Origin of the sequence: Streptococcus suis, assembly GCF_002960425.1 — a bacterium.
Lineage (GTDB): Bacteria > Bacillota > Bacilli > Lactobacillales > Streptococcaceae > Streptococcus > Streptococcus suis_S.
In genome coordinates this window covers 1-56,646 of record NZ_POIZ01000047.1, presented here as the reverse complement: position 1 = coordinate 56,646, position 56,646 = coordinate 1, and the positions used below count along the sequence as shown (strand labels likewise).

At 43.1% G+C, this 56,646-nt stretch carries 56 protein-coding genes and 3 pseudogenes (1 of these 59 only partly in view); 38 read left to right on the top strand and 21 right to left on the bottom strand.

Annotated features, from left to right (window positions below):
* A protein-coding gene (locus C1G57_RS06155; protein WP_105114181.1) for a glycerophosphodiester phosphodiesterase family protein crosses the window boundary here: on the bottom strand, nt 1-688 show its 5' portion. The gene continues 476 nt to the left of window position 1, outside the view; only the first 688 of its 1,164 coding nucleotides appear in the window; its start codon is at nt 686-688; the stop codon falls past the left edge of the window.
* A 271-nt stretch (nt 689-959) separates the two neighbouring features.
* Here C1G57_RS06155 and gap point away from each other — a divergent pair, with 271 nt between their 5' ends.
* The 11 genes from gap (at nt 960) to C1G57_RS06105 (ending at nt 9,708) form a co-directional block, all read left to right on the top strand.
* Nucleotides 960-1,970, top strand: coding sequence for a type I glyceraldehyde-3-phosphate dehydrogenase (gene gap / locus C1G57_RS06150; protein ID WP_029176999.1), 1,011 nt, complete (start codon nt 960-962; stop codon nt 1,968-1,970).
* Nucleotides 1,971-2,123: 153 nt separating this feature from the next.
* Nucleotides 2,124-3,245, top strand: coding sequence for a hypothetical protein (locus tag C1G57_RS06145; protein ID WP_105114180.1), 1,122 nt, complete (start codon nt 2,124-2,126; stop codon nt 3,243-3,245).
* A 7-nt stretch (nt 3,246-3,252) separates the two neighbouring features.
* The gene (locus tag C1G57_RS06140) at nt 3,253-3,840 is read left to right on the top strand and encodes a hypothetical protein (protein ID WP_105114179.1); all 588 of its coding nucleotides are present in this window, start codon (nt 3,253-3,255) and stop codon (nt 3,838-3,840) included.
* A gap of 2 nt (nt 3,841-3,842) precedes the next feature.
* The gene (locus C1G57_RS06135; protein WP_105114178.1) at nt 3,843-4,193 is read left to right on the top strand and encodes a hypothetical protein; all 351 of its coding nucleotides are present in this window, start codon (nt 3,843-3,845) and stop codon (nt 4,191-4,193) included.
* A gap of 19 nt (nt 4,194-4,212) precedes the next feature.
* Nucleotides 4,213-4,926, top strand: a complete 714-nt coding sequence (locus tag C1G57_RS06130; protein WP_105114177.1) for a hypothetical protein — start codon at nt 4,213-4,215, stop codon at nt 4,924-4,926.
* Nucleotides 4,927-4,937: 11 nt separating this feature from the next.
* Nucleotides 4,938-5,075 (top strand): hypothetical protein, encoded by a 138-nt coding sequence (locus tag C1G57_RS11100; protein WP_161941115.1) that lies wholly within the window; start codon nt 4,938-4,940, stop codon nt 5,073-5,075.
* Nucleotides 5,076-5,249: 174 nt separating this feature from the next.
* Nucleotides 5,250-6,449 carry a phosphoglycerate kinase gene (locus C1G57_RS06125; RefSeq protein ID WP_002938510.1) on the top strand — a complete coding sequence of 400 codons (1,200 nt, stop codon included), beginning with the start codon at nt 5,250-5,252 and terminating at the stop codon, nt 6,447-6,449.
* A gap of 94 nt (nt 6,450-6,543) precedes the next feature.
* Nucleotides 6,544-7,065 carry an FUSC family protein gene (locus tag C1G57_RS06120; protein ID WP_105114176.1) on the top strand — a complete coding sequence of 174 codons (522 nt, stop codon included), beginning with the start codon at nt 6,544-6,546 and terminating at the stop codon, nt 7,063-7,065.
* Between the two features lie 69 nt (nt 7,066-7,134).
* Nucleotides 7,135-7,506 carry a MerR family transcriptional regulator gene (locus tag C1G57_RS06115; protein ID WP_029998371.1) on the top strand — a complete coding sequence of 124 codons (372 nt, stop codon included), beginning with the start codon at nt 7,135-7,137 and terminating at the stop codon, nt 7,504-7,506.
* A 27-nt stretch (nt 7,507-7,533) separates the two neighbouring features.
* The gene (glnA, locus tag C1G57_RS06110) at nt 7,534-8,880 is read left to right on the top strand and encodes a type I glutamate--ammonia ligase (RefSeq protein WP_029998373.1); all 1,347 of its coding nucleotides are present in this window, start codon (nt 7,534-7,536) and stop codon (nt 8,878-8,880) included.
* Nucleotides 8,881-9,309: 429 nt separating this feature from the next.
* Nucleotides 9,310-9,708 (top strand): GNAT family N-acetyltransferase, encoded by a 399-nt coding sequence (locus C1G57_RS06105; RefSeq protein ID WP_323156109.1) that lies wholly within the window; start codon nt 9,310-9,312, stop codon nt 9,706-9,708.
* 53 nt (nt 9,709-9,761) lie between these two features.
* Here the strand turns inward: C1G57_RS06105 and rnjA are convergent, their stop codons facing one another.
* Entirely contained in the window at nt 9,762-11,441 is a 1,680-nt protein-coding gene (gene rnjA / locus C1G57_RS06100; RefSeq protein ID WP_105114175.1) for a ribonuclease J1, read from the bottom strand.
* 3 nt (nt 11,442-11,444) lie between these two features.
* A complete protein-coding gene (locus tag C1G57_RS06095) occupies nt 11,445-11,675 on the bottom strand; it encodes a DNA-dependent RNA polymerase subunit epsilon (protein ID WP_044753363.1) in 231 nt (76 codons plus the stop codon).
* Between the two features lie 301 nt (nt 11,676-11,976).
* Here C1G57_RS06095 and C1G57_RS06090 point away from each other — a divergent pair, with 301 nt between their 5' ends.
* The 9 genes from C1G57_RS06090 (at nt 11,977) to C1G57_RS06045 (ending at nt 19,558) form a co-directional block, all read left to right on the top strand.
* The gene (locus C1G57_RS06090; RefSeq protein ID WP_024377813.1) at nt 11,977-12,843 is read left to right on the top strand and encodes an Rgg/GadR/MutR family transcriptional regulator; all 867 of its coding nucleotides are present in this window, start codon (nt 11,977-11,979) and stop codon (nt 12,841-12,843) included.
* Nucleotides 12,844-13,112: 269 nt separating this feature from the next.
* Nucleotides 13,113-13,694, top strand: a complete 582-nt coding sequence (locus C1G57_RS06085; protein WP_024377814.1) for a hypothetical protein — start codon at nt 13,113-13,115, stop codon at nt 13,692-13,694.
* 36 nt (nt 13,695-13,730) lie between these two features.
* Entirely contained in the window at nt 13,731-14,834 is a 1,104-nt protein-coding gene (locus C1G57_RS06080) for a S8/S53 family peptidase (RefSeq protein WP_073259261.1), read from the top strand.
* A 306-nt stretch (nt 14,835-15,140) separates the two neighbouring features.
* Entirely contained in the window at nt 15,141-15,824 is a 684-nt protein-coding gene (gene tsaB, locus C1G57_RS06070) for a tRNA (adenosine(37)-N6)-threonylcarbamoyltransferase complex dimerization subunit type 1 TsaB (RefSeq protein WP_105114174.1), read from the top strand.
* The gene (rimI, locus tag C1G57_RS06065) at nt 15,821-16,261 is read left to right on the top strand and encodes a ribosomal protein S18-alanine N-acetyltransferase (protein WP_105114173.1); all 441 of its coding nucleotides are present in this window, start codon (nt 15,821-15,823) and stop codon (nt 16,259-16,261) included. Before tsaB ends, rimI begins: the two co-directional genes overlap by 4 nt.
* The gene (tsaD, locus tag C1G57_RS06060) at nt 16,251-17,258 is read left to right on the top strand and encodes a tRNA (adenosine(37)-N6)-threonylcarbamoyltransferase complex transferase subunit TsaD (protein WP_105114172.1); all 1,008 of its coding nucleotides are present in this window, start codon (nt 16,251-16,253) and stop codon (nt 17,256-17,258) included. The genes rimI and tsaD overlap by 11 nt, the downstream gene beginning before the upstream one ends.
* A 256-nt stretch (nt 17,259-17,514) precedes the next feature.
* Nucleotides 17,515-18,216 (top strand): AzlC family ABC transporter permease, encoded by a 702-nt coding sequence (locus tag C1G57_RS06055; RefSeq protein WP_105114171.1) that lies wholly within the window; start codon nt 17,515-17,517, stop codon nt 18,214-18,216.
* Entirely contained in the window at nt 18,203-18,526 is a 324-nt protein-coding gene (locus tag C1G57_RS06050; protein WP_105114170.1) for an AzlD domain-containing protein, read from the top strand. Before C1G57_RS06055 ends, C1G57_RS06050 begins: the two co-directional genes overlap by 14 nt.
* 9 nt (nt 18,527-18,535) lie before the next feature.
* Complete coding sequence (locus tag C1G57_RS06045; RefSeq protein ID WP_105114169.1) at nt 18,536-19,558, top strand: YeiH family protein; 1,023 nt, start codon at nt 18,536-18,538, stop codon at nt 19,556-19,558.
* 65 nt (nt 19,559-19,623) lie between these two features.
* Here the strand turns inward: C1G57_RS06045 and C1G57_RS06040 are convergent, their stop codons facing one another.
* The gene (locus tag C1G57_RS06040) at nt 19,624-20,082 is read right to left on the bottom strand and encodes a GNAT family N-acetyltransferase (protein ID WP_029171639.1); all 459 of its coding nucleotides are present in this window, start codon (nt 20,080-20,082) and stop codon (nt 19,624-19,626) included.
* Nucleotides 20,072-20,515: a MarR family winged helix-turn-helix transcriptional regulator gene (locus tag C1G57_RS06035; protein ID WP_105114168.1), complete on the bottom strand. Its 444-nt coding sequence runs from the start codon at nt 20,513-20,515 to the stop codon at nt 20,072-20,074. Before C1G57_RS06035 ends, C1G57_RS06040 begins: the two co-directional genes overlap by 11 nt.
* Before the next feature lie 145 nt (nt 20,516-20,660).
* Here C1G57_RS06035 and C1G57_RS06030 point away from each other — a divergent pair.
* Nucleotides 20,661-21,371: pseudogene (locus C1G57_RS06030) on the top strand (family 1 glycosylhydrolase); the annotation flags it as partial.
* A gap of 32 nt (nt 21,372-21,403) precedes the next feature.
* On the opposite strand, the gene C1G57_RS06025 reads toward C1G57_RS06030, so the two are convergent.
* The 3 genes from C1G57_RS06025 to C1G57_RS06015 all read right to left on the bottom strand — a co-directional run bounded on the left by C1G57_RS06025 (nt 21,404) and on the right by C1G57_RS06015 (nt 25,003).
* On the bottom strand, nt 21,404-23,029 hold the full coding sequence (locus tag C1G57_RS06025; protein WP_105114167.1) for a hypothetical protein: 1,626 nt from the start codon (nt 23,027-23,029) through the stop codon (nt 21,404-21,406).
* Between the two features lie 9 nt (nt 23,030-23,038).
* Nucleotides 23,039-23,737 carry an ATP-binding cassette domain-containing protein gene (locus C1G57_RS06020; RefSeq protein ID WP_105106850.1) on the bottom strand — a complete coding sequence of 233 codons (699 nt, stop codon included), beginning with the start codon at nt 23,735-23,737 and terminating at the stop codon, nt 23,039-23,041.
* Between the two features lie 93 nt (nt 23,738-23,830).
* Nucleotides 23,831-25,003: an NAD(P)/FAD-dependent oxidoreductase gene (locus tag C1G57_RS06015; RefSeq protein ID WP_105114166.1), complete on the bottom strand. Its 1,173-nt coding sequence runs from the start codon at nt 25,001-25,003 to the stop codon at nt 23,831-23,833.
* Between the two features lie 191 nt (nt 25,004-25,194).
* On the opposite strand from C1G57_RS06015, the gene C1G57_RS06010 reads away from it, so the two are divergent.
* The gene (locus C1G57_RS06010; protein ID WP_105114165.1) at nt 25,195-26,610 is read left to right on the top strand and encodes a glycoside hydrolase family 1 protein; all 1,416 of its coding nucleotides are present in this window, start codon (nt 25,195-25,197) and stop codon (nt 26,608-26,610) included.
* A 246-nt stretch (nt 26,611-26,856) separates the two neighbouring features.
* Nucleotides 26,857-27,351, top strand: coding sequence for a DUF536 domain-containing protein (locus C1G57_RS06005; RefSeq protein ID WP_105114164.1), 495 nt, complete (start codon nt 26,857-26,859; stop codon nt 27,349-27,351).
* A gap of 21 nt (nt 27,352-27,372) precedes the next feature.
* Here C1G57_RS06005 and C1G57_RS11645 read toward each other — a convergent pair.
* Nucleotides 27,373-28,025, bottom strand: a pseudogene (locus C1G57_RS11645) (GNAT family N-acetyltransferase).
* Nucleotides 28,026-28,209: 184 nt separating this feature from the next.
* Between C1G57_RS11645 and C1G57_RS05990 the strand changes: the two are divergent.
* Nucleotides 28,210-29,970: a glycerophosphodiester phosphodiesterase gene (locus C1G57_RS05990; protein ID WP_105114163.1), complete on the top strand. Its 1,761-nt coding sequence runs from the start codon at nt 28,210-28,212 to the stop codon at nt 29,968-29,970.
* A gap of 41 nt (nt 29,971-30,011) precedes the next feature.
* On the opposite strand, the gene C1G57_RS05985 is transcribed toward C1G57_RS05990, so the two are convergent.
* Together C1G57_RS05985 and C1G57_RS05980 are read right to left on the bottom strand one after the other, a co-directional pair.
* On the bottom strand, nt 30,012-30,311 hold the full coding sequence (locus C1G57_RS05985; protein ID WP_105114162.1) for a YbaB/EbfC family nucleoid-associated protein: 300 nt from the start codon (nt 30,309-30,311) through the stop codon (nt 30,012-30,014).
* Nucleotides 30,312-30,429: 118 nt separating this feature from the next.
* A complete protein-coding gene (locus tag C1G57_RS05980; protein WP_105114161.1) occupies nt 30,430-30,756 on the bottom strand; it encodes a helix-turn-helix domain-containing protein in 327 nt (108 codons plus the stop codon).
* Between the two features lie 176 nt (nt 30,757-30,932).
* Here C1G57_RS05980 and C1G57_RS05975 point away from each other — a divergent pair, with 176 nt between their 5' ends.
* The 4 genes from C1G57_RS05975 (at nt 30,933) to C1G57_RS05960 (ending at nt 34,429) form a co-directional block, all read left to right on the top strand.
* A complete protein-coding gene (locus C1G57_RS05975; protein ID WP_105114160.1) occupies nt 30,933-31,316 on the top strand; it encodes a hypothetical protein in 384 nt (127 codons plus the stop codon).
* 9 nt (nt 31,317-31,325) lie between these two features.
* Complete coding sequence (locus C1G57_RS05970; protein ID WP_105114159.1) at nt 31,326-32,198, top strand: GIY-YIG nuclease family protein; 873 nt, start codon at nt 31,326-31,328, stop codon at nt 32,196-32,198.
* Between the two features lie 112 nt (nt 32,199-32,310).
* A complete protein-coding gene (locus tag C1G57_RS05965) occupies nt 32,311-33,825 on the top strand; it encodes a DUF4357 domain-containing protein (protein WP_105114158.1) in 1,515 nt (504 codons plus the stop codon).
* Between the two features lie 19 nt (nt 33,826-33,844).
* Nucleotides 33,845-34,429, top strand: coding sequence for a hypothetical protein (locus tag C1G57_RS05960; RefSeq protein ID WP_105114157.1), 585 nt, complete (start codon nt 33,845-33,847; stop codon nt 34,427-34,429).
* A 187-nt stretch (nt 34,430-34,616) separates the two neighbouring features.
* Here C1G57_RS05960 and C1G57_RS05955 read toward each other — a convergent pair whose 3' ends face one another.
* Both C1G57_RS05955 and C1G57_RS05950 read right to left on the bottom strand, forming a co-directional pair.
* Nucleotides 34,617-35,024, bottom strand: a complete 408-nt coding sequence (locus tag C1G57_RS05955) for a type II toxin-antitoxin system death-on-curing family toxin (protein WP_105114156.1) — start codon at nt 35,022-35,024, stop codon at nt 34,617-34,619.
* The gene (locus C1G57_RS05950) at nt 35,021-35,242 is read right to left on the bottom strand and encodes an AbrB/MazE/SpoVT family DNA-binding domain-containing protein (protein ID WP_105114155.1); all 222 of its coding nucleotides are present in this window, start codon (nt 35,240-35,242) and stop codon (nt 35,021-35,023) included. The genes C1G57_RS05955 and C1G57_RS05950 overlap by 4 nt, the downstream gene beginning before the upstream one ends.
* Nucleotides 35,243-35,568: 326 nt before the next feature.
* On the opposite strand from C1G57_RS05950, the gene C1G57_RS05945 reads away from it, so the two are divergent.
* Entirely contained in the window at nt 35,569-36,738 is a 1,170-nt protein-coding gene (locus tag C1G57_RS05945; RefSeq protein ID WP_105114154.1) for an SIS domain-containing protein, read from the top strand.
* Between the two features lie 300 nt (nt 36,739-37,038).
* Here the strand turns inward: C1G57_RS05945 and C1G57_RS05940 are convergent, their stop codons facing one another.
* Nucleotides 37,039-39,309 (bottom strand): Xaa-Pro dipeptidyl-peptidase, encoded by a 2,271-nt coding sequence (locus tag C1G57_RS05940; RefSeq protein ID WP_105114153.1) that lies wholly within the window; start codon nt 39,307-39,309, stop codon nt 37,039-37,041.
* A gap of 181 nt (nt 39,310-39,490) precedes the next feature.
* On the opposite strand from C1G57_RS05940, the gene C1G57_RS05935 reads away from it, so the two are divergent.
* From C1G57_RS05935 to C1G57_RS05925, 3 genes are all read left to right on the top strand, one after another.
* A complete protein-coding gene (locus tag C1G57_RS05935) occupies nt 39,491-40,225 on the top strand; it encodes a CppA N-terminal domain-containing protein (protein WP_105114152.1) in 735 nt (244 codons plus the stop codon).
* A complete protein-coding gene (locus tag C1G57_RS05930) occupies nt 40,222-41,160 on the top strand; it encodes a serine hydrolase domain-containing protein (RefSeq protein WP_105114151.1) in 939 nt (312 codons plus the stop codon). Before C1G57_RS05935 ends, C1G57_RS05930 begins: the two co-directional genes overlap by 4 nt.
* Nucleotides 41,161-41,296: 136 nt before the next feature.
* Nucleotides 41,297-42,100: a LysM peptidoglycan-binding domain-containing protein gene (locus tag C1G57_RS05925; RefSeq protein WP_105114150.1), complete on the top strand. Its 804-nt coding sequence runs from the start codon at nt 41,297-41,299 to the stop codon at nt 42,098-42,100.
* Nucleotides 42,101-42,283: 183 nt separating this feature from the next.
* On the opposite strand, the gene pflB is transcribed toward C1G57_RS05925, so the two are convergent.
* Nucleotides 42,284-44,629, bottom strand: coding sequence for a formate C-acetyltransferase (gene pflB, locus C1G57_RS05920; RefSeq protein WP_105114149.1), 2,346 nt, complete (start codon nt 44,627-44,629; stop codon nt 42,284-42,286).
* Between the two features lie 260 nt (nt 44,630-44,889).
* On the opposite strand from pflB, the pseudogene dinB reads away from it, so the two are divergent.
* The 4 genes and pseudogenes from dinB (at nt 44,890) to C1G57_RS05900 (ending at nt 48,161) form a co-directional block, all read left to right on the top strand.
* Nucleotides 44,890-45,973, top strand: a pseudogene (dinB, locus tag C1G57_RS05915) (DNA polymerase IV).
* Entirely contained in the window at nt 45,957-46,376 is a 420-nt protein-coding gene (locus C1G57_RS05910) for an Rrf2 family transcriptional regulator (RefSeq protein ID WP_105114148.1), read from the top strand. The pseudogene dinB and the gene C1G57_RS05910 overlap by 17 nt, the downstream one beginning before the upstream one ends.
* A 135-nt stretch (nt 46,377-46,511) precedes the next feature.
* Nucleotides 46,512-47,138, top strand: coding sequence for an NAD(P)-dependent oxidoreductase (locus C1G57_RS05905; RefSeq protein ID WP_105114147.1), 627 nt, complete (start codon nt 46,512-46,514; stop codon nt 47,136-47,138).
* A 102-nt stretch (nt 47,139-47,240) separates the two neighbouring features.
* On the top strand, nt 47,241-48,161 hold the full coding sequence (locus C1G57_RS05900) for a 1-phosphofructokinase family hexose kinase (protein WP_105114146.1): 921 nt from the start codon (nt 47,241-47,243) through the stop codon (nt 48,159-48,161).
* A gap of 169 nt (nt 48,162-48,330) precedes the next feature.
* Here C1G57_RS05900 and C1G57_RS05895 read toward each other — a convergent pair whose 3' ends face one another.
* The 4 genes from C1G57_RS05895 to rnhC form a co-directional block, all read right to left on the bottom strand.
* Nucleotides 48,331-49,035 (bottom strand): hypothetical protein, encoded by a 705-nt coding sequence (locus C1G57_RS05895; protein ID WP_105114145.1) that lies wholly within the window; start codon nt 49,033-49,035, stop codon nt 48,331-48,333.
* Between the two features lie 117 nt (nt 49,036-49,152).
* A complete protein-coding gene (locus tag C1G57_RS05890) occupies nt 49,153-51,645 on the bottom strand; it encodes an ATP-dependent RecD-like DNA helicase (protein WP_105114144.1) in 2,493 nt (830 codons plus the stop codon).
* Between the two features lie 62 nt (nt 51,646-51,707).
* Nucleotides 51,708-52,337 carry a signal peptidase I gene (gene lepB, locus C1G57_RS05885; protein ID WP_105114143.1) on the bottom strand — a complete coding sequence of 210 codons (630 nt, stop codon included), beginning with the start codon at nt 52,335-52,337 and terminating at the stop codon, nt 51,708-51,710.
* Between the two features lie 9 nt (nt 52,338-52,346).
* The gene (gene rnhC, locus C1G57_RS05880) at nt 52,347-53,237 is read right to left on the bottom strand and encodes a ribonuclease HIII (protein ID WP_105114142.1); all 891 of its coding nucleotides are present in this window, start codon (nt 53,235-53,237) and stop codon (nt 52,347-52,349) included.
* Between the two features lie 84 nt (nt 53,238-53,321).
* Here rnhC and C1G57_RS05875 point away from each other — a divergent pair, with 84 nt between their 5' ends.
* Nucleotides 53,322-54,305: a Gfo/Idh/MocA family protein gene (locus tag C1G57_RS05875; protein WP_105114141.1), complete on the top strand. Its 984-nt coding sequence runs from the start codon at nt 53,322-53,324 to the stop codon at nt 54,303-54,305.
* Nucleotides 54,306-54,492: 187 nt separating this feature from the next.
* Nucleotides 54,493-55,926 (top strand): LysM peptidoglycan-binding domain-containing protein, encoded by a 1,434-nt coding sequence (locus C1G57_RS05870; RefSeq protein WP_105114140.1) that lies wholly within the window; start codon nt 54,493-54,495, stop codon nt 55,924-55,926.
* A gap of 76 nt (nt 55,927-56,002) precedes the next feature.
* Here the strand turns inward: C1G57_RS05870 and C1G57_RS05865 are convergent, their stop codons facing one another.
* A complete protein-coding gene (locus C1G57_RS05865) occupies nt 56,003-56,365 on the bottom strand; it encodes an iron chaperone (RefSeq protein ID WP_105114139.1) in 363 nt (120 codons plus the stop codon).
* Nucleotides 56,366-56,454: 89 nt separating this feature from the next.
* Nucleotides 56,455-56,646 (bottom strand): hypothetical protein (locus C1G57_RS11365; protein ID WP_238597129.1); only part of this gene is annotated, 192 nt, incomplete at its 5' end.

Here is a 56,646-nt window from a genome sequence, read left to right as displayed (position 1 = left end):
GATTTTGTGTTCTGGCTTCAGTTAGAATTTGGTCAAAACTTGCGATTTGAGCAGTATGTCCAGCCGCATCTGTTATGATGGTTTCTGTTAAGTTTGCCAAAGTAAGATCATGGGGACGATAGTCTACACCAGCCCAATTAATCAAAGTTGGGTCATGAAAAGCAACGAATTCTAAATCAGCAGTTTCCCAAAGATCGATTTCGATGTAGTCTGGCTGGCTCTTACTTGCTAATTGCAGTGCTTCAACGGTATTTTCGATAGCGTGGTGGTCGTTTAAAGCGCGATGAGAAATAATGAGTGGCGCTTTTGGGGTATGAAAGGAAGCTTCATATCGGGCTAATAAGAAGACCGGCACAACTGGAAGGAAGATGAAAAGGAGTGAAGAGGGCTTCCACCAAGTAAATTTTTCGTTAAAGAGTATTTTCCACCAGAACCACAAGGTAAGTGTGAGCGCAAGGATTAAACTACTGTAAAGAAAAGCGAAAAATAGGCTATAGTTCATTTGCACATGACTGGGAAAAATATTTGAGATGACTGGCTGGATAGATATGCTGATTGTATTTAATCCATACCATAATCCTAAACTGAATAAAGGAGTGAGAATGCTGAGGATGGCTTTTTGAAATTTAGACCGATGTTTTCTTTTGGATAAGTGTTTCTGGCGAATTTTTGAGTATTTTGTCGGCATAGGAGTAATAACTTTCTAAAACATTACTTATGATTGTATCAAATTTTATAGGTTTTATCCAATTGCATCAGTAAGTTTTCAGAAATTCCGTGCAGTTCCGACAATATTAACAATGAAACTATATGAAATTCTTGCTTTTTTATTGAATAAGTTATATAATAAAAACGTTGAAAAGATGCTTGTAGGCTTACAAGTTAATATTTTCACAAAAGGATTAAAAGGCTTGCCTTTTAAAATAAAGAACTCGATTTTCATAAGGAGGAAATCATTCATGGTAGTTAAAGTTGGTATTAACGGTTTCGGACGTATCGGTCGTCTTGCTTTCCGTCGTATCCAAAACGTAGAAGGTGTTGAAGTTACTCGTATCAACGACCTTACAGACCCAGTAATGCTTGCACACTTGTTGAAATACGACACAACTCAAGGTCGTTTCGACGGTACTGTTGAAGTTAAAGACGGTGGTTTCGAAGTTAACGGTAAATTCGTTAAAGTTTCTGCTGAGCGTGAGCCAGGAAAAATTGACTGGGCTGCTGACGGCGTAGAAATCGTTCTTGAAGCAACTGGTTTCTTCACTTCAAAAACTGCTGCTGAGCAACACATCCACGAAAATGGTGCTAAGAAAGTTGTTATCACTGCTCCTGGTGGTAACGATGTTAAGACTATCGTTTTCAACACTAACCACGATATCCTTGATGGTACTGAAACAGTTATCTCAGGTGCTTCATGTACTACAAACTGTTTGGCACCAATGGCTAAAGCTCTTCACGATGCATTTGGCGTTCAAAAAGGTTTGATGACTACAATCCACGGTTACACTGGTGACCAAATGGTTCTTGACGGACCACACCGTGGTGGTGACCTTCGTCGTGCTCGTGCTGCTGCTGCGAACATCGTTCCTAACTCAACTGGTGCTGCTAAAGCTATCGGCTTGGTAATCCCAGAATTGAACGGTAAACTTGACGGTGCTGCACAACGTGTTCCAGTTCCAACAGGTTCTGTAACTGAATTGGTTGCAACTCTTAACAAGAAAGTTACTGCTGAAGAAGTAAACGCTGCTATGAAAGCTGCTGCTACTGAATCATACGGTTACACTGAAGATCAAATCGTTTCTTCAGATATCGTAGGTATCTCATTCGGTTCATTGTTCGATGCAACTCAAACTAAAGTTCTTGACGTTGATGGTGAGCAATTGGTTAAAGTTGTTTCATGGTACGACAACGAAATGTCTTACACTGCACAACTTGTTCGTACTCTTGAGTACTTCGCAAAAATCGCTAAATAATCCTTAGTGAAAATCAAAGAGGCTTCGGCCTCTTTTTTTTTTACACAAAGAACATATATAACCATGTTTTGTACAGAAAAGCTTGTTATACTATGCATAACAAGTATTGACTTACCAGTCAATACTTAACCTAATAGTAACACGGAGAAAGTTATGAAAAAATTTTTTAAACTACATTCCAAGTCGGTTCGTTTTATTTTGTTACTTGTTGCAGCATTGGCTTGTTTGTCATTTGCCTATTCACAATATGAAAATTATCGGTTAACTCCACGTATCAGTGAGGAAGTGAAAAATGCTCCCTTAAAGATTGATACTAGTTCAGTAGTGTTAGAAGATGGTAAGTCCTATCGACTACCGAGAAACATTGCTAATTTAGTAGGTGTTTATAAAGGGCTTGAGAATGGGCATGAAGTTCAAGTAAGAGTTAATCCTGACGGTACCTATGAAATAATTAGTAAGGGGGAGCGACTTACTGAAACATATTTGGATAAGAATGGAGAGCTTCGCTATAAGCAGGAAGAAACGGTTGGATTAGAAATAGGTATTCTTGTAGAGGAGCATGGTTATGTTCGATTTTATCGGTATAAAGATACTATAGATGATGATACGCTGATGGGGCTAGAGATATTATCAAATGGCTTATATATAGATAGTGATGGTAAAGTTGATCTCTTAAAATCTATGTTCCAGAAGCTTCGGAGAGAAGCAGTTTTCCGCCATAATGAATATGTTCCGCAAGATGTGCTGACGATTGATGAAACAAATGCAGTGTTTACTCCTAATTTTTTACTGTTTGACAAGGAGAAACTGGTTAGCTATTCCCATTATCATGCACATAGTTTTAGAGATGGTCCCTTTAAGACAAGTTATACTCCAAAATCTGAATTCACAAAATCCAAAGATGTTTATGACATTTGGGAACAACCGATTGAGAAATGGGCAATTGAGGAAGTCTTGATAGAGGAAGTCACCTTATCCGACTTTTTACAAATGTATGGCTCGAGTATTCGGAAAACAGCTAAGGGGCTGTGGCAGATTGCTAATAATAAAGTTACTGATCCGACAGATACAGAGTTGGAGAGCTACATAAAAGAAAACGGTCGAGCATTAACGGATGAGGAATTGGCTCATATCAAGAAGAAGTACGGAGTGGAGTTTGATGTTTCGTTTGGTATTGAGAATAAGGGATATTTTACGACCATAAATGTTTTCGGCTGGTCTGAGGATACTGGTTTTGACGAATTTGGGCTCCTGAAGGAGAATGGGAGGTTTTAGGAAACATATGTTATCAATAGCATCAGATATTGTCACGATTATTGGAGGTCTGACCATTGTAGGAAGTCTTTATCAGTATCTAAAAGCAAAAAGTTTTGAGAAAGAAGTATCTTTTCTGGAAATCATTGACAGTTTTAATTCTTCTATAGAAGTGATGGAAGAAAAATTAGAGCTAATTGAGGGATGGAATGATTATATTCTATATGAGGAAGGTCCGGAGGTATTTGATAAACAATTAAATCAATTACGGATGCAGGAAAGTCGTTCTCAAAAGAATATGCTTTATTTGGACATGCTCAAGACACTTATTACCTATTCAGGTTCAATGCCTTTGCAGGATATTTTTGAAAGCAATCCGTATATTGTTGAAGAATTGGTAGAGTTGCTTGTTCAAAAATCAGAGGCTCTCCTGTCTGACTATAAGACAGAACAGATACTCAGGTTTCGCAAGTATTGTTTGCAACTATCGGATCACTACCTTTCTATTCATAGAGGTGATCTAGAAGAAGAGGATGTTATGAGATATAAGGAGTTATACTTAGATATTCTCGAAGATATAAAACGTTGTTTAGAAACTTATTTAAAGGAGAAATAATTATGAAAAAGTATTTATCGGCTACAGTATTGGTTTTGGGAACTTTTTTCTTGGTTGCTTGCAGTAAGGCTGAGGAAGTTGTTGTAGAAACTATCAATAATGTAGATGGACGTTATATTGCCAATGCCTATGGTTTCGAGCTCGACCTTGAAATCGATGGTGAAACTATTACTGGTGAAGCCAGTGTTGGTATTGTGGATAGTGACATTACTGGCAGTGTAGATTTGCAGGGGCAAGAGATAGATATCGATCTTTCAGATAGCAAATCGATTTCAGGAACCTATGAAAAATTAGAAAATGGAGATTTAGAGGTCGATTTTTCAGGGAAGATGATTGTATTTGAAAAGCAATAGTAGGAAAATAGGTGTGTCGATGAGGAAAAATATACATGCAGTTATTATGGGTTTGCTAATCGTGGCTCTATTATGGTTTGTCTACCAAATTTTCGCTATACAGAAGAAAACGGAACAATACAAAGCCGATGTTGCTACTTTTGTTGGTGCTGTTGAAAACAAGAATTATGGCGAAGCTCTTTCACAACTATCTCGGTTAGAATCGTATTCACTTTCAAACTCTGAACTGATAGAAGCAAAGGAAGTAACTCGCATTTTGAAAGGAGATTTAACTAGTCTAGAAAATCGTCAGAAAGCTTTGAAGCTAGAACCGATGGAATTCCTGACAGGTTATTTCAATGCTCAGTTTACACCAGGTACGACTTATTTAGTTAGTCATGACCGTGATATGATGTTAGAATATGAAACAAAAGCGCCTGAAATTGTTAGAAACTATATAATTGGAAATACTTTCTATGAGTATGATGGTCATGGGGGTATTGATTATGATAAGTTTATCAAAATTTCTGAAGATGGTAATGTTAATTACTTATCTCGTACAGGAAAAATCGGACGGATAAGAGTATATTTGAATAAAGTTGAAGTATTCTTGCAAAATGTCAATGGTGATGAAATTTATGAGTGGGGAATATGGGATATTGAAAGTAGTGGAATTAATTCTACATTATATACAAGCAGAAATGGTCGGGCGATAGATAGGGTTTATGAGGCTAGTGGCTACACAAAGGAATAGGAGAATAGGATATGATGAAAATAAAATTGGTTTATACTCTACTGATTCTGGCTTTGGGAGTAGCGATAATGATGTATTTTACTACTCAGGATAAGTATTTTGATTTAATAGATTCAAAATATATTCTTCAACAGCTAGGCGTAGAATAGAGAGTACTTCGCAAAAATCGCTAAATAATCCTTAGTGAAAATCAAAGAGGCTTCGGCCTCTTTTTTTCATTCGTTCTTTTTGTAGATTTGTGAAAAAACTATCTTTATGAGAGAAAAAATACAGAAAATATGGTACAATGGTAGGGTAAATTTAAATTAAGGAGTTCTTATCTAATGGCAAAATTGACTGTTAAAGATGTAGAATTGAAAGGCAAAAAAGTTCTTGTCCGTGTGGACTTCAACGTGCCTTTGAAAGATGGCGTTATCACTAACGATAACCGTATTACAGCAGCTCTTCCAACAATCAAGTATATTCTTGAGCAAGGTGGACGTGCAATTCTTTTCTCTCACCTTGGTCGTGTGAAAGAAGAAGCTGACAAAGAAGGTAAATCATTGGCTCCTGTAGCGGCTGACTTGGCAGCTAAATTGGGTCAAGAGGTTGCTTTCATCGCTGGCGCTACTCGTGGTGCTGAATTGGAAGCAGCAATCAACGCTTTGGAAGATGGACAAGTTCTCCTTGTTGAAAACACTCGTTTCGAAGATGTTGATGGTAAGAAAGAATCTAAAAACGACGAAGAACTTGGTAAATACTGGGCTTCACTTGGTGATGGTATCTTCGTTAACGACGCATTTGGTACTGCACACCGTGCACACGCATCAAACGTTGGTATCTCAGCAAACGTAGAAAAAGCTGTAGCTGGTTTCCTTTTGGAAAACGAAATTGCATACATCCAAGAAGCTGTTGAAACTCCAGAACGTCCATTCGTGGCAATCCTTGGTGGTTCAAAAGTATCTGATAAGATCGGTGTTATCGAAAACCTTCTTGAAAAAGCTGACAAAGTTCTTATCGGTGGTGGTATGACTTACACATTCTACAAAGCTCAAGGTATCGAAATCGGTAACTCACTTGTAGAAGAAGACAAGCTTGATGTGGCAAAAGCACTTCTTGAAAAAGCTAACGGTAAATTGATCTTGCCAGTTGATTCAAAAGAAGCTAACGCATTTGCTGGCTACACTGAAGTTCGCGACACAGAAGGCGAAGCAGTTTCAGAAGGCTTCCTTGGTCTTGACATCGGTCCTAAGTCAATTGCTAAGTTTGACGAAGCTTTGACTGGTGCGAAAACAGTTGTTTGGAACGGTCCTATGGGTGTATTTGAAAACCCAGACTTCCAAGCTGGTACAATCGGTGTAATGGACGCTATCGTGAAACAACCAGGCGTGAAATCAATCATCGGTGGTGGTGACTCAGCAGCAGCAGCTATCAACCTTGGCCGTGCAGACAAGTTCTCATGGATTTCAACAGGTGGTGGTGCATCTATGGAGTTGTTAGAAGGTAAAGTATTGCCTGGTCTTGCGGCATTGACTGAAAAGTAAAAACTTACGACGAAAAGAGTTGGGTGACCAACTCTTTTCTGCCTTTCTTGGGATAATGACCCCATTTTCCATAAAATCATGTTAGAATAGAGATATGTTTGAAAAATATAAGTTTGATCCCAAAAAATTTCGATTAGGAATGCGGACCTTTAAATCTGGTCTAGCTGTTTTTCTGGTTATTTTGCTTTTTGGTTATCTGGGTTGGGAAGGTATTCAGATTGCAGCCTTGACAACGGTCTTTAGCCTGCGTGAGGACTTTGACCAGAGTGTCCATTTTGGTACCTCTCGTGTTTTAGGCAATTCGATAGGTGGTTTCTACGCCTTGATTTTCTTTTTACTAGATAGGTTATTTTCTGATCAGTTCTGGGTAACTGCGGTCTTTGTGCCTATCTTTGTCATGCTGACTATTATGACTAATGTAGCTATGAATAATAAGGCTGGCATTATCGGTGCGGTGTCGGCCCTGTTGATTATTTCTTTATCAATTCCAGCAGGTGATACCATTCAGTATGTCTTTGTTCGTGTTTTTGAAACCTTTGTGGGTGTTTTTATAGCGATTTTGGTAAATTACGATGTTAATTTGATAAAAAAACGTTTCCAAAAGAAAAGATGTTAGAAGATATAACATAATCGCTTGACCCATGGTCAAAATTCTCCTATAATAGTCTGCAGAAAGGAGTTCATTATGAGAGAAAAAGAGTTCCGTCGTTCCTTGGCCATTTTTCCAATTGGCAGTGTTATGAAATTGACAGACCTAACGGCTCGTCAGATTCGTTACTATGAAGATCATGGCTTGATTAAGCCCGATCGTAATGAGGGCAATCGTCGCTTGTATTCTCTAAATGATATGGACTTACTTCTTGAAATCAAGGATTTTCTAGCTGAAGGTTTGAATATAGCTGCGATTAAGAAGGAATATGCAAATCGTGAAGCGAAAGCTAAGGTTCAAAAACAACAGAAAACCTTGACGGACGAAGATGTACGTCGTATCTTACATGATGAATTCAGTCGTCAAGGACGCTTTTCAAGTCCTAGTTCCATTTTCCGTTCATCGTAATTACTTTTTAAATAGAGGAGAAAACTAATGGCATTCACAGTGGCAGATATCAAACGCGATATTAAAGAGAAAAACGTTACCTTCCTGCGTCTGATGTTCACAGATATTATGGGAGTGATGAAAAACGTAGAGATTCCAGCAACTGATGAGCAGGTTGATAAAGTATTATCAAACAAGGTTATGTTTGATGGTTCATCAATCGAAGGATTTGTACGTATCAATGAATCAGATATGTATCTTTACCCAGACTTGAATACTTGGACAATCTTTCCTTGGGGTGATGAAAATGGTTCAGTAGCGGGTTTGATTTGTGATGTTTATTCAACTTCAGGTGAGCCATTTGCAGGCGACCCTCGTGGAAATTTGAAAAAAGCCCTTCGCCACATGGAAGAACTTGGATTTTCTTCATTCAATTTGGGTCCAGAGCCAGAATTCTTCCTCTTCAAGATGGATGAGCAAGGAAATCCAACTCTTGAAGTGAACGACAAAGGTGGCTATTTTGACCTTGCTCCAACAGATTTAGCAGATAATACACGTCGTGAAATTGTGAATGTCCTTACTCAAATGGGCTTTGAAGTAGAAGCAAGTCACCATGAGTGTGCCGTTGGTCAGCATGAGATCGACTTCAAATACGATGATGTTTTGAGTGCTTGTGATAAGATTCAGCTTTTCAAGTTAGTTGTTAAAACAATTGCCCGTAAACATGGAATGTATGCAACCTTTATGGCTAAGCCAAAATATGGTATCGCTGGTTCAGGTATGCACTGTAATATGTCACTCTTTGACAAGGATGGAAACAATGCCTTCTTTGATCCAGAAGATCCACGTGGTATGCAATTGTCAGAAACAGCCTATCACTTCTTGGGTGGTTTGATCAAGCATGCTTACAACTATACTGCTATCACAAACCCAACTGTAAACTCCTACAAGCGTTTGGTTCCAGGTTTTGAAGCTCCTGTTTACATCGCTTGGGCTGGTAAAAACCGTTCTCCATTGGTTCGTGTTCCAGCTTCTCGTGGTATGGGAACTCGTTTGGAATTGCGCTCAGTTGACCCAACTGCTAACCCATATTTAGCAATGGCTGTGCTTTTAGAAGTAGGTCTAGAGGGTGTTGAAAACAAGATTGAGGCTCCAGCACCAGTTGAAACCAACATCTATGCAATGTCAGACGAAGAACGCCGTGAAGCTGGTATTACAGACCTACCATCAACTCTTCACAATGCTTTGAAGGCACTTCGTAAAGATGAAGTCGTTCGAGCAGCCCTGGGCGAACACATCTACACTAACTTTGTAGAAGCTAAGAAAATCGAGTGGGCAAGTTACGCAACATACGTTTCTCAATGGGAAATCGACAACTATTTGGATATGTATTGAAAAAAATGGTCCGGTGGACCATTTTTTCATGAGCTTGAAAACTAGATAGCGAATTAGGACCCCGACGGGTCCTTTGTTCACGAGCTTAGAAATTAGAGAGTGAGTAATGGCGCTTAGACCATTTTTTCATGAGCTTGAAAACAAGGGAGCGAATTAGGCCCCCGACGGGTCCTTTGTTCACGAGCTTTAGAAATTTGAGAGCGAGTAATGGCGCTTGGACCATTTTTTCATGAGCTTGAAAACCAGATAGCGAATTGGGACCCCGACGGGTCCTTTGTTCACGAACTTTAGAAATTCGAGAGCGAGTAATGGCACTTGGACCATTTTTCATGAGCTTAAAAACCAGATAGCGAATTAGGCCCCCGACGGGTCCTTTGTTCACGAACTTGAAAAAGACTACCCTTATATAGATTAAAAAAATTGGAGGCGATGTGGATGGATGAATTTGTAAAAGCTGTATTTGATGAACAGTATAGAGCGGTTTTTGGAGAAGGGCAAGACCTTGCTCCTAGTCAGCAGGAGATTGTGTTGGTAGAAGAGGAAGCAGGTCAATTAGTAGCTGTCTTGCAGGCCCAGCAGACCTTGGAAACGATTCATGTAAAGGCTTTGGTGGTTGTCAAACACAAGCAAGGTCAAGGATTGGGGAGGCGTTTGCTGATTCGTTTGGAAAATGAAGCTAGACAAAATGGAGTAAAGAGTATCACACTGTCAACTAAGTCCTATCAGGCTAAGGATTTTTATCTGAAGGCTGGATATTCTATTTATGCTCATCTAACAGATGTGCCGAAAAAAGGAATTTCCAAATATCATTTTATCAAGTGGTTGTAAGGTATTCCTATTGGAAAACAAGTGAAGCCTCGGCAGTTGCCGAGGCTTCTTTCTTAGTGATCAGGCGTTAAAATCATTGGAATGATAATTGGTTCACGCTCTGTTTTTTCGTATAGGAATGGTCGTAGGGCATTGACGATAGCGCCATTGACTGTCTGGATATTGGCATCTTTATTACGCATAGCGATGCGGATAGCGTTGAAGAGAACGCGTTGGCTTTCGCGGATCAGATCGCCAGATTCGCGCATATAGATGAAGCCTCGGCTGAGGATGTCAGGTCCTGCTAGAATCATCTTGGACTTGAAGTCAACAGTTGCGACAGCTAGAACAACGCCGTCTTCTGAGAGGTCTCGGCGGTCTTTAAGTACAGCTGCTCCGATTTCACCGATGCGGTTTCCGTCCACGTAGATGTCTTGGGCGTTGAACTTGCCAGCCAATCGCGCAGAATCCTTGGTCAGTGCTAGGACATCGCCGTTTTCCATGATGAAGATGTTGTCTTTTGGTACACCTGTATCCACTGCTAGACTGGCGTGGATTTTTTGCATGCGGTATTCGCCATGGACAGGCATGAAGTATTTTGGCTTGATCAGGCGGAGCATGAGTTTTTGTTCTTGCTGGCCACCGTGTCCAGAGGTATGGATGTTGTTGATTTTGCCGTGAATAACATCGACACCGGCTTCAATCAAGATATTGATGAGCTTGTTAACACCTGTGGTATTTCCCGGAATAGGACTGGACGAGAAAATAACCGTGTCGCCCGGCTGGAGTTGAACCTGACGGTGAGTACCGTGGGCAATGCGGGAGAGGGCAGCCATTGGCTCACCCTGGCTACCTGTACAGAGAATCATAATCTCGCTGGCAGGATATTCTTTGATCTCATTTGGTTCGATAAAGGTGTCTTTTGGAACCTTGATGTAGCCGAGCTCGATACCGTTAACAATGGCCTTCTCCATAGAACGTCCAAAGACAGCAATTTTGCGACCAGTCTTGACTGCTGCATCAGCCGCCTGTTGCAGACGGAAGATGTTGGAGGCAAAGGAAGCAAAGATGATGCGTCCGTGAATGCCTTCGATCAGTTTCATGATGGACTGACCGACCACTTTTTCCGAGTTGGTAAAGGTTGGAACTTCGGCGTTGGTAGAGTCGGAGAGGAGGCAGAGAACGCCTTCTTCACCCAAGGCTGCCATGCGATGTAAGTCAGCTGGCTCACCAACAGGGGTGAAGTCGAACTTGAAGTCACCGGTACAGACGATTTTCCCTTGCGGGGTGTCAATGACGATACCGAGAGGTTCTGGGATAGAGTGGGTGGTGCGGAAGAAGCTGACCTTGAGGTGCTTGAAGGTCAACTCAGTATTGTGGTTGATTTCATGCAAGGTTGCATCACGAAGCAGTCCGTGTTCTTCCAGTTTTCCGCGAATAAGGGCGAGGGCCAAAGGACCTGCATAGATTGGGACATTGGCTTGTTTGAGCAAGAAGGGGATACCACCGATGTGGTCTTCGTGACCGTGGGTAATAACCAGACCTTTGACGCGGTCTAGATTTTCAACGATATAGGAGTAGTCAGGGATAACGTAGTCGATACCCAAAAGGTCATCTTCAGGGAACTTGATACCCGCATCGACGATGAGAATTTCATCCTTGTACTCGATACCGTAGGTATTTTTCCCGATTTCTCCCAAACCACCGATGGCGAAAACGCCAACTTCATGAGGTTTTAGATTGACTGATGACATAAATTAGAACTCCGTAAGTTTGAAATCTGCGTGCTCTTTTTCGTATTCGAGGTGTTTGTCAGAGAGTAGGTCAACGAATTCAACGTTGTAGGCTGGGAATTTTGCTTCAACCAATTCTTTGACTTTGATGCGACCTTCCAATTCAGAAGTTGCGTCAACTTCGACATAGAGGGCTTGTGTCTGCTCACGGCGTGGGCTGACTTTTGTTTCTTGGTAAAATACTTTATAAATCATGTGTAGTATAGTTCCTTTCTTTTTGACTGGCAACTATGAAAAAAGTCCCAAACAGCTATTCTGCTTGGTATTTTCTATTCAATTTTCTCGAGTTGTCAATTTATTCAGTCTAGATGTTACTCTTCATTATACCATAAAATATGCTGATGGTAAAAGGGTTTGGTAGGAAAATGGAAAAGTGTCATGATTTTCAGAAACAAGCAGTCATTTGGCAGAATAATAAGCAAAATTGACAAAAATATATTTGGATATTATAATAAATGGAAGTGGAATTTTAATGCATCAAGAAAGGGGATGAGTCATGGGTACAGTACCACAAATGAGTTTAGGCGAATTTTACAGGGAACTCCGAAATTCTCGCTTGGTTAAGCAAAAGGATGTTGTCAGAGGAGACTTTACAGCAGCACAGTTGTCACGCTTTGAATCGGGAAAATCCATGTTGGCAGCGGATAAGTTAATCGTGGCTGTCGAGGGTATTAACATGACCATGGAAGAATTTACTTACAAATACCATGGATATAAAGAAGCGCCCCATATTGAGCTGGCTAATCTGATTTCAGATTTGTATTACCAGCAGGACAAAGAAGCTTTGAAAGCTTTATTAACATCAGATTTGTTAGCAGATGAAGGAGAACTTTACTCTCGGCTTAATGCTATTGTTATCAAGGTCGCTATAGTCGCTTTAGAAGGGATAGATAATGTTGAAGAAGAAGATAGGCAATATTTGGCAGACTATCTCTTCGCTATTGAGGAGTGGACAAGTTTTGAGCTTTATCTATTTATGAATGCACAGATGTTGTTGAATAATCGGATGTTATTGTATTTTGCTCATGACTTATGTAAGGAAGAAAAATCTTTTAATAAACTTAGGAAACATCAGGAACTTATAAAATCTACGTTACTCAATACGATTTCGGAATTATTTGATAGAGGAATATACTCTCAAGTTTCCTATTACTTAGATAAAATGGAGTCTATGATTAGTTTTAAAGATACCTTTGTAAAGATAATGGCTCGCTATTATCGTCTGCTATTGGACTATATCGAAAATGGTCGTTCAGACAAAGAAAAAGAGATAATCGAAACCTACATTCAATCTATACAGGAATTGATAGATGATCAGACAGCTTCGATTATCCGGGTTCATTTTTTAAGATTTGAGTCTTAAAAATAAGAAGTTAGGAGAATGGGGACAGGATTGGATAATGGGTCAATAACGATTGGAATTGATAGCAACAAAGCGAGTACAATAATTGATATATTCTTTTTCATAGAACGCACCTCTTTTTCTTTTTAGTATAGCACAACATTTTATTTGTTAAAATGACTTACATATTTGTAAGTTTAAAAAATTGACTTACAGATTTGTAAGTGGACTTTATTTCGTTTTGAAGATGATACAATGTAGATGTACTATAAAAAGATAGGAGTAGTCTTATGAAAAAGAAGTTCTTAGCAGTTACTATGCTGTTTTCATTGGTTTTTCCAGCTTCTTTAGTGTTTGCTGAGTCTCATGGAGACCACTCTAGTCACGGAGACCATTCTGAGGCTGTTGTTATTAGTGAAATGGCTGAAGGTCAGTTGATTGTGGAGCAACAAATAGAGGTTGCAGCACAGACGGAGCCTCTATATAGTTTTGAAGAAATCTTAGATCTACCAAATGAGGCTTTTCCGAATGCGACTCCTGATGAGGTGGAGAGTATTAAAGGTATGATTGAAGCCACTATGGATTACAATCATTCTGATATGAAGGTACCGTTATCAATGGTATATATTGATAAGACCGCAGAAAATTCAGATGCAATTCTTTCAGGCGGTGGTCTTCCATACTGTTTAGATAATAATGGTTGGGGATACCAAAATTTTATTACCTCAGATTGTAACATAGCTATGGCAGTTGTTAGCCAATGTGTTTATGAATCTATCATTAAGAATCCCAATTTGCGTTACTGTAGAGCGGATTTATATAGAAATTGTTCTCCTAGGATTGGTCACAGTCCATATTGGCATAGACATTAATAAATGTGTTTGTATAAAATTAGAAGGAGTTGCAGGTTGATTCAAAAAATACTAAGACTGTTTGGGCTTGTTAGTTGTCTTCTTGCCTTGGTTTGTGCGGTGGTATTTAGAGAGGGGCTGGTTTCCAATCCACTTGGTCAATTTTCGGGTTTTCCACTTAACCACCAGCATACAGGTTGGGGAACATCGCGTTATTATCCCAACATTGATCCGACAGCAAAGCCGACTCAGGAGGTCAGAGTTGCTATCATTGACTCTGGTATAAGGGAAGAAGCGGTAGATGAGTTTTATGTTGAGGATATGCAAGTTTTTTCCACTTCAACCTCTGTCTTTGATACCATTGGTCACGGGACAAAGATTGCCAGTATCATTGGTGCTAAGAATAATCATGTGCTAACGCTGGGATTGAGCCCGGAAGCAAGATTGTTTTCCTACAAGGTAACGGATGATGACGGGACGATAAAAAATGACTACCTTGTCAAAGCTGTTCAGCAGGCTATTGAAGATCATGTTGATGTTGTGAATCTGAGTATGGTGGTGACCAATCCAAGTAAAGAATTGGAAGATGTGGTTGAAGCCTACCTTCAACAAGGTGGCTATATGGTTGTCCCAGCTTATGATTTGAAAAAGGTAGAGGCCCTAAACCCTCTTTTGACGATTGAAGGGGTTGTCTCCGTAGGTACCTACAATGAATTTTTTACGTTATTGAATCCGCAGGAAGAGATTGCTTACTACGCACCGTACTCTCAAGAAACGCTGTCAATGGAAAACAGGATTGTACGAAGCGAGGGTTCCTCTTTTAGCACGGCCTTTGTTTCGGGGACAATTGCCCACTTGCTCTCCGTCGGACAAACCGATGCAGAAATCACCAAGCAACTAGATGACTTTTTTAGTGCACGGTCTGTGAAGAGCAAGCAGTCTCCATTGTTGGCTGGTTATGAAACGCATCAAGCTTTGGTAAATAACAGCTACACAGTGCTCTCTCTATCTCTGATAGGTCTTCTTGTTTTCCAGACAATCCTAGGGATACTCACCGCGAGAAAAGAGAGTGAGGTGCGGGGTGCTTATATGCGGTACATCGTTGTAACGGACGTGTTACTGGTTATTCTTGCCTTGTTAATTTTGCCGACTCAAATGTGAGGTGTTAGATGGAATTAATTTCAATTGTGTTCGTTGTCCTTATTGTTGGAGTTCAAGTCTATTTTTCGACAAGGTACTTTGCTAAGGCTACTTCCAAGCTACAAAAAGGATTTGTCGTCGTAACGTCCCTCTTTCAAATTGTATTTTCAATCTGGTTGATGCTGTTTGTTACACTGGGATATTTCGGTAGTATTCATTTTTGATGAGATTTTTTTGCCTCCTATACTCATAGGAGGTTTTCTATATTTGAAAAATTCCCCAAGTTAGCATACAATAGAAGGTAGTATTGTAAGGAAAGAGAAAAAGATGAAAATACTAGCTTTGGACAGCTCCAATCAGGCTCTTTCGGTGGCCTTGGTGGAGGACGGTCGTTTGCAGGCGGAAACCCTGCTGGCCGTCAAGAAAAATCATAGCATCAGCCTCATGCCTGTGATCGATTTTTTAGTGGCGCAGGTGGGCTGGACGCCCAAAGACCTGAATCGGATTGTGGTCGCTCAGGGGCCGGGCTCCTACACGGGTCTGCGGGTGGCGGTGGCGACTGCCAAGACTCTGGCCTACACCCTCAAGATTGACTTGGTGGGGCTATCCAGTCTTCAGTCCCTGGTTCCCCCTAGCCTGACGGGTCTGGTGGTGCCTCTCATTGATGCCCGTCGTAACTGCGTCTATGCAGGTCTTTATGAAAATGGCAGAGCAGTTGAGGCGGATAAGTACTGGTCTTTTGAAGACTTGCTTTCTAGCCTGGCTGGCAAGGAAAATATCACCTTTGTCGGAGAAGTAGAAAACTTTATGGAGCAAATCGAACAAGCTCTACCGACTGCTCAGTATCAAGCTAGTCTGCCGTCAGCCTATCAATTGGCGGTGATTGGTCAAGACTTGTCAGCAGTAGATGTCACCAGTTTTGAGCCTAACTATCTCAAGCGGGTAGAGGCAGAGGAAAACTGGCTCAAGGACAACCAAGCTGGCTCAGAAAGTTATATCAAGCGTGTATGATAGAGATTAAACACTACGATGGTCAGGAAAATCTGGCGGAGGCTGTTTTGTCAGTTATGGAGTCGGTCTATGAGCAATCGCCTTGGACCTTGGAACAGATTGCTTCAAGCATGACCAGTCAGGATGAGGATTACTATCTGGCCTATGAGGAGCAGGAGCTAGTTGGCTTTTTAGCTGTTCAGACGGTGCTGGATGAGATGGAAATCTTGCAGATTGCTGTCAAGGCTGATTTTCAGAGGTTGGGAATCGCCAGTCAACTGATGGCTGCTGTGATGGACTGGAAGGGGGACATCTTCCTCGAAGTGAGGGAGTCTAACAGTGCCGCTCAGGCCCTCTATACACGCCAGCATTTTACCAAAATAGGAAAACGAAAAGACTACTACCGCCATCCTGTCGAGGACGCGGTGATGATGAAGAGAGAACGTGATGAAAGATAGATTGATTTTGGCGATTGAGACCTCCTGTGACGAGACCTCGGTGGCTGTTTTGCGAAATGATGCGGAGCTTTTGTCCAATGTCATTGCCAGCCAGATTGCCAGCCACCAGCGGTTTGGTGGGGTGGTGCCTGAAGTAGCCAGCCGTCACCATGTGGAAGTGATTACGGCCTGTATCGAGGAGGCCTTGTTGGAGGCGGAGGTGACGGCAGAGGACCTGACGGCTGTGGCGGTGACCTATGGGCCTGGCTTGGTCGGTGCCTTGCTAGTCGGGATTTCGGCTGCCAAGGCCTTTGCTTGGGCTAATGGTCTGCCACTCATTCCTGTCAACCACATGGCAGGGCACTTGATGGCAGCGCGTGCGGTCAAGGAATTAGAATTTCCACTCTTGGCTCTCTTGGTCAGTGGAGGACATACGGAGTTGGTCTATGTGTCAGAGGCAGGCGACTACAAGATTGTCGGTGAAACGCGAGATGATGCGGTCGGAGAGGCCTATGATAAGGTGGGGCGGGTCATGGGTCTGCCCTATCCGGCTGGTCGTGTCATCGATGAGTTGGCACATGAGGGGCAGGACATTTATGACTTCCCACGGGCTATGATCAAGGAGGATAATCTGGAGTTTTCTTTCTCTGGTTTAAAATCCGCCTTTATCAACCTCTACCACAATGCCCAGCAGAAAGGGGAAACCTTGTCCAATGCCGACCTGTCAGCTTCCTTTCAAGCCTGTGTCATGGACATCCTTATGGCTAAGACTAAGAAGGCCTTGGAGCAATACCCTGTCAAGACCTTGGTCGTAGCGGGCGGTGTGGCAGCTAATCAGGGCTTACGAGAGCGGTTGGCTGCTGAAATTACCGATGTGGAGGTTATCATTCCACCGCTTCGCCTCTGCGGTGACAATGCGGGCATGATTGCCTTGGCAGCCGTTAGTGAGTACAACAAGGAAAAACTTGCTGGATGGGACCTCAATGCTAAGCCAAGTCTGGCTTTTGAGAATTTGTAAGAAAGATGGGTCGCGAAAGCGACTTTTTCTGTTGACGGAGGGGGGCTTGTCCTCTATACTAGAGTGATATATAGTCATTTGAATTAGCTTTGATACATCGTCACTTTCGGCTTGCCGTACTCTACAGAAGTGACTTGCTTTGCAAGTTATATCTCCAACCTAGCACAGCCACTAGGCTGTGCTAGCAACCTGCGCCTCAGTTCCTTGTCTGAAAGCTAATTCATTCGACTATAACTTGCTATTTAAAGGAGAGAAGATGAAAAAAGAGGATTTTCGAGAGGGTCTGCGGGATGCTATTCCCACAGCTCTGGGCTATGCCAGTATTGGCCTAGCCTGCGGTGTGGTATCGGTTAATTCCGGCATTTCTGCGGTGGAAATGGGGCTGATGAGCCTTTTGGTCTATGCAGGAAGTGCCCAATTTGTCATGTGTGCCATGATTTTGGCTGGGGCTCCTCTGGTGTCCATTGCAGTGACGGTTTTCTTTGTCAACCTGCGGAATTTTCTCATGTGCCTGCATACGACGACCATTTTTCAGGGCAACAGTTTGGGCTCCAATATCCTGATTGGCTCTTTTGTGACGGATGAGTCCTATGCGGTGTTGCTCCGTAAGCATATTGAGGACAAGCAGATTGCCCCTAGCTGGATGTACGGTAACAACTTCGCTAGCTATGCTTCTTGGGTTATCTTTACCACTCTGGGCAATCTCATCGGAGGTTTGATTCCAAATCCCGAGCAGTTTGGCTTGGATTTTGCCTTGGTGGCTATGTTTGTCGGCATTTTCTCAGGTCAGTTGGAGGCTATGGCTCGGACCATTCCTTTGAAAAAAATCGGCCTGATTTTGCTGGCGGTTGGTCTGGCCTATGTCGGCCTGTCTGTGCTAGTGTCGTCTTATGTGGCTGTGCTCTTGGCGACGATTTTGGGCTGTTTTGTGGGGGTGATGATTGATGATAAAAACTAGTATTCTATTGATTATTCTGGCGGCGGCCCTAGTGACCTGGGTACCACGCGTCCTGCCTTTTGTCCTGACGCAGAACAAATCCCTGCCTCCCCGCATGGTCAAGTTCCTCAGCTTTCTGCCCATTACCATTATTTTTGCCCTGACCCTGTCCAGCATCATGGACGAAGAGGTGGGCTTCCTTCCCAGTCTTCTCCCTGTCGAAAGTCTGGCCCTCATTCCGACCTTTTTGGTGGTCCTAAGGACCAAAAATATCCTCCTCGCAGTAGTGGTTGGTGTCTTGACAACAGCTGCTCTCCGCTTGATTTTCTAGGAGGGGCTTATGGTTAAGGAAAATGCCAGAGGTGTGGTACTTTGTCTGGTCTTAGCTTTGGTGGGACAGTGGTTAGGTGGCTTGTTTCCTTTGGTGGGTGGACCTGTTTTTGCCCTTCTAATCGGGATGAGCCTGCATTCCTACATTTCAAGGAAAAATGCCTTTCAGCCAGGCTTGACCTTTACCTCTAAGAAAATCTTGCAGTATGCGGTGATTTGCTTGGGTTTTGGACTAAACTTATCAGCGGTCCTGGCAGTCGGTCGCCAATCTCTACCAATTATTCTGTCAACAATTAGTTTTGCCTTGTTTTTGGCATTTCTGCTGTGGAAAATCTTGCCCATTTCATCTCATCTAGCGACCTTGATTGGCGTTGGGACTTCTATCTGTGGTGGCTCTGCCATTGCGGCGACGGCTCCCATTATCCAGGCGGATGATGAGGATGTGGCACAAGCGATCTCGGTCATCTTCCTCTTTAATGTCTTGGCGGCCCTGGTCTTTCCGACCTTGGCAACCTGGCTTGGTTTTTCGACCGATTCGGGTCAGGCCTTTGGAATGTTCGCCGGAACGGCGGTCAATGATACTTCGTCGGTCACCGCAACAGCAGCCACCTGGGACAGTCTTTACGGACTGGGCAGTCAGACCTTGGACACGGCTGTGATGGTCAAGCTGACGCGAACCTTGGCCATTATTCCCATTACGTCGGTTTTGGCAATTTGGCAGGCTCGAGGGAAGGGGACTCAGGCAGACAAGAGTTCGCTCTTGGCAGGTTTTCCAACCTTCATTCTCTACTTTATCCTAGCTAGTCTAGTGACAACAATCGCGGGTCACTTTGGATTGGGTGCGGACATTTTTACTCCGCTCAAAACCCTGTCCAAGTTTCTCATTTGTATGGCCATGACAGCCATTGGCTTGCGGACCAATGTACTTGCCTTGGTAAAAAATGGCAGAGCTGCTCTTTTTGTCGGACTAGTTTGCTGGCTGGGAGTGACAGTGTTGACACTGGTTTGGCAGGTGATGCTTGGGATTTGGTAAAGCAATAGAAAAATCCTAGTTGGTGCTAGGATTTTTTGTCTGCTTGATCTTGTTCTTTTAAGTTACTAGAAATATTGTTCAAAAGCAATGTCTGCACGTTCATAAGGGAATTTGTTTTTGTCAACTGGAATTTCGATAAAACCAAATTTTCTATACAGATGGATGGCGGACACACATTTTCGATTCGAAACGATAATCACTTTTTGAATCTGTTTCTCCTTAATAAAATCCATGCAAGCTTGCAAACAAGCTTTGCCAGCCCCTTGACCAGCAAATTCTTTTTTGGCAGCAAATTTTTCAATTTCCCACTCACCAGATGGGAGTGGTGCAACCATACAAGATGCCATAATCTCGCCTTCATCATTAATGGCGAAGAAAATCTCCCCACCATTTGCAAGACGCTCTTCAATGCTTCCTAGGACCATACGATCTTCATCTTCTACTTGAAACATTTCTTCTATCCAGGCGAGGTTCATAGCGATAAATGCTTCCTTGTATTCAGGTTTATAGGTTTCAATGTTCATTTTTCTTCTCCATTTCTTTTATGAGGGGGATAAGTGTTTCAATTGCTTCTTGAAATTCGGAACGTTGTTGAGGGGTCAAATGGCTCAATTGTTCAGTAATTTGCTGATTTGCTTTGTTGATATATGACTCAACAGCAGCTAGTCCTGTTTTCGTCAGAAATAGACTGTGTTGCCGTCCATCGATTTGGCTTATTTTTTTAATGATGTAGTCTGATGTTTGAAACTGTTTGAGAATTTTACTGATGTAGCCCTTGTCCAGTTGGAGAGAATGGCTAATGAAAGAGGCGGTACAGCCTGAGTTCTCATAGATTTCAAATAATATCCGAACTTCAGTAATATTGTAGCGTTCCCCTAGGTATTTGTTTCCTAGCAAATGAAAAGCAGGTAGGTAAGAGCGGTTAAACTGTCGTAGCTGTATAATTAAATTTTCCAATAGACACCTCTGGCATTTAGTTGCTAAATGAAATTAATTTTTTAACAGTATATCAAAAATAGTTGCTTTTGACAACTGTTTTTTGGAGTTTTTATTGAATACCATTTTTTATCAGATACAGATTGACTTATTTTATCTGGTCTTGTTCTTTCGCTATAAGGAATATATTGCCATATTTGCGGACCTTGGTTTCAAGGCTTTTCGTACCTCGATTGCTTGGTCACGGATTTTTCCAACGGGCTTTGAGACAGAGCCAAATGAAGAAGGTCTGCAATTCTACGATGATGTCTTTGATGAGCTATTGAAATACGGTATCGAACCTGTTATTACCTTATCTCACTTTGAAATGCCCTATGAATTGGCCGAGAAAAATGGTGGCTTTATGAGCCGTGATACGATTGACCAATTTATCAAATTTGCCGAAGTAGTTTTCAAATGCTACAAAAATAAGGTCAAATACTGGATGACCATTAATGAGGTCAATAACCAAATGAATTTCTTAAATGATATTTTTGGTTGGACAAATTCTGGTGCTCATTTTGGGGACTATGACAATCCCGAAGAGGCGATGTATATCTGTGGTCACCACACTCTTGTGGCTTCTGCCAAGGCAGTTGCTATCGGAAAATCCATCAATCCTGATTTCCAAATCGGAAACATGATTGCCATGGTACCAGTCTATCCATTCTCCTCTCGACCAGAAGATGTCCTCTTGGCAAATCAAGCTATGCACGACCGTTGGTTTTTCTGTGATGTTCAAGTTCGTGGTCATTATCCAGCCTATGCCTTGAAAATGTTTGAACGCAAAGGCTCCAATATTCCAATTACAGAGGAAGATAAGGTCGTTTTGGCAAAAGAAAACTGCCTCCCGTTATGGGAAGGCAGTTTTTATGCTTTCAATCTAAAAGTCTGCGGAGCTTTTTTCAATAAAATCCAGTAACCGATGCTGACATAGGCAATCATAGCCAGAGAAATGAGTAGGATGTACAAGTGACTGCCTAGATCTAGCTGGGTGTTGAGATAGGCTACCCAATAGAGAGCGCCACTGAGGAATTTATAGACTGGATTGACCACTTCCATATCCTTTGTAAAGGGCTGGAGGATGTAGTAGATAAAAAGGTCGTGGAAGGAAAAGAGGGCTGTTAGACTTAACAAAAGTAGAGCAGTTAGGAGATAGGTTTCAATAGGCAGCTGTGCTCTAGTAAAGATGATGAGGGCCAATAGTAGAGATCCAGAGAAGGCAGCATTTAATTTTACAGTTTGTAGAAAACGATAATGAAAGCCTGCAATAATGGTTTTTGCTTCGCGGTAAAATGGATAGTGGAGCATGGAAATGTCGCAATTAACAAAGACCATCTGTGCGACAGCCTTGCCCATGGAGGCCACATACATGACCATGAAAGCAAATGGAAGTCCCTCGATGTAGTTGGCATTGCTTATTTCTATATCCTCCTTTGAAAACCAACGGATTCCTTCAAGAAAGAGGACAATGGCCAAAAGACACCCCAAGCGGAAGAGCAATTTTTTAGTGAGGATGGAGCGGTAGCGGTCAAATAGCAGAGCGTTTAGGTAGGTCATACCAGACAGGAGGGACAGGTCTTTTCCAGTTTCCATATTGAGTTTTGCCTGCATCTGCAAACCCTGGCGAGTATATTCATTGCCCTTGGTCATCTCAACAATTTTCTTGTCCAACTGCAAGGATTGGTCCATGCAGTAGGAAAGATAGTCCAGATGGTTGGTCTGTTGTTTCAAATAACGATAGCCAAACCAAATCAGCAAGACCTGACAGACAAGCACAGGCAGTAAAAAGATGGGCGACAGATGATTGCGGAAAAGGATAAGACTGGCAATAGCTACTAGACCAGTACCCAAGATAACCCAGGATTGCCAAGAGTTTCGACGTGCCAAAATACCTCTGTTGAATAGTGCTCGATTGAGAGCCTGTCCAGTAAAACTTCCTGCTGGAATGGTCAGTAATCCTAGAGGCAGATAGAGCCAATTTCCTGATAGGCTAGAAAAAATCAGCAGGGCAGGCAGGTAGAACAGACTGGTGATAATAGGTTCTACAAAGAGTTGACTTTGCAAAAAGGTAGATTGTGATAGACCGAAGTTCTGCATAAATTCTCTATCTGCTTTCGAGATAACCGGGTCTAAGCCCTTGCTAAAACGATAGTTTAGTCCGACAAACAGAAACCAGAACACAAATCCTAGAAGCCAAGTCCCTGGAAGGATATTCCAAAAGGTAAATTCCTCACTGGCCAAGATATTCATCCAGAAAGAAGCATGATAGAAATGAAAAACCAACCAGAAGCCCTTGGTCAAAAAGCGACTGGGGATGGAGAGGATGTGCAGGATCAAAAAGAGACCAGACTTAAAGCTGTAAGACTTGAAAATACTCTCTGGAATGCTCTTTCCAACAAGTGGCAGTTTCCGTAGATAGTAGAAAAATCCGTTGACGGAGCGATGGAGAGTATACTTTTCCCGATACCAAAAATAAGGTAGAATGGTTTTCATATGCTCCTCCTAATCTGCTGTCAGCAAGGCAACCACTTCCTGTTCAAAGTCAGGGTCGTGGAGTTTGTCGCTTGAAACAGCCTGCAATTCCTGGTGATGGAGCAAAACAATCTCATCACAGAGGTCCTGGGCCAGCTGCAAAATGTGGGTAGAAAAGATAATGACAGAATCCTTCTTAGCCTCCCGAATTAGCTGCTTAAACTCGTGAGCAGCCACAGGGTCAAAGGAAGTCAGGGGTTCATCCAAGAGCAGAACAGGTGGCTGGACAATCAAGGACAGGAGCAACTGGACCTTGTTCTGCATACCGTGGGAAAAATCCTTGAGCAGGCGGTGCTGGTCTTCTTCTCCGATACCGACCAAGTTCAGCCATTCTTCTGGACTGCGAGGAGATTTGAGTTTATCCTTGTGAATGTCCATATAGAAACGGACAAACTCATAGGCCGTCATAAAAGCAGGTAATTGTGGATAGGTCTGGGTAAAACCGATGTCTGTATTATCGTAGTCAAGAGTTTCTTCCCCCTCTACAAACTGGATACTGCCACTGTCTAAGGTCATATTACGGGCAATGCAGTTAAACAAGGTTGTCTTACCAGCTCCGTTCCGCCCTAGCAAGCCGTAAATCTTGCCTTGTTCAAATTGAAAGCTGGCATCCTTCAGAATAATCTTATGATCAAATTTTTTAGAAATAGAAGACAGTTTCAGTTGCATAGCCAATCTCCTCTTGTTATATTGTTATGACTTCATCATACAACAATAAACAAAAAAATTCAAGCAAATTTTTGCTTGAATGTGATGTAAAAACTAGTAATGCAAACTCCCTGCCACCCAGCCAGTTGCTAGACAGTAGGTAATGTTAAAGCCACCTGTATGGGCGTTGATGTCCAAGACCTCTCCTGCAAAGTGGAGACCTGGGACTTTCTTGCTTTCCAAGGTTTTGGGATTGATTTCCTTGAGGTCAACGCCACCCTTGGTCACAAAGGATTTGGCCAGAGACATCTTGCCTGTAATCTTGATAGGGAGGGCTTTGAGGAGGGTGACCAGTTCAGTCAGGTCCTTTTGAGAAACTTGTTTGACCTTGCTATCGTAGTCTTCAGCGAAAAAGTCTGCTAGGCGGTCTGGCATGAGTTCTCGCAGGGCATTCTTGACGGATTTTTCCCTGTTGGCTTCTAAATGCTCAAACAAGTCCTGTTCAGAATGGGTCGGCAGAGCATCGAGAAATGCGGTTTCGCCGCCTTTGACAAAACTAGACAGACGAAGAGCAGCGGGTCCCGACAGGCCAAAGTGGGTGAAGAGCAGGTCGTGGGTGATGACGTGCTTGCCGTAGGTCAGGGTGACATCGTCTAGGGAAATGCCTTGAAGCTTCTTGTGGGGGAAGTCGGTCAGGACAGGGCTTTCTGCGGCTTCAATCTCTGTGACTTCCAGCTTGAAGTGGCGGGCAATGTCGTGGCCAAAGCCAGTCGAGCCAGTGGAAGGATAGGTCTTGCCGCCGGTGGTGACAATGAGCTGGGGTGCCGTAAAGGTTTCCTCGCTGGTCTTGACATGGAAGAGGTCGTCCATCTTGCGGACGGATACCACCTCCGTACCTGTGCGGATGTCCACGCCATTTTCCAGCATCTTCATTTCCAGGCACTTGATAATGGTCTGGGAGCGATCGGTGGTCGGAAAGACACGGCCGTGGTCCTCGACCTTGAGCTTGACCCCGTTTTCCTGAAAGAAATTCATGATATCGTGGTTGTCAAACTGGGAAAAGACGCTGTAAAGAAAGCGGCCATTGCCGGGAATGCCAGCCAGTAGGTCTTCCAAAGTACCGTTGTTGGTCACATTGCAACGTCCGCCGCCTGTGCCAGATAGTTTCTTGCCCAAACGCTTGTTTTTTTCAAGGAGGAGGGTCTTCTTGCCATAAAAACTAGAAGAAATAGCAGCCATCATGCCAGCAGGCCCCGCTCCGATAATAATGGTATCTACTGTATTCATATTCTTATTGTACCATATTTTGAGTGAGAGCTAGCAGGGGCTTTGCTATGATTTGTGGAATTTTTCCTTGAGATAGCAGAGGACGATTGCTAAGGGGAGGGGGTATAATGAGAATGAGGAAATCTAGTTTTTATTAGGTATAGTCAAATGACAATATCTCATCTGCAAGTGAAAGGAAAGTAGGTAGCAACATGGCAGGTAAGCAAGCGGAGTATGGTTTTCCAGCAGGGTTCTTGTGGGGGTCGTCCACCTCTGGTCCACAAAGTGAGGGAACAGTAGCTGGTGATGGAAAGGGGTGGAACAACTGGGATTACTGGTATCATCAGGAACCTGAGCTTTTTCATCACCAAGTAGGTCCAAAACAAACATCCACTTTTTATGAACATTTCCAGTCGGATTTGGATTTGTTAGTGGAAACGGGTCATAGTATTTTTCGGACTTCTATACAGTGGTCACGCCTGATTCCAGATGGCATTGGTGAGGTTAATCCCCAAGCTGTGGCCTTTTATAGGGCTGTATTTACAGGTATTCGAGAGCGTGGGATAAAGCTTTTGGTCAATCTGTATCATTTTGATTTGCCCTATGCCTTGCAGGAAAAGGGTGGATGGGAAAATAAGGAAATCGTTAGGGCCTATGAGACCTATGCTAGTCAATGCTTCAGTCTTTTTGGAGACTTGGTGGATCGCTGGATTACCTTTAACGAGCCTATTGTTCCAGTAGAATGTGGTTATCTAGGAAGCTACCATTATCCTTGTAAGGTAGATGCAAAGGCAGCTGTGGCTGTAGCTTACCATACTCAGTTGGCCAGTTCTTTGGCAGTTCGGGCCTGTCACCAACTACATCCAGACCACAAAATCTCTATTGTTCTCAATCTTACTCCTGCCTATCCAAGAAGTCAGAGCCCAGAGGATTTACAGGCGGCGCGGATTGCTGAGCTTTTTCAAACGCGAAGCTTTTTGGATCCGTCCGTTTTGGGGCAATACCCGAGGGAACTGGTTGACATTATTGAAAAACACGGTTTACGTCCAGAAACCACAGAGGAGGAATTGACCATTATCAAAGAAAATAGGGTTGACTTCCTGGGGGTAAATTATTACCAGCCCTTGCGCGTGCAGGCTCCTTCAGAAGAAGCCGGGGAGAGTGGAGCTTCCTTCCTATCCAAATACTTTGTCCCCTATGATAAGCCTGACAAGAAAATCAATCCTCACAGGGGTTGGGAGATTTATGAAGAGGGGCTATATGATATTGCTAAAAATATTCAGGAAAACTATGGGAATATTGAATGGTTGGTCACTGAGAATGGAATGGGAGTTGAAGGTGAGGATGTTTTTGAAGAAAATGGTGTCATTCAGGATGACTACCGCATTGCCTTCATACAGGACCATTTAATACAGCTTCATAGAGGGATTGCTGAGGGGGCTAATTGTACAGGCTATATGGTCTGGACCTTTATTGATTGCTGGTCTTGGTTAAATGCTTATAAAAATAGATATGGTCTCATTTCCCTTAATCTTGAAACCCAGAAGCGCACCATCAAAAAATCGGGTCACTGGTTCAAACAAGTGAGTGAAAAGAATGGCTTCACAAGAGAACTCCCCTTTTCTTGAAAATTCCCCATAATTTGACAGAACATAGGCTTTGTGATAATATTTTAATGATACAAACTATGAGAAATCTAATAGCTTATATTGGCAGTAAAGCGCTTTGATTTGAGAGATAGTTTTAGCTGATCAGGGCAGTTTTTTGAGGGAATATTGACTGTATTTTGAAAAAAACGAACGATGAGTAGCTAAAGACGAGCCTTAGATAGAAGTGCTGAACTGTGCATATGGGTTCTAATTACTGAGGATATTATGGGAATCGAAAAAACAGTCAGCGAATTAGCTGAGATTTTGGGAGTGAGCCGTCAGGCTATGAACAATCGCGTAAAAGCACTTCCAGAAGAATTTGTAGATAAAAATGATAAGGGTGTAACGGTTGTCAATCGTGCAGGTTTGATTGAGCTAGAAAAAATCTATAAGACAACCATTTTTGAAGATGAGCCGATTAGCGATGAGGTGAAGCACCGTGAAATGATGGAAATCTTGGTGGATGAGAAAAACTCTGAGATTATCCGTCTATACAGTCAACTAAAGGCCAAGGACAAGCAACTGGCTGAAAAGGATGAACAGTTGCGGGTCAAGGATATCCAGATTGCTGAGAAGGACAAGCAACTTGACCAGCAGCAGCAACTAACTCTCAAAGCCATGGCAGATAAGGATGTCCTCAAGCTAGAGTTGGAAGAGGTCAAGGCTCAGGCAGAAGGAGTACAGAGAAAAGGCTTCTTTGCACGTTTGTTTGGAAGGTAGATAAAACGAAAAATCAAGCTCTTAGGAACTTGATTTTTTCTTGTGCTCTAGCCATTCGTCTCTTAACATCCCATATTTGATAGAATCATGGTAATGCCCTTGCCAGTATCGAACCTTGCGGATGTGGGCTTCTTTGGTCATGCCTAATTTTTCTGCGGTTCTCATCATGCCCTTGTTGCCAGACCAGGTAGTGAGCCCGATGTGTTCTAATTCTGCAAATTGTTGGAAAATGGTATCAATCCAGAGTTGGAGAGCAGCTGTGCCATATCCTTTGCCCCAGACCTTATCGTCATAGATTTCAATCCCGATTTCGAGCCAGCGTGTTTGCTGGCACTCCCAGTATAGTCTTTTAGTTTACTTTTAGTACTAGGCAACGAGCCGCAGGCATAACTGGAGTTAGGCAAGGCGAGTTAACGAAGTAATAAAAGAAAAACTAAATGACGATAATAGCTCACAAAGCCGATAGGCAGCTAATCCACCAGGATTGCTCTGACGCAATCTTTTTGTAGCCACTGGTAGAGTTCCAATGCTTGAAACTCTTCAAAAGTGGCGCAGGCTTGGTAGTCATCAAAGTAGGGGGCCGCAAACTCCTTCCAGCGAGGTGCGGCTTGACGGTGGCCAATAGTCCAAAGTGTATGTAAATAATCTTCATACTCTTCGAAAATCAAAATTATCCGTTGTCAACTTGCCTTGATGAACCCCAGTTCTATCGTCGGCTTCGTTTCCTAGGCTATTTTTAATTTTCATTGAGTATCAGTCATTGGTGAAATCCTAATCATGAGAACCTCCTTTATTTTTCTAGTCTAGCATATTTGATGAATGCTTGCAATTCCTAGTAGAATATGGGAAACTAGATATATGAAAAAGATACGACGTACATTTCAGAAAGTTTATTACAATTTAGATAAGATTTTACTGCTCTTTTTTACCCTCTTTGCCTTTATGGAATTTGTCTGGATACCCCTCAATTCCTGGCTTTCGGAGAGCTTGTTAGCCATGACAGACCATGCCTATCTCTCACCGACCAATCTCTTTGCGGTAGTTACAGAGAACTTGTTGGTGACGGGTCTATTTATCTTACTCTTTTTTGCCAATATCGCCATAGCCTACTTAGAACTCGCCTTGCTCTTTACGGGTGTTTGGCAGCTTTTGGATGAAAAGGTCAAACATCTACCAGATTATTTGTGGGATGTGCGAGATAGCATGCTGGCTATCATCCGCCATAGTAGCCTTCCCAAGGTCCTCTTTCTGCTCTTTTATTCGGTCATCCTCCTGCCCTTTTTACGACGGATTTTAAATATTTACTACTTCAATAAGATTGTTGTGCCACAATTTTTGATTGATTATTTTTCTAACACCTTGTGGCTGGCCATCTTGATTTTCCTTTCGGTTTTCTTCTTCTTTTGGCTAGCAACCCGATTCATGTACGCCCTGCCAAAGATTTATTTTGAACACCGAAGCGTCAAAGAATGCATCGCCTATTCTTGGGAAAGGACCAAGGGGCGCCAGCAGATGACTTCCCTTTTGCGGCTTTTCTGGCTAGTGACCTCTCCAGTCCTCCTCTTTGCGGTGATTGGCATCTTGCTCTATGCTCTGCAATTGTTCCTAGAAAAACCCTTTCCTCAACTCTCCTTTGGACTAGCGGTCTTCTCCTATATCGTATTAAAACTGTCTTATTATGGGGTGGTTGCCCTCTTTATGCTGGGATTTGTCAGCCTATTGACCGGCAAAAAACTGCCCTCCTATCGACGGAAACGCCTGCGTCATCGTCTGCGTCTAGCTATTCTAGGAGTCTCCAGTCTGGTCTTTGGCGTTCAGGGAGCCATGACGCTCTACTATCCTTATGAGAACCTGCCTGTGACTATCTCCCACCGCGGTGTTGACAATGGAAATGCGGTGCAGAACTCTATCGAGGCCTTGGAGAAAACCTCTCAGCTCCAGCCAGATTATATCGAGATGGACATTCAGGAAACCAAGGACGGCCAGTTTGTGGTCATGCACGATACAGACCTGATGGCTTTGACGGGCAATCCCGGAGGTACACATGATTATAGCCTAGCAGAGTTGACGGCCATGACTGCATCTGAAAACGGGATGACAGCTCCTGTCCCTTCTTTTGATACCTATCTGGATAAGGCGGATGAGCTAGGGCAAAAATTGTTGGTGGAGATTAAGGTGACGAATGCCGACTCGCCACAGTTGACCAAAAATTTCCTGAAGAAATATGGCCAACGCCTCCTTGCCAAGGGCCACCAAATTCAGTCCTTGGACTATAGAACCATTATCCAAGTCAAAGAATACAGTAAAAATCTGGTCTCCTTTTTTATCCTACCATTCAACTCTATCTATCCGACAACCGTCGCAGATGGTTATACCATGGAATTTACCTCCTTAGACCAGAACTTTATGGTCAAGTCTTGGCTAAAAGGGAAGTCTGTCTATGCTTGGACACCCAACGATACGGATACCATGACGCAGATGGTTTTATTACAGGTGGACGGCATTATCACAGACAATATGACAGAATTAAAGCAACTGCTGAAGGACTTGCAAACGGATCATCGTTATTCTGATCATTACCTTTTGCAGTTGCAGTCCTTACTCTATAATTTTGAATAAACAAAGACGCGAGGGCCTAGCCCAATCGCGTCTTTTCTGTCTTAAAATGGTAATTTACCTGCAAAGGCACCAAGTTTCTTCTGAGTGGCATCGTCAACTTTTGCAAGAGCATCATTGACTGCTTGGATAGTCATGTCCTGCAAGGTTTCAAGGTCATCAGCATCCACAACCTCAGGCTTGAAATCGATAGAAACCAATTTCTTATCACCAGTAAAAGTAGCCGTAACCAAATCCTGCACTGAGCTACCAGTAAATTGAGTAGCTGCCAACTCAGCCTGGCTCTTCTCCATTTGCTTTTGAAGCTTCTGAGCCTGCTTCATCATTTGCTGCATATTCATCATAATAACTATTCTCCTTAAAAAATCTTATGGATTTATTATAACATTAAAAAAGGAAATTTGGTAAGGTGAGTTTGTTGTAGTGATATCTTATTCGGCTAAGCAATCGAATGAGTTTTTTCTATTTTAGTGTTTTCACAAGAGTATTGATTGCTTGGATTACTTCTGAGCGCTTTTTCTTAGGTAAATCAGTCATGAGTAGGATCAATTCTTCAATTTCAGGATCCGTGGAAAATTCAACATCAAAAAAAGTTGGGATATCGACCTTCAAAGCCTCCATGATTTTTGATAGTGTCGATAGAGTAATGTTATTTGCTTTATTCTCTAATTTATATATGTAGTTATAGCCGAGATTAGCTTTTTCTTCTAGCTCCATCTGGGTCATTCCTTCTTGAATGCGCAATAAGCGAATCCTTTTGGAAATATAGTCTTGTAGTTTATTATCCATGAAAGTACCTCTTATGGTCTATCATACAGGTATTATTAGATAACAAAACCACTATATATGACTGTTATTTGTCAAAACAGTTGTAAAAAACTGTTTCAACTGATAAAATAGTTTTATAGAATGCAATAGTTTATTTGCTATTTTATGTTTCAGGACTATCAATTTGGAGGTTATTTATGACTCACTATTATTCCGTTGCTTCAGCAAAAGTTCACTTTAGTAAATTAGTCTTAACAACAGCTCAAAAAGATCAACTACATAGAAATTATAAGAAATATGCAGTTGAGGAGTTTAAGAAAGCATCAAAAACGACTGTATTTGATGGTAGCGGATTATGGCATCCGAAAAAATTCAAAGTTTACTTCCATAAGTGGCAAACTTCGGATGTGCTACATTCTACAGCGTTGGCTAAGAAATTACCACCACATTATCAATACTCAGATGATGATAAGAAAAAAATTGCAGCCAAAACTGCTACGGAGTTACGTAAAGCGGGTTATAAAGTGGATGTTGATGATTATGGAGGATTGTACTTATATAAACCGGTTAAGAAACGATAGGGGAATGTTATGGGTACTTCAAAAGTTGTTACTTTATTTTTAATAGATGGGACAATGACAGGGCGCGTGAAGGCTTCTTTAGCTAATCATACTGGGGTAGCTTTGAAAATTCCAAAACTAGATTTAGAAGATAGTGTCGACAGAGCAGAGTTGAGTTACTCAGGGATCTATTTCTTATTTGGTGAGGAAGAAGAAAGCCAACGTCCTTTAGTTTATGTTGGGCAAGCTGGAGAGCGTAAAAATCAGCAAGCGACTTTAGGTAGATTAAAGGAGCATATGCGAAATGAAGAAAAGTCATTTTTTAAGGATGCAATTATTTTAACAACCACAGACAATACCTTTGGTCCGACAGAAATCTCTTATTTAGAAAATCGTTTTTACAATTTGGCAAAAAATGCAAAACGATTTGCAGTAAAAAATAAGGTTGAACCAACAATAGGTAATGTGACTGAGGAAAAAGTTGCTGAGCTAGAGGATTTCATCGAGCAAGCTATTATTTTGACAGGGGTTCTTGGTTATAAAGCCTTTGAAACGGTTGCTAAAGCTTTCGATAAAACCCTTGTTCAAGAGACCGAATCAGATAACTCTATTTCTCTAACGATGACCTATAATGGCTACACTGCCAAAGGTAGCTTGACAAATGAAGGATTTTTGGTGTTCTCAGGTAGTCAGATTTCACCTCAAATGGCAAATTCTGTGTCCGATTCCATTAAACGCTTAAGAGAATTCCATGCAGAAAGCATATCCAATGGTTGTCTTTCGGAGGATATTTTATTTACGAGCCCTTCCCAAGCTGCTTGCTTTGTCGGAGGAGCTAGTCTAAGTGGGAATAAATTGTGGAAAACACAAGCTGGTCAAACTTTAGGTGAATTGAAAGTGTAGGAATAGATGCTTTCATTGGGAATATCAATTCCAGTTAAAATTAGCTTGCATTTGTAAAAAAAGAGCCTCACTTCAAGAGAGTTGCTCAATGTAAACAAGAGAGGATGAATAGATGCGTAAGGTAAATGAAAATACCGAATGGCTTAGAGAAAGTTTAGGGACTGAATATTTTATAAAGAATGGGTCCAATGATTATCAAATAAATTTTATGTATCCCTATGATGGAGATTTATTCCTTGTAAAAGATCTCATACTTTGTGTCTTGAATTATAATACTGGTAATTTAAAGGCTATTTTAGATCTTTCTAAATTTCATGTTCGATCAGAATGGGATATTAGACTTTTTGTCAATTCTTATGGGGTGTTTATCTACAATCGTCTTTTATTATTGCACGTTACCCATGATACATTTCAGGTCACAGATTTTAGTGATGTTTTAGGAAAGGCAGGTTTTGAACGTGCTTATATCAATGGTCCGTATTTCTACTTTGTCCAGAGTAATGAAAACGGAAAGGTACTTTCCGAGATATTTGAAACAGAACCAGATATAGAATATGACAAGGCAATGACTTATGATTATAGGGAACATTTGCCTTTTGAGGTTACAAAATATAACTATCCTATTAAACGTTTGGAAGTCAGTACAGGTGAGGTTGAAATTCTCTTTGACTACATTTATTTGAATGATTTCTATATTACAGGTCCAACTCCCTACGCAGGTTGGATAGGTAGAACAGAAGACGCGGCTTTTGTTGCAAGTAGTGATTATCTTTTTGTAATGTTACACTGCTTCCAAATGGATTCTTACGATGGCTCTAAGTATATGACAAGCTGTGATAAACCTTTCCTGTTAAATCTAAAGACAAAATCCTTAGAAGAGTTTCTATTGCACGAAGGGGAACGTTTGATTTATTTCTGTTCCCAAACTGGGATGTTCTTATGTCGAAAGGGAGATGATTTTTATTACAGAACGATTGATAATAGTCGTAGAGAGGCTCTGTTGACCAAGGCTTTAATTAACGATAAAGTTACTTATTTTGATGGATTTACTGCATACCATAGTGATGATTGGACTTTCTATGAGATAAATCATAGAGGAGTAGCTTTAGAAGAGGAAAATTGGCGTCCGAGTGTTGGAGCATGGCGTAATCAGCGATTAGTTACTAATGATGAGGCTGTAGTAATCAATATGGGAACTTATAGTTGTGATAGTGAGTATGAAATCTTTGAACATGGGAAATTGATACACACGTTTGATATAGAGAAACTAGAGCTTCCTGATATTGAACAACAGATAGAGGGGGTGTCACAAGAGAATACTAGAAACAGTGATATATTTTCAATGAACTACAAGGGCTATCAAGCTACTGGTTTTCTTTCTTCTAATGGCTTTACGGTTCAAAAAGGTAGTCAGGTCAATCCAGAAATAGTACCCTCTTGTCCACAAGGTACTATTAAAGCAAGGCAACAATATGCGGATAGGATCAATGGAAATGTATTGATAGCAGATATTGAGTTTTCGAGTATCTCTGCAGCAGCATCGTTTGTTGCTGGAGCTAGCCAAAACGGAAATGTCGTTTGGAAAAATGAGAAAGGTGTGACTTTTAAGGAGTTGCATTCTGAATAATAAAAAAGGAGATATTGTATTGGGACTGACAGAAAATGAAATTCAGTATTTTAATAATACTCCTATCGCGAGGAAAGTAGATGTATTATACTATTACCTCGTAGAGGGACAAGGCAATATGGTAAAGATTGCTAGCATGTTAGGTATAGATGATGGTAGGCAGGTTTCTCAGATTACAAGAGGATACCAGTTTGAAGGGAATAATCGGGGAATTTTTTCGAAAAAGTCAGGATTTTTTAAGAAATATGGATATGAAGTAACAAGAAAAGATATTGAAGACTTTGTGCGAACATATCCTAGATACGAAGACTATGGTGATTTGGAAGCGTTCTTGATAGATAGAATACAGTTTAGAAGTTATTCACAAGGATCATTTGATAGAGATGATCAACACCAGATAAATCACTTTCAAGAATCGAGAAATGATTATTCTTGGGTATTTTATCTAATTGGAGGAATAATTTTACTAATCTTAGGATATCAATTTTTATTATTTATTTGGGGAATTGTGAAACCACTAATTGATTTCTTTATTCAATATTGGTTAATGATCGTCATGTTAGTGGGAATAATTGCTTGGGTTATCCGAAAGGATAGAAGGTAAAAGGAGATCGAGGCTGGACTTAAGTTTAGGGCCACTTCTCAGAGTTCGTGTCAATATCTCAGCGCAGTGGTTGATTGGCTTTAACGGTCTGGGGATAGCCCGTTAAAGCTCAACAACTTGAAACGAGAAATTGTTGACGAACTCTTTTTGACTGGGTCGAGTTCCTCCATACTCTCAATGACAGTTTCTATTTTTTATATACCCTATTTTCTTCTTTCAAAAACTGGAAAATCCTGTCTTTTAATTCCTCGAAGTCGCCTTGAAACGTAGCAATCTCAATCGTTTTTTCCAGACCATCGTTTAGTGAGAGATTGGACTGAAAACCATTCATTGCCAGAAACATATGCAATGCCATCACAGCTGTTCGCTTGTTGGCATTATAGAATGGGTATTTTTTGATTAAATTTATCCAGATAATAGCTGATTTGCTATAGATATCTGGATACAGTTTTTTTCCAAAAATTTCTTGCTTTGGTTGTTCGACAATCATCTGCAAACTATTGGGGTCAGCTATTCCGACTGGTTCCTTTGGAGAATATTTTCCTATAACCATGACATTGATTTTGATAATGTCCTCAGCGGAGAGATATTTCATTTATCCACCAGCTCTTTCAATAATTCATCGTATTGGTTCATAGCTTTTTCTAATTCTTTGTCAAAATCAAATTTTGGTTCAGCTTTACGGATGATGATGTTATTTCCTGAAGTGACAAATTCGATTTCTTCGCCAATTTCAGCACCAAGTGCTTCTTTTATAGCGTTTGGGATAGTGATAACAGTGCTGTTACCTGTTTTGCGTAGTAGAACGTTCATTGTATATACCTCCTTATCATGTAGATACATTATACCTTGTATATACAAAATATAAAAGCCAATTATTTAATTGAACCTGTTTTTAAAAAGCTAACTTCTAAAAGCAAATCCTAGTTTGTTACAAAAACTGGAGGAGTATTTAAGCGAGAACCATAATCCACAAAATATTGACCGATTTAAGCTTCGAGAGCTACATAGCGAGGTTGTAAGAATACAATCCACAATCGCACAAATTGAATATATCAATCTATTTTAATTTGACTTTGTAAGCACTTTCTTGTATAATAAAAGAAAAACTGGTTATAACCAGAAAACAAGGAGGAGCTATGTTCCGTTTAGCAAAAGAAGAATTAGAAAAATTGGGAGCTATTATCACAGCGACTGAGATTTACCAACAGCCTGGCTTGTGGAGAGAGGCTCATCAACTGTATCTTGACCAGTTGGAGAAGATTGAAACCTTCTTAACAGCCATCAAGGACAAGCATGACTTTGTTCATGTGATTTTCACTGGTGCAGGGACTTCAGACTTTGTTGGTCAAAGTATTGCCAACTACCTCAACCAAGTCAATGACTTGAAACACATTCGTTTTTCTGCCATTGGTACGGTTGAATTGGTTGGTCGTCCATATGATTATCTGCAATCTGATGTGCCAACAGTATTGGTATCCTTTGCCCGTTCAGGTAATTCACCTGAAAGTGTGGCAGCAGTAGAAGTAGCTAAACAAATCGCTAATCAACTCTACCAAGTGACCATTACCTGTGCACCAGAGGGCAAATTGGCTCTTGCGGCTGAGGGGGATGCGGAAAATCTCCTACTCTTGCAACCGGCGGGTTCAAATGACAAAGGCTTTGCCATGACAGGCTCTTACAGCTGTATGGCTCTGACAGCCCTCCTCGTCTTCTCTCCAGCCAGCCAAGAAGAAAAAGCTGCTTGGGTTGAGACCATTGCCCGTCTGGGTCAAGATGTCTTGGACCGTGAGGATTATGTACAAGAATTGATTGACCTTGATTTTGAGCGGGTGATTTATCTGGGTTCAGGTGGTTTCTATGGCCTTGCCCACGAAGCTCAGTTGAAAATTCTGGAATTGACAGCAGGCAAGATTGCGACCATGTATGAGTCACCACTCGGTTTCCGTCATGGACCAAAATCCTTCATCAATGAAAAGACCTTGATTTTCCTCTTTGCCTCAAACGACGCCTACACACGCCAGTACGATATGGACTTGCTTAATGAAGTTCATGGTGATGGCATAGCAGAGCGGATTGTTGCCTTGTCGGCTGATAAGCTAGCAGGTACAGAAGCAGCCAACTTTGTCTTGGCAGAAGGCGGAGCAGATTTACCAGATGTCTTCCTAACCTTCCCTTACATCATCTTTGCCCAAACAGTATCTATCATGGCAGCTATCAAATGCAAAAATTTACCAGATACACCATCACCAACAGGTACCGTCAACCGTGTGGTACAGGGTGTGATTATCCATCCTTTAGAAAAATAGGCAGTCATACTCTTCGAAAATCAAATTCAGACGTTGTTGACTTGACTTGATGAGTGGCAACCTCCAGTGGAGGTTGCCAGCCTGCTATCCATAAATGAAAATAGCAGGGATTGACATCGTGCTGACACGAACTTTGTTCGCTTTATTTCCAACCACTAAAGGTTCCCCAAACCTTTTTGTAGCGAACTTCGTTCTCTCTATTTCCTACCTCCAAAGATTCCCCGAATCTTTGGAGGTAGTCTGATTTTGATTTTCCTTGAGTAACAAAAACGAGTTGCAGGTGCAGCTCGTTTTCTTGTCTTATGGTCTTGGAAGATGGATGGTTGAATGCTCCAAATCAATCGAAATAGTCCAGTTACTATTGTCCCGAATAGTGCATTCAAAGTCTGTCGTGTAGAGAATCAGCTCCAAGACATCGCCTTTTTTCAGCTGGTAGATAGTCGGTTGTAGTTTCCAGGTCAGATTCATCCACTGTCCAGGCACCACTTCCTCGACAGTCATTAGGTCGGTGCGGTTCTGCAGGTTCATAAAGCCCTTGGTCACCAAGCGTTGCGGCATCTCCACATAAGGCAACTCCACCAGATTTTCTTGGGCATGGTAGCGACCGTTGTCCAGACTTAATCGTGTTTTGGGTGTTGGGATTGGGGCTAGGCGTTTTTTGCTCCCTTTGTCCAATAGCTGAGCAGATAAGAGGCCTTTGGCTACACTAGAAGCTACACGGAGTTTCAGCGTGACCTGTCCGTTAATTAGGAGGTCCTCTGTTATAGGCAGTTCCATGCTGATTTGGTTGGCCTTGCCTGCATAGAGGTCTTGGTGGAAACTTTGATATGCCTTGCCGTAGCGGTCAAAATCTTCTTGGGCATACTGATTGGAGATGGTCTGGCTTCCAGTTCCCAGTGGCAAGACAGCCTCGTTTTCACCGCCAAAGGTGTCCAAAGTCGTCCAAGTTTGTTCACCGCTGTTGTCCTGCCAGATGACCGTTGGCAGTTGGTAGTTGTTCTCGTAGCCCAGCAGTTTTTGACTGAGTAGGGCGTTCATGGATTCACGGAAGTCGATGGATTGCCAGTTGTTCATATACACGTGGGCACCGTTGTGGAAGAAGAGGTGCTTTTTGATGTGACTTGGCAGGGCATGGAACATATTCCAGACGTGGATTGGCTTGACATTCCAGTCCTGTGAGCCGTGGGTAAAGACCACCTCACACTTGACCTTGTCAGCCTGGAGCAGGTAGTTGCGGTCCTGCCAGTATTGGTTGTAGTCACCGCTGGTGCGGTCCAGGGCAGCACGTTCTGCCACCAGTCCTTTTTCGTAGGCTTCTTTGCTACGGAGGAAGTCCCCTGCTTGCAGACTTTTCGAGTAGGTCAGGGCGGTCAAGCTATCCAAGTCCTCTCCTGGATAACCGCCAGGGCTGGTCACCAGCCCGTTTTCACGGTAGTAGTCATACCAAGAGGAAATTCCCGCTTCTGCGATGACGACTTCCAATCCGTCCACGCCAGTTGTTGCCAAGGCATTGGACATGGTTCCCAGATAAGATAGTCCCGTCGTCGCTACCTTACCATTGGCCCAATCAGCCTTGACTTCTAGCGAGCGAGTGTGGTCTGTGTAGGCCTTGGTGCGGCCGTTCAGCCAGTCAATCACCGCTTTATAGCCCTCCACCTGCTGGTAGTCGCCAGATGTCATGTAGCCCGTCGAGCCCAGCGTGCCGACACCAGACACATGAAGGCTGGCAAAGCCGCGAGAGAGGAAGTAGTCGTTGAGGGAATAGGAAGTGATGTGGCCCAGTTTTTCAGTGGCAGGACTGACAGGTAGCTCTCGTTGGTCCAAGTCTAGTTTGTTAATCTTAGTTTGACTAACTTGAATGGTGCCAGCTGGTTTTTCCGTCAACTCCCCTTCCATCTTGTGCAGGGCCTTGTCGCTAGCTACATCGTTAACTCCTTGATGATAAGGACTGTTGGTAATGACCGCAGGGATTTTTCCGTCAAAGTGAGGACGGAGAATAGACAGCTTGACAATATCAGTCTGGCCAGTCCCAGCCGTATCGACAGGCGTTTCCACATAGACCACCTCACGAATGAGGTTTTTGGTTGAAAAGGTTGCCAAGGATTTGCCGTTGAAGAAGTGGTAGTTGTTATCTTCTGGAATGAAATCATCGCTAACCAGTTGGTCAATTAAGGTATTTCCAGACTTGGTGCGAGTAGCCAGCAACTGGTAGAGGTTGTCTATAATGTCCCCATAGACAATCGGGAAGTTGCTTTTCTCCGCGAAGTCCATGACATCTGTATAATCCACACCAGGCACAAAGCCCAGCAACTGAAAAGCGACTTGATAGAAAATCTGGTCAGTCAACTCACGGTCAGACTGGAAGAAGGTCAGCAGGTCTGTATCCCAATCTGCGATCATGTTGGACAGGGCAAAGTCTGTATTGGCAGTCAGGAAATGGCATCTTCTGACAAAGACATCTAGATTCTTCTTGGGACTAAAATCGGTCTGTAGTTCAAAACCAAGGGCTGTTAGCTCCTCTAGGGCAAGAGTTTGTTCTTTTGGAATGAAAGAAAATTGGTTAAAACGCATGTATTTTCCTCTTTTTCTGTGCATAATCTATAGTAACTATTATATCGGATAAAGGTGGCTTTGTCTAAGATTTGTCAAAAGAATATTCGTATATCTATGTAGAAAATGACAGTATAATTAGTTGTAAAATAGTGATTTTTTTTATACAATATTCTAGTATTATTGAGAAAGAAGAATTATCGTGTTGAGAAAAAATGATGTGATTGTACCCGTTTTAAGAGTGAATAATCGCGGGCTCAATCAAGTCTTCCTAGAAGAACAACTGGGAATGACAGTACAATTAGAAGATGGTCCCTTTGCTGATTTTGGAGATAAATCTAGTTCAGCAACAAAATTGGTGTTGATGGAATCGCCGGGCAATCGTACCCGTGCGGTTAAGGGACTTAAAAAATTAAATAAACTGGTCATCAAGGTCGAAGAGGCTCATGAGATTGAAGCCTTGCTGGCTCGAGGAACTGTGTTCACCAAGCTCTACAAAGGGAAAAATGGTTTTGGTTTTGAGGCTATCTCTCCAGAGGGAGATACCTTCTTACTTCATGCTGAACAAGCTGTTGAGGAGTTGACAGCAATTCTTCCGCCCGTGCATTTTACTGGTCAAGCTGATTTTGCAGGTTTGACGGCTTTTGTGGTGGAGTCTGTTTGGATCAATACCCCTCAAGCAAGTGTCAGTCAGGATTTTTATGAGGCTATTCTACCTAACCAGGCCTTTTTGCGTTTTGTGGGAGCAGAAGGGGAGGACCTAGTCACTCCAGCAGAACAGGTTTGGGATTTGGATAGCTTGCGTTTCCCTATTGAGCAGGATTTTGACTGGGCAAATTTGGAAAGCCACTTGGAAGGTCCCTTCTTCAAAGACAAAAAAGAAAGCTTTATCCAAACGGTTGACCCAAGCGGTATTGAATTGTGGTTTGAAAAATGAGACAAGCAATTTTAGATAAGATTTCAGAGCAGATTGAGCAAGGAGTCTATCCTGGTGCCAGTCTGGCTCTTTTTTCTAAGGGGCGGTGGCAGGAGTACTATCTGGGGACCCAGGATGGTCAGATGCCAGTTGAGGCAGGTTTGACCTATGACTTGGCTTCTGTTTCCAAGGTGGTTGGAGTAGGGACTCTTGCGACTTTTCTGGTTAATAGCGGAGCTTTGGAGCTAGATAGGACCTTGCAGTCCTATTATCCAGCCTTTGCGGATAGTAAGGTCACCATTCGGCAATTATTGACCCATACTAGTGGTATCGACCCTTTCATTCCCAATCGTGATAGTCTGGATGCCGCCCAGCTCAAGGAAGCGATTTTGAAGATTACTGTAACGGACAAGAAAGAATTTCTCTACACAGACATCAATTTTCTCTTGCTGGGCTTTTTGCTGGAGGAACTTGGTGGAGCTAGTCTGGACCAGCTAATCAGACAGGATGTTTTAGAGCCCTTTGGCATGTCCCAAACCTCTTATGGTCCTGTCAGTCAGGCGGTGCCGACGGTGCGTGGGGTCACGGCAGGTGTGGTGCATGACCCCAAGGCGCGTGTCTTAGGGCACCATGCGGGTAGTGCGGGTCTCTTTTCGACGGTCAGGGATTTGGAAATCTTCTTAGAGCACTATCTGACAGAGGACTTTGCGGCAGACTTGACCCAGGACTATGGTTTTGATGACAAGCGCAAGCGGTCGCTGGCCTGGGACAAGAAGGGGGATTGGTTGTCCCACACAGGCTATACGGGAACCTTTATCATGTACAATCGTCCCTTGCAGAAGGCTGCGATTTTCCTTTCTAATCGGACTTTTGAAAAGGACGTTCGTGTCCAATGGAAATTGGATCGAAATCAGGTCATGGCCCTGATACGGCAGGTCTTGGACGGGGAGAATTAGATAGGGATAGTTGTAAGATACCCAGATAGTTTGAGGGATAAAGCTAGAGAAGAAACCGTTAGCAATTTGTAACCAATTTGACATTTTTTTTCGGTGAAAATATTGGTAAAATGAGAATATGAATTGGAGGTGTAAAATGAAAAAGTATATTTGTCAGTCGTCCTTGTTATTAGCAGGTCTGGTAACTACTCTTATGGCTACCTATAGTGTGCAAGCAAACAGTCATATTGTGGCGGAGGGAGATTCACTCTACTCGATTGCAGACCAGTATGGCCTAGATCCATATCAATTAGCGGAAGCCAACGGATTGGACCTTCTAGGTCTAATCACACCGGGTCAAGCCTTAGAATTGCCAGGTCAAGCTCATGTTGAAGCAGAGGTTGTAGAAGCTAGTGCAGGTCAGTCTGACTATGTTGTTCAAGAGGGAGATTCCCTTTATGGAATCGCAGATGCTTTTTCATTGAACATTTATGAGTTGCTAGAGCAAAACCAGTTGACCTTAGAAACAGCCCTACATCCTGGTCAGATTTTGAAATTGACAGAAACCATTTGGGGTCAAGCTGTCGATACAAGTAGCGATAGCTACTATCTTCCTGGTTATGAATATGAGCCTGGTATCAACTATCCTGTTGGTCAATGTACTTGGGGCGTACAGAAAGTCGCTTCTTGGGCAGGTGACTGGTGGGGCGATGCGGCGACTTGGGGAGCCAATGCGGCGCGTGATGGTTTCCGCACGGGGACTGTGCCAGAAGTCGGGGCTATTATTTCCTGGAATGATGGTGATTTAGGACACGTTGCCTATGTGACAGCTGTCAATGAAGAAGGACAAATCCAAGTTCTCGAAGCCAACTACCGTGGACAGCAGTGGGTGGATAATTTCCGTGGCTGGTTCAATCCAACGGATACACCAGGTGAAATCACCTACATTTACAATAACTAAGATGATAAACCATCTCCTCTTGAATCGGATTTCAGGAGGATTTTTTTATGAACCGGCTCTGTATCCTTCCGAAAATCCTCTATACATCCTTCCGAATTTCCTTCTATCCTTCCGCAAAACTTAGAAGATTTTTTGACATACCAAAAAGGACCTGCGTGTGCAAGTCCTTTTGTGTTTGTTTGATTAAGCTTGACCTGAAACTTCAGCAGCGTGGTCGTCCATTGAAAGAACTTCGTGGAAGACACGTTGTGTCAATTCAGTTTTTTGCTCTTTAGTGAGGTATTTAGTGTTTACGCAGTATCCAGAGATACGAACGATAACATCTTCACCTGCCATAATCTTGTCATAAACATCGTTCAAGTCCATAACGTTCAAGTTAACGTGCTGACCACCTTGCTCGAAGTATCCGTCAAGGATGGTTACCAAGTTTGCAACTTGCTCATCGAAGGTCTTACCAAGAGCTTTTGGAGAAACCTGAGTTGTCAATGAGATACCGTCGTTGGCATGTTTGAAGTTAAGTTTAGAAAGAGTATTCAAGTTTTGCAACCAACCGCCACGTGATTTAGAAGTTGGGTTAGCACCTGGTGGGAAGAATTCTACTTTAGAAGTGTTGACAGAGCCATCTTCGTTGAGGAATACACCACGGTGAACTGGAGAGTTACCAGTTTGTTTAGAGTAAGCAACGTTTGAAGTGATGGTCAAGATAGACACAGTTGCTTCTGCATTCTTGTAGAGTTTGTGTTTGTTCAAACGTGAGAAGAATGCTTCCATGAGCCATTTTGCGATGTCATCTACGCGGTCATCATCCTCACCGTAGCGTGGGAAGTCACCCGTTACTTCGTAGTCGTAGATGAAGCCGTCTTCGTCACGGATTGGTTTAACCTGTGCGTACTTGATAGCTGACAATGAGTCAACGGTGTTTGCGAAACCACAGATACCGAAGCCCATGTTTGCACGAAGGTGAGTTGGCAAGAAGGCCATTTGAACAGCTTCGTAGTTGTACTTGTCCGTCATGTAGTGGATGATGTTCATGGCATCTACATAAGTATCAGTCAACCAGTCAAGAGCGATTTCGAAGTTTTTCACAACTTGGTCATAGTCGAAGACTTCAGAAGTGTTTGGCTCAACGCCGTCAAATACCTTGTAGTCTTTGTGAACATCGTCGTAACCGTTGTTCCAGCTTGAAAGAAGAGCTTTAAGGACGTTTACACGAGCACCGAAGTATTGGATGTTGTGGCGTTTGTCTTCGCTTTCTGGGTCAAGTGGTGACACACAGCAAGAGATACATGACATTTCACCATAACCGTCTTTGGCCATTGTAGTTACACCTTCATATTGGATAGAAGAGTGTTTGTGGCTCATTGCCATACAGTAGCGACGGAATGCGTATGGAAGTTGGTCAGACCAAAGAACTGTTAAGTTTGGTTCTGGAGAGTTACCGATGTTGTCAAGTGTGTTCAAGAAACGGTAGTCCATCTTAGTAACACGGTGACGGCCATCGTTACCCATACCTGCCATAGATGTTGTAAGGAAAGTAGGGTCACCAGAGTAGATTTCGTCGAAGGCTTTTGTACGAGCGAATTTCACTGTACGGAGTTTCAATACGAAGTCATCAACGAATTCTTGGATTTCTGATTCAGTAAATGTACCGCGAGCCAAGTCACGTTCTGCGTAGATGTCAAGAACGATAGGCACACGACCAAGAGAAGTTGCCGCACCGTTAATCACACGAGCAACAGCCATGAAAGCAATGTTTGTCCATTGGATAGCTTCTTTGGTGTTCATCGCTGGTTTACGAACGTCAACACCGTAGTTGTCACCCAAGCGTACAACTTGTTGAAGGGCTTGGTACTGCATGTTGATTTCTTCGCGAAGACGGATTGATTCTTCGTCGATTTCAGTAATCGCGTTCCAGTCAGCTACTTTTTCTTCCATCAAGTAGTCTGCTCCGTAAAGAGCCAAACGAGCGTACATACCGATGATACGGCCACGTGAGTAAGCATCTGGAAGACCAGAAACGTGGTGTGAGTGGCGAGCACGGCGGATGTCAGCTGTGTAAGCACGGAAGATACCGTCGTTTACAGTTGTAGCGTGTTTTGTATAGATTTCATGAAGAAGTGGGTCTGGAGTATAGCCGTTCTCAATAAGTGTTGTTTCAGCCATACGGATACCACCACGTGGCATGAAGTTCAATTTGAAGAGTTCATCGTTTTGGATACCGAAGATGAGTTCGTTTTCTTTATCGATGAAACCAGCTGGGATGTCAGCAATAGATGTAGCACGATCTACGTCCATTGGGAAACGAGTATCTTCGTAACCAGCTTTTGTTTCTTCAATGATTTTTTTGATATGAAGTGAACGCTCAGTTGGACCTGCAAGGAAGCTCTCATCTCCATCATAAGGAGTGTAGTTAGCTTGAACGAAACGTGTCACACTAGCTTTTTCTTGCCAGTCTACACCTTTAAAGCCTTCCCAGGCTTGAGCGAAAATGTCTTCAGCAACATTCTTAGTTTTAACTTTTGTTGACATGAGGATTCTCCTTTAATACATTTTGGTATAACACCAACATGCCTTTATTATACCATTTGGAAACACTTTCCACAAGATAAAAATGCTTGAAAGTGGATTGAAAAAACTTTCAAAATTTATGAAAACAAGTCGAAAATACAGGTGTGTTTTCATTGGCCTAAAACCTAATAAAAATCAGGTCCTTGGTTTATGAAATATGAAAGTTTTTGTGAAATGGTGTATAATATTCTGAATTGCAAATCTAGCAGAAAGGAGTCTTCATGTTAATTTTTCCCTTAATCAATGATTTATCTCGAAAAATTATTCATATAGACATGGATGCTTTTTTTGCTGCTATCGAGGTTAGGGATAATCCCGATTTGAAAGGCAAGCCTGTTATCATTGGGGCGGATCCGCGGCTGTCTGGCGGTAGGGGAGTCGTGTCTACCTGTAATTATGAGGCGCGTGCCTTTGGTATTCACTCGGCCATGTCCTCCAAGGAGGCCTACGAACGCTGTCCTCAAGCGATTTTTATTTCTGGCAATTATGAAAAATACCAGGAAGTTGGGCGGCAGGTCAGGGAGATTTTTCATCGTTATACGGACCTAGTTGAGCCCATGTCCATTGACGAGGCCTATCTGGATGTGACGGAAAATAAGCTGGGGCTGACATCGGCTGTCAAGATTGCCAAACTGATCCAATACGACATCTGGAATGAACTCCATTTGACAGCCTCTGCAGGTGTTTCCTACAATAAATTCTTAGCCAAAATTGCCTCAGATATGGAAAAGCCGCACGGCTTGACCTTGATTTTGCCAGAGGATGCGGTTGGCGTACTGGCTTCCCTGCCTGTTGACAAATTCCACGGTGTCGGCAAGAAAACGGTGGAACGCCTGCAGGAGATGGGAGTTTACACAGGGCAGGATTTGCTGGATGTGCCAGAAATGGTCTTGATTGATACATTTGGTCGTTTTGGTTATGATTTGTATCGGAAGGCCAGGGGCATTTCAAATAGTCCAGTCAAACCTAACCGAGTGCGCAAGTCTATCGGAAAGGAAAGAACCTACCGTAAGCTCCTCTATCGTGATGAAAGAACTGGTCAGCCTCTGCCAACGGGTCGCAACAAGTTTGGAACGAAATCGGAAACAGGGCAGGACCATTGTCTTGAAGGTTCGTTATGGGGATTTTTCGACCTTGACAAAACGGCATAGTTTGGAAGAAACAACGGATCAAGTAGAAGTGATTGAAAGAGAAATCCGTCAACTTTTTGACGAGGTTGGGCAGGCTGAAAAAGGTATCCGCTTATTAGGGGTGACCGTTACCAATTTCATGGAAGGAGATAATCAAATTGCAAATATCGAGTAGATTTACCATTGCCAGTCATATGTTGGTCTTGCTGGCCTTGGAGGGAGAAAAGGAAAAACAGACCAGTACCAGCATTGCAGGCAGTGTGGGTGTCAATCCTGTTATTATTCGCAATATTCTGGCTCAGCTTAAGGAGGCTGGCTTGGTTCAGGTGGCGCGTGGGGTTGGTGGAGCCCGCTTGGCACAGGCTCCAGACCAGATTACTCTCCTTCATGTTTATCAGGCTGTAGAGTTGTTTGGAGAAAAAGGCCAACTCTTCGGCTTTCATGAGCAACCAAATCCAGCCTGTCAGGTAGGCCGAAATATTCATCCCCTACTAGATAGCCGTTTGGAAAATGCCCAGTCCGCTTTGGAAAGAGAGTTGGAACAAACGACCATAGCTGATTTATTAGCAGAATTGTAGCCATATTTCAAGAAAAATCATCTTTGTGGTGATTTTTTTTAATTTTTTGGTTGTAACACTTGACATTACAACTAAACAAGTTTATACTATTATTGTAAATAAAAACATTACAACTAAACAAGTGAGGTATACAATATGAAAATCGCCATTATCGCAGCAAACGGTCAAGCAGGTCAAGCTATTGCCAAGGAAGCAGTAGAGCGTGGTCATCAGGTGACGGCTATTGTTCGTTCTGAAAATAAGAGTGCAGCTCAAGAAGTGATCCAAAAAGACGCTTTGGATTTGACCAAGGAAGACTTGGCGGGATTTGATGTAGTAGTCAATGCTTTTGGTGCTTGGACGCCAGAAACCTTGCCAGGTCACAGTCGATTGGCTGAGCATCTAGCAACCATTCTTGCTGATAGCCCAACGCGTCTCTTGGTAGTTGGTGGGGCAGGTAGCCTCTATCTAGATGAGAGCCAAACAGCTATGCTCAAGGATGCGCCAGATTTTCCTGCGGAATACCTACCAATCGCTGAGGCTATGGGTGCTGGTCTAGACCTCTATCGTCAGGCGACAGCTATCAACTGGACCTATATCAGCCCGGCTGCTGACTTTGATGCGGAAGGTCAAAAAGTAGGTGCTTACACTTTGGCTGGTGAGGTTTTCCAAGTCAATGCTCAAGGTCAAAGTTATATCAGCTATGCTGACTATGCGGTGGCTCTAGTTGATATTGCTGAAAAAGGTGGCTACAAGCAGGAACGTATTTCTGTATTTGCATAAAAGATAAAATGACTAAAAAAGATAGTTCCGTCTTGGAATTATCTTTTTTATTTTTGTTTTATATAGTATAATAATATGTACAAAAACAAAAAGGAGACTTTTATGATTCACTTGATTTGTCCCAATCCAGCCCTAGACCGCACGCTGCTTGTGGAGAAGATAGAAAAGAACATTCCCCTCCGTCCGACGGAGGTCAGGGATTATCCTGGTGGCAAGAGTTTCAACGTAGCCTATGCCCTGCGTGAAAATGGCGTGACCGACTATACCATTCATACCATTTTGGGTGGGCAGATTGGTCGCTATATCCAAGACCTCAATGTCCAAAAGGGAAATCATTTGCAGGTGGTTGAAAATGACCAGAATACTCGAACCTGCAATATCTATGTAGAAACCAGTACAGGTGATGTGGTGCTCTTCTATGAAAAAGGCTTTGAACTGACAGAGGAACTGCTCAATCAATTTACCCAGCAGATTGAAAAGAGCCTGCAGGCTGGCGACATCCTAGTCTTTTCAGGCAGTCTGATGAAGGGCATGCCTGACAACTACATTCAGCAGTTTATAGAAAAATACCCAGAGGTTTTAACCATAGTGGACACCAGTGGACCGGCTTTACGTGCAGCTTATCAAGCACGTCCAGCCCTGATTAAAATCAATAATGAGGAGCTCAAGGACATCTATCCAGAGCTGGATGAAGAAAGTCCAGAGGATATTTTGCGGATATTAAAAGAAGTCACGCCGCATGAAAATATCATCATTACCATGGGAGGCAAGGGTAGTCTGGCTAAAATTGGTCAACGGTTTTTCCGAATCCAGTCGCCTAAGAAAGAAACACGCAATCCGATTGCAGCAGGGGATTTCTACTTGGGTTTGCTAGTCAAGGGCATCAGTCAAGGACAAGACCCAGAAATCTTCTTGAGAGAAGCGGCAGCCTTTGCGACAGCCAATTGCCTCAACTATTTCCCAGAAGTCCAGTCCGAGCAATTTGCAGAAATTTTGGAAAAGGTAGTTTTTGAAGAGGTGTAACTATATTTTATTGGATTTTGGCTAATACTCATTGAAATTCAAAAGCTACGCTCATTGTCTCGATTTGATGAGTGGGATGGGAAAGAATCCAGTTAAGCAAAAAAAGCGAACAGAATCCCTGCTGGGCACAGAATTCTGTTCGCTTTTTAATAATGTGACATGTACTCTACTATTCTACCTTCTCCAAGGTCACATATACATGAGGTTCTGATACCAGGTCATATTTGGCTTCTATAGATGGGTCGAAAGGATTTCCCCACATAAGGACCTTGTACTGTCCATCCTCTAGGATAAATCCTGGCGCAATACGTCCACCAAGTCCAGTCATTCCTGGGAGAAGGGCAGAACCTTCGCCTTCAGCACCACGGATGAGGTAGTGGTTGGGGCTGTACTCTACAAGGTCTGTGATTTGACCTGTGTAGGTGTGGATAAGATAGTCGCCTTCCTCATCTTCACTTTGACGAAAATCTTCGTAAGTAGTAAAGGTACCGTCAGGGCTGACAGTCACCTCAACATAACGGGCTTGTTGGCTGCTTCCTTGCCATTTTCCAACTAGACCATCTGGAATAGTGGTAGCTGGTAGGGTTAGGAGCTGAGTGTGTGTTGTTTCAGTACTTAGGACACTTTCTTCGGCTTGAGAGCTCTGAGTTTCCTGGGTTTGTTGTGCTTCTTGACTAGCCTCTACTGATGAACTGGTTTCGGTTGTCGTTTCTTGGGAACTAGCAGGCTGGGAGGAGCTAGTTTGCTTGGTACTTGATTGACTAGTTTTGCTTGTAGCTGTCTCTGATTTACTCTCTTGCGTTTTTGATGTGCAAGCTGTTAAGAGACAGGTTACAGAAAGCAACAATACTGAGTAGTTGAATATCTTTTTCATTTGAATGACCTCCGTTTATACATTCCATTTATAAATAGAGTATAGCAAATAAAAACAAGTCTGTCAACATAGTTTTGTAATATTTGTAATATTTTTGTAATAAAAGAAATCTTTTTGTCATTTAATCTTGAAAAATTCTTCAATATCTGCCTGATCAATACCAATCATGGGGTCGATGGTTAACAGGTTGTCCGCCGTCAGAATGTATTCTCTGGGTTGGGTACTTGTCTTTTCTGGCTGGTCTTGGTCAAGAAGGGACAGTTGCTGGCTGTTTTTTGTTACTTGCTCTGTTTGTTTTGACTTATCCGATTGAGCAGGTGGCTGGGTTTGCTTGGCTGTGGCTGTTTTGCTTTCGTTGTTTTCAGTTAGGCTTTTCTTGCTGTCCTGCTCTGCCATTTCCCCTTGGAAACGTGGGACCAGATAGGTTTTGCGGAGGGTGCCAGCGTTTTTGACGGCATAGTCGAAGGCGGAGATTTCACCTAGGAGGATGAGCTTGCTCTTGGAGCGGGTGATGGCGGTGTAGACCAGGTTGCGCTGGAGCATGCGGTGGCTGGTGCGGGTGATGGGAAGGATAACGACCTGGAACTCACTGCCTTGGGACTTGTGGATGGACATGGCATAGGCCAGGGTAATCTTGTACCATTCATTGCGTGGATAGGTGACCTCGCTACCGTCGAAGTTGATAGTTATCTCGTCCTGCTTGGAGTCGGTGTACTTGGCAGGCAAGAGGTCGGTGATGTAGCCCAAGTCGCCATTGAAGACATTGGCCTCGGCATCGTTGACTAGGTGGATGACTCGGTCGCCTTGGCGGAAGGCCTGCTCGTTGTGGAGAAATTCCAGTTCTCCGTCTTCTAAGGGATTGAGCAGGGCCTGGGTCATGGTGTTGAGTTGGTCAATGCCTGCGGCACCACGGTACATGGGTGCGAGGATTTGGACCTCGTTTGCAGGGATACCGGACTTGATAGCTGCGCCGACAATGCGTTCAATCAGGGCTGGAATTTGTTCGTTTTGCGCTTCAAAATAGGAGCGATCAGCCTTTTTCTCACGGAAATCGCTCGGCAAGGCCCCTTGGCGAATCTGGCTGGCTAGGGTAACAATGGTCGAATCATCGGATTGACGATAGATGCGTTCTAGAGTGATGCTGGGGAGCTTGTCAATTTTTAAGAGGTCAGCTAGGACCTGGCCGGGACTGACAGAGGGTAATTGCTCGGCATCGCCGACAATCAGGACTTGGGTCTGGGAGGAGATGTTCTGGAAGAGCTGGTTTGCCAACCAAGTATCTACCATAGAAAATTCATCCACGATGATAAAGTCGGCATCCAAATAATCATCGCGGTAGGATTCTTCCTGTCCTTCTACCAGACCGAGGTGGCGGTGGATGGTGGCAGAAGGCAGACCTGTCAATTCATTCATCCGTCTGGCTGCTCGTCCAGTTGGGGCGGCAAGGAGGACAGGGCATTCTTCTCGGTTGCGTGTCAGGTCAATCTTATGCAGGATGGCATAGACTGCGATAATACCGTTGATAACCGTTGTTTTTCCTGTTCCTGGTCCGCCTGTCAGAATGAAAAGCGGGTTGGTGATGGCTTGGACGATGGCTTCTTTTTGAATGTCATCATAGGTCAGGGAAGACATAGTTTCCAGCTCTGCTATGGCAGCCTCAACGTCTGCGCGTGGGAAGGGTTTGAAGCCATTTTTCCCCATCAGGCGGGTCAGGTTTTTATGGATACCATGTTCGGCAAAGTAGAGGCTGTTGTCAAAAATCTTTGTGCCTTCTTGCTGTACCTTGTCATCTGCAATCAGTCCTGTCAACTCGTGGGCAACTGCGGCAGGGTCCAGCTCTGTATGGCGGGATTTTTCCAGCAGTTCCAGGGTTGCTTCTAGTAAGTCTCTAGCCTCTACATAGGTATCGCCTGTTTCCATGGAACGATGGATGAGGCTAAAGAGCATACCTGCCCGAAAGCGTTGGGGGGAATCACTGGCAATTCCCAGGTTTTCCGCAATCCTATCGGCAATGGTGAAACCGAGCCCTTGGACGTCTTCAACCAGTTGATAAGGATTTTCTTCAATGATTTGAAGCGTTTTTTCTTTATACTGGTCTTGGATTTGAAAGGCTAATTTATTGGGAATGCCATACTCGGCTAGTTTTGCCAAGATCATTTCTGTTCCATAGTTAAGTCGGAGTTTTTCGACAAATGCCTGCCTGTTCTTGCTGGATAGGCCTGTGATTTGGGTCAATTTTTCAGGTTCAGCTAAAATCTTATCAATGGTATCTTCGCCATAGAGCTCAACGATTTTTTCTGCCGTTTTGCGTCCAATTCCCTTGAAATGGTCACTAGAGAAATACTTGACCAGACCAGTAGCAGTCGGTTTGCTGCGTTCGTAGCGAGAAATTTGCAGTTGCTGTCCGTATTTGGGATGGGTGACCAGATTGCCATAGAAACGATAATCCTCTCCCTCGATGACATCGGCTATGGTTCCAGTCACAATAATGTCGTAGTCGTCATAGTCTGCATCTGTTTCCTCGATTTCAAGGAGGAGGATCTTGTAAAAGTTACTAGGATTTTCAAAAATAATCCGGTCAATGGTGCCGGTAAAATATACTTCGTTCATAGAAAATAGTACCTAAAATAATGAAAAGAAGTTTGGAACAGTCAGCTCCAAACTTGTTTGTGTTAATCGACAGTTCCAATACGATTGAGAGGCCACATTCGGAAGACGACTTCTCCCTTGATTTTCTCTCGTGAGAAGGTTCCTACGCTACGGCTATCTAGTGATACGAGGCGGTCATCTCCCAGAAGATAGTATTGCCCCTCTGGAATGGTAACAGTGAAATTCACAGAGCCATTGGCATCCTGTGTAAAGGCCTGGGCAGCTTGGGCAACGGCCTGGAATTGTTTGTTGTAGGCATATTCTTCTTGTAGTTTGTCTGTTTGAAAGGCGGCTAGGTATTCATCAAGGTAGGGCTCGTCAACTTCCTGATCATTGATGTAGAGAACATCATTTTCATAGCGAATGGTGTCGCCTGGCATACCGACTACCCGTTTGACAATCAGTTTTTCCTTGCCATTGCTGTCTGTTTCGCTGGCCACGACAATGTCAAAACGGTCGATAGCGGTTGTCTTGAGCATCACCAATTTTTCTTGGTGTTGAAGCGTAGGGTCCATGGAGTGTCCATCAACGGATACAGGGTCCCATAAAAAATAGCGACTAGCAAATAGGGCAATCATAAAGAGGATGAGCGTCCCCCATTCTGCTAGGAAAGCTATCAATGGCAATCGTTTTGTAGTGTGTCCTTTTCCCATATTGGTTCCTCATTTCAATAACTTTTGTGCTTTTTGTGTGTTGGCAAAGTGGAGTTTGGCGGTCTGGTTGAGGCCAGCCATGCCATAGTCTTTTAGGATGCTGGCTGCAACCTGATCTGACTTGCTTCCAGCCCCTGAGGGTAGGTTTCTGCCGACTAGCTGGCCAAGTTGGACAAGATTGTCCAAAAACATAGCTCTAGCGATAATAGAAGAAACTGCCACTGCCAGATACTTACCCTCTGCCTTTTCTTCTAGAGTGACGGGGTTGGCAAATTGATTGGCTTCCTTCTTCAAGTACTTTTGATAATTTTGACTGGAAGTGAAGGCATCAATGACAATCTTTTCAGGCTGGACACCCTTTTGCAAGAGTAGGAAAATAGCCTGATTGTGTAGGGCGACCTTGACAGACACCGCATTGTAGCCTTGCTCGATGACTTCGTTGTATTTTTTCGGTGACAATAGCAGAGCTTGGTGGGGGATTTTCTCTTTTAAGAGAGGAGCGATTTGGCAGATTTTTTGGTCTGTCATTTTCTTGGAATCATCCACACCAAGCGACTTGAGAAAGGCATGGTCTTCTGGGCGGACAAAACTAGCAACCACTGCCAAACCGCCAAAATAAGACCCGTTTCCAACCTCATCTGTTCCAATCATGGGCAGGTTTTGACCAGGCATGCTCGTCTGGTCAGAGGCTTCTGGCTCGTAGCCCCAGCGTCTTGCTTCCTGCTCTGCCATTTCCCCTTGAAAAACGACCTTTCCTGAAGTATAGATGGACAGGCTGGCTCCAGTCAGTTTGAAAAATGCTTCTATATAGGGATTTTTACTGGCCTGACGATAGCGGTCGTAGTGGGCTAGCATGGCCTGTTTCTGCTGGGCAGATGGCTGTAGTACAAGAGTATTCATGTCCTTATTGTATCACAAATGAGGGCTAGAGTGTGCAGAAAAGGGTGGTTTTTACTATAATAGTAGGAGAAAGTGAGGAAGACGATGGAAGAACAAGTACAGTACAAGTGGGCGACCTTGGGAACAGGTGTAATCGCCAATGAATTGGTGCAAGCCTTGCAGGCTATGGGTGGAAATCTTTACTCTGTAGCCAACCGTACCTATGACAAGGGTGTGGAATTTGCGCAAACATATGGGATTGAAAAGGTTTATGAAGAAATCGATCAAGTCTTTGAAGATCCTCAAGTAGACATTATCTACATTTCTACCCCCCACAATACCCACATCAACTATTTGAGAAAGGCCTTGAAAGCGGGCAAACATGTCCTCTGCGAAAAGTCTATTACGCTTAATTCAGAAGAATTGGCAGAAGCCATTCAACTGGCGGAGGAAAATCAGGTCATCTTGGCAGAAGCTATGACCATTTTCCATATGCCAATCTATCGTCAGTTGAGCGAGGTGGTAGCTAGCGGCAAGCTGGGCGCTTTGAAGATGATTCAGATGAACTTTGGCAGCTACAAGGAATACGACATGACCAACCGCTTCTTCAATAAGAACTTGGCAGGTGGTGCCCTCTTGGATATTGGTGTCTACGCCTTGTCCTTTGTCCGCTGGTTTATGACGGAAAAGCCAAATCAGGTTTTGTCTCAGGTCAAACTGGCTCCGACAGGTGTGGACGAGCAGGTAGGAATTTTGCTCAGCAATGATGCTGGAGAAATGGCGACCATCGCCCTGACCCTCCATGCCAAACAGCCAAAACGGGGCACTATTGCCTACGACAAGGCCTACATCGAACTTTACGAGTATCCTCGTGGTCAGAAAGCAGTCATCACCTACACAGAAGACGGTAGTCAAGAAGTCATTGAAGTTGGTGAGACAGCCAAGGCCCTCTCCTACGAGGTGGCAGATATGGAAAAAGCTGTCGCGGGAATCGAAAACACCATGCACCTAGCCTACACCCAAGATGTCATGGAGATCATGACTCAACTCCGTAAAGAATGGGGCTTGGTCTATCCAGAAGAAGCCTAGAGAAGTGTTTTGGGGTTGCTTAACTTGGCGAGAAATATGACAGAACTGTGACAAATATATTAGCCGTGTAACAGAAAATGCCTAAGATTACATGGCCAATACAGTTTATTTAAAAGCCCTTTTGGCGCTTGTTTTTCACATAAGAATTCGGTATGATAGAACTATCAAATCAGAAAAGGAATAGAAGATGAAACGTAAAAGAGTTACAAAGCCAAAGCATATGCGTCGTAAGAGAAAAACTTCCCTTTTGCAAACGAATAAGAAAATGATGTACGCCTCAAGCTTGGCACTTTCACTTTTCACAACTGGTATGGTTAGTCCACAAGTTCTCGCATTGGAGTGGACACCGCGCAGTGTGGAGCAAATCATTACTGAAATTACAAGCAATGAGGGGCAGTTGACTTATACGGTTAAGTATGGTGATACTCTCAGTGCTATCGCTTCAGCTATGAATGTTGATATGCATCTATTGGCGAAAATCAATCAAATCACAGATATTAACTTGATCTTCCCAGATACAGTTTTGACAGCTACTCTTGATCAACATAATCAAGTTACTCAGATTGAAATTGAAACACCAAGTCAGGAAAATCCAGCAGAAACAGTTCAAGCAACAGTTGATGTGACGACCAATCAAGCAACAGTTGATAATACAGTTGTAAACTTGGCTGAAGTTCCTGCAGTAGCTCCAGTTACGCCAGCAGTAGAAACGCCAGCCGAGGTAGCTGCTCCAGTAGCGCCAGCAGTAGAAACGCCAGCCGAGGTAGCTGCTCCAGTTACTCCAGCAGTAGAAACGCCAGCCGAGGCAGCTGCTCCAGTAGCGCCAGCAGTAGAAACCCCAGCCGAGGCAGCTGCTCCAGTTGCTCCAGCAGTAGAAACGCCAGCCGAGGCAGCTGCTCCAGCTGCACCAGCAGTAGAAACGCCAGCCGATGCGGTAGCTCCAGTTGCACCAGCAGCAGAAGCCCAAGCAGCAGCAGAAGCCCAAGCGACAGCGGAAGCTCAAGCGGCAGCAGAAGCCCAAGCGGCAGCAGAAGCTCAAGTGGCAGCAGAAGCTCAAGCGACAGCAGAAGCCCAAGCAGCAGCAGAAGCTCAAGCGGCAGCAGAAGCTCAAGCAGCAGCAGAAGCTCAAGCGGCAGCGGAAGCCCAAGCAGCAGCAGAAGCTCAAGCGGCAGCAGAAGCCCAAGCGGCAGCAGAAGCTCAAGCGGCAGCAGAAGCTCAAGCGGCAGCGGAAGCCCAAGCCCAAGCAGCAGCGCAAACACAGGCAGCAACTAGCTCTTACGATGTGGGCTTGCAACCACAGGTAGCAGCCTTCCGTGCAGAAGTGGCTAGTGCCTTCGGTATTACTTCTTTCTCAGGTTACCGTCCTGGTGATTCTGGCGACCACGGTAAAGGTTTGGCTATTGACTTTATGGTACCGCAAAGTTCAGCACTTGGTGACCAAGTAGCAGAATATGCCATTGCCAATATGGGTGCGAGAAATATTTCTTACATTATTTGGAAACAACGTTTCTATGCACCTTATGACAGTATCTACGGTCCAGCTTATACTTGGAACTTGATGCCAGACCGTGGAAGCATTACAGAAAACCACTACGACCACGTCCACGTGTCATTTAACTAATAGCAATACGAAAAGCCAAACTCTAAGTGAGCTTGGCTTTTTTTGATGCTATTTGTACAGAACCAGTAGTGCTTACCTATCTCCAAAACTTGTCAGAGCCCTTCTTATCTTCAATGTTAAAGGCGATAATATTGCGGAGTAGGTCCCAGTTGGTTTCTTGGTCTTCCTTAATTTTGAAGAGGTTGGAAGTCGCATCGTAGCCGGCTTCCTTGATGTCCTTGGCAAAAGTCTCCATAGTAATCGTTTCGGGTGCAATGGAAATGTGAGCCTTGGCAGCGGAGAAGCCGATAATAAAAGTTCCGTCCATGATAAACATGGGCTGGTTCCACTTGATTTCAGTTGTTAGACTGGGAAATTCCTGCTGGATTTGGGTGAAAATTCTTTCCAGTTTGTCCTTCAAGACAGGGTTTTTAACCTTGTTCAAAAATTCTTGGAGCATGGGTGTCCTCTTTCTTTTTTATAGTCTTTTAGTTTACTTTTAGTACTAGGCAACGAGCCGCAGGCATAACTGGAGTTAGGCAAGGCGAGTTAACGAAGTAATAAAAGAAAAACTAAATGACGATATTTCATTCTATCACAAAGAGGCTGGGCAAAAACTAGCTTCTCACATATAAAAAAACGAGCAATTCCAATTAGGAGTTGCTCGTTTTCCATTTCATGCTTTATAATTATAATAACGACAAAACAACTAGAAAGGCATGAAAATGTATAAACAGTATA

What these genes read in the sequence shown, in the direction of transcription:
- gap (WP_029176999.1), top strand. Translation starts at nt 960, where the DNA reads ATGGTAGTTAAAGTTGGTATTAACGGTTTCGGACGTATCGGTCGTCTT.
- C1G57_RS06145 (WP_105114180.1), top strand. Translation starts at nt 2,124, where the DNA reads ATGAAAAAATTTTTTAAACTACATTCCAAGTCGGTTCGTTTTATTTTG.
- C1G57_RS06140 (WP_105114179.1), top strand. Translation starts at nt 3,253, where the DNA reads ATGTTATCAATAGCATCAGATATTGTCACGATTATTGGAGGTCTGACC.
- C1G57_RS06135 (WP_105114178.1), top strand. Translation starts at nt 3,843, where the DNA reads ATGAAAAAGTATTTATCGGCTACAGTATTGGTTTTGGGAACTTTTTTC.
- C1G57_RS06130 (WP_105114177.1), top strand. Translation starts at nt 4,213, where the DNA reads ATGAGGAAAAATATACATGCAGTTATTATGGGTTTGCTAATCGTGGCT.
- C1G57_RS11100 (WP_161941115.1), top strand. Translation starts at nt 4,938, where the DNA reads ATGATGAAAATAAAATTGGTTTATACTCTACTGATTCTGGCTTTGGGA.
- C1G57_RS06125 (WP_002938510.1), top strand. Translation starts at nt 5,250, where the DNA reads ATGGCAAAATTGACTGTTAAAGATGTAGAATTGAAAGGCAAAAAAGTT.
- C1G57_RS06120 (WP_105114176.1), top strand. Translation starts at nt 6,544, where the DNA reads ATGTTTGAAAAATATAAGTTTGATCCCAAAAAATTTCGATTAGGAATG.
- C1G57_RS06115 (WP_029998371.1), top strand. Translation starts at nt 7,135, where the DNA reads ATGAGAGAAAAAGAGTTCCGTCGTTCCTTGGCCATTTTTCCAATTGGC.
- glnA (WP_029998373.1), top strand. Translation starts at nt 7,534, where the DNA reads ATGGCATTCACAGTGGCAGATATCAAACGCGATATTAAAGAGAAAAAC.
- C1G57_RS06105 (WP_323156109.1), top strand. Translation starts at nt 9,310, where the DNA reads ATGTGGATGGATGAATTTGTAAAAGCTGTATTTGATGAACAGTATAGA.
- rnjA (WP_105114175.1), bottom strand. Translation starts at nt 11,441, where the DNA reads ATGTCATCAGTCAATCTAAAACCTCATGAAGTTGGCGTTTTCGCCATC.
- C1G57_RS06095 (WP_044753363.1), bottom strand. Translation starts at nt 11,675, where the DNA reads ATGATTTATAAAGTATTTTACCAAGAAACAAAAGTCAGCCCACGCCGT.
- C1G57_RS06090 (WP_024377813.1), top strand. Translation starts at nt 11,977, where the DNA reads ATGGGTACAGTACCACAAATGAGTTTAGGCGAATTTTACAGGGAACTC.
- C1G57_RS06085 (WP_024377814.1), top strand. Translation starts at nt 13,113, where the DNA reads ATGAAAAAGAAGTTCTTAGCAGTTACTATGCTGTTTTCATTGGTTTTT.
- tsaB (WP_105114174.1), top strand. Translation starts at nt 15,141, where the DNA reads ATGAAAATACTAGCTTTGGACAGCTCCAATCAGGCTCTTTCGGTGGCC.
- rimI (WP_105114173.1), top strand. Translation starts at nt 15,821, where the DNA reads ATGATAGAGATTAAACACTACGATGGTCAGGAAAATCTGGCGGAGGCT.
- tsaD (WP_105114172.1), top strand. Translation starts at nt 16,251, where the DNA reads ATGAAAGATAGATTGATTTTGGCGATTGAGACCTCCTGTGACGAGACC.
- C1G57_RS06055 (WP_105114171.1), top strand. Translation starts at nt 17,515, where the DNA reads ATGAAAAAAGAGGATTTTCGAGAGGGTCTGCGGGATGCTATTCCCACA.
- C1G57_RS06050 (WP_105114170.1), top strand. Translation starts at nt 18,203, where the DNA reads ATGATAAAAACTAGTATTCTATTGATTATTCTGGCGGCGGCCCTAGTG.
- C1G57_RS06045 (WP_105114169.1), top strand. Translation starts at nt 18,536, where the DNA reads ATGGTTAAGGAAAATGCCAGAGGTGTGGTACTTTGTCTGGTCTTAGCT.
- C1G57_RS06040 (WP_029171639.1), bottom strand. Translation starts at nt 20,082, where the DNA reads ATGAACATTGAAACCTATAAACCTGAATACAAGGAAGCATTTATCGCT.
- C1G57_RS06025 (WP_105114167.1), bottom strand. Translation starts at nt 23,029, where the DNA reads ATGAAAACCATTCTACCTTATTTTTGGTATCGGGAAAAGTATACTCTC.
- C1G57_RS06020 (WP_105106850.1), bottom strand. Translation starts at nt 23,737, where the DNA reads ATGCAACTGAAACTGTCTTCTATTTCTAAAAAATTTGATCATAAGATT.
- C1G57_RS06015 (WP_105114166.1), bottom strand. Translation starts at nt 25,003, where the DNA reads ATGAATACAGTAGATACCATTATTATCGGAGCGGGGCCTGCTGGCATG.
- C1G57_RS06010 (WP_105114165.1), top strand. Translation starts at nt 25,195, where the DNA reads ATGGCAGGTAAGCAAGCGGAGTATGGTTTTCCAGCAGGGTTCTTGTGG.
- C1G57_RS06005 (WP_105114164.1), top strand. Translation starts at nt 26,857, where the DNA reads ATGGGAATCGAAAAAACAGTCAGCGAATTAGCTGAGATTTTGGGAGTG.
- C1G57_RS05990 (WP_105114163.1), top strand. Translation starts at nt 28,210, where the DNA reads ATGAAAAAGATACGACGTACATTTCAGAAAGTTTATTACAATTTAGAT.
- C1G57_RS05985 (WP_105114162.1), bottom strand. Translation starts at nt 30,311, where the DNA reads ATGATGAATATGCAGCAAATGATGAAGCAGGCTCAGAAGCTTCAAAAG.
- C1G57_RS05980 (WP_105114161.1), bottom strand. Translation starts at nt 30,756, where the DNA reads ATGGATAATAAACTACAAGACTATATTTCCAAAAGGATTCGCTTATTG.
- C1G57_RS05975 (WP_105114160.1), top strand. Translation starts at nt 30,933, where the DNA reads ATGACTCACTATTATTCCGTTGCTTCAGCAAAAGTTCACTTTAGTAAA.
- C1G57_RS05970 (WP_105114159.1), top strand. Translation starts at nt 31,326, where the DNA reads ATGGGTACTTCAAAAGTTGTTACTTTATTTTTAATAGATGGGACAATG.
- C1G57_RS05965 (WP_105114158.1), top strand. Translation starts at nt 32,311, where the DNA reads ATGCGTAAGGTAAATGAAAATACCGAATGGCTTAGAGAAAGTTTAGGG.
- C1G57_RS05955 (WP_105114156.1), bottom strand. Translation starts at nt 35,024, where the DNA reads ATGAAATATCTCTCCGCTGAGGACATTATCAAAATCAATGTCATGGTT.
- C1G57_RS05950 (WP_105114155.1), bottom strand. Translation starts at nt 35,242, where the DNA reads ATGAACGTTCTACTACGCAAAACAGGTAACAGCACTGTTATCACTATC.
- C1G57_RS05945 (WP_105114154.1), top strand. Translation starts at nt 35,569, where the DNA reads ATGTTCCGTTTAGCAAAAGAAGAATTAGAAAAATTGGGAGCTATTATC.
- C1G57_RS05940 (WP_105114153.1), bottom strand. Translation starts at nt 39,309, where the DNA reads ATGCGTTTTAACCAATTTTCTTTCATTCCAAAAGAACAAACTCTTGCC.
- C1G57_RS05930 (WP_105114151.1), top strand. Translation starts at nt 40,222, where the DNA reads ATGAGACAAGCAATTTTAGATAAGATTTCAGAGCAGATTGAGCAAGGA.
- C1G57_RS05925 (WP_105114150.1), top strand. Translation starts at nt 41,297, where the DNA reads ATGAAAAAGTATATTTGTCAGTCGTCCTTGTTATTAGCAGGTCTGGTA.
- pflB (WP_105114149.1), bottom strand. Translation starts at nt 44,629, where the DNA reads ATGTCAACAAAAGTTAAAACTAAGAATGTTGCTGAAGACATTTTCGCT.
- C1G57_RS05905 (WP_105114147.1), top strand. Translation starts at nt 46,512, where the DNA reads ATGAAAATCGCCATTATCGCAGCAAACGGTCAAGCAGGTCAAGCTATT.
- C1G57_RS05900 (WP_105114146.1), top strand. Translation starts at nt 47,241, where the DNA reads ATGATTCACTTGATTTGTCCCAATCCAGCCCTAGACCGCACGCTGCTT.
- C1G57_RS05895 (WP_105114145.1), bottom strand. Translation starts at nt 49,035, where the DNA reads ATGAAAAAGATATTCAACTACTCAGTATTGTTGCTTTCTGTAACCTGT.
- C1G57_RS05890 (WP_105114144.1), bottom strand. Translation starts at nt 51,645, where the DNA reads ATGAACGAAGTATATTTTACCGGCACCATTGACCGGATTATTTTTGAA.
- lepB (WP_105114143.1), bottom strand. Translation starts at nt 52,337, where the DNA reads ATGGGAAAAGGACACACTACAAAACGATTGCCATTGATAGCTTTCCTA.
- rnhC (WP_105114142.1), bottom strand. Translation starts at nt 53,237, where the DNA reads ATGAATACTCTTGTACTACAGCCATCTGCCCAGCAGAAACAGGCCATG.
- C1G57_RS05875 (WP_105114141.1), top strand. Translation starts at nt 53,322, where the DNA reads ATGGAAGAACAAGTACAGTACAAGTGGGCGACCTTGGGAACAGGTGTA.
- C1G57_RS05870 (WP_105114140.1), top strand. Translation starts at nt 54,493, where the DNA reads ATGAAACGTAAAAGAGTTACAAAGCCAAAGCATATGCGTCGTAAGAGA.
- C1G57_RS05865 (WP_105114139.1), bottom strand. Translation starts at nt 56,365, where the DNA reads ATGCTCCAAGAATTTTTGAACAAGGTTAAAAACCCTGTCTTGAAGGAC.